We start from the raw sequence: 55,589 nt of genomic DNA on the forward strand, positions 1-55,589 counted from the left end.
CCGGCCGCTCGCCCTGGGCAAGGACATCGATGAGCTGGGCCCTCCGGCCGTTCCCTATCGCCTTGGCCGCTTCCACGAGGACGTCGTAGAGCGCATCCTTGTCCTGCTGGTCGCCCATATGTGCCTCCTATTCAAGATATCTCTTGACAAGCCTACCTCCGCGGGTTTCTTATTCAAGTATCTACTTGAATAAGAGAGGGGGCGGTGGCCGTGTCCACCATCCAAACGCCACATCAGCAGGAGTCCCGCCTTCGGACAGGAGCGGGCCTCATGACGCTGGCCGGGCTGGCCTTCGTGGGGTACGCCGTGATCTTTTTGATAATGAACTTCACGGACGCCTTCCTTGAACTGGGCATCGGACCCGAGGAAGTGGACAAGGGGAAGGCAGAGATCGAGGCGTTCAGCCCGCAGCTGTACCACTACATCAGCCATCTGCACATCGCGGTCAGCGGCTTCATCGCGGCAACCGGTCTGGCAGTCGCAGGCCTGTCCTGGTTCGGGGTGCGCCGCGGAGAACGGTGGGCCTTCGCCACCGCAGTCATCGTCCCTGTCGTTGGACTCGCAGTGGCCCTCCCCGCACACTACCCGTGGGGCCTGGCCACGCTGGGGCACCTCGGCCTGATCTACCTCGCCGTCCTCATTTTCCTCGTGGGGGTCGTGGCGGCCTACACCGGAATGCGGAGCGCCGCGGCTACACACCACTGACGCTGGCCCAAAAGTGAACGTACGACGGCGGCCGCGGGCCGCCGTCGTACGTTTCAGTCCCTTTCCACGCGGCGGCTCACGCGGTGGCGTGCATTTCCCCGGCCGGCATCTTGTCCGAACCGGATTCTTCGGCGGCCGGGGCCGGGCGCCGCTCCTGGCCGTTCGTCGTCACGCTCCCGTCCATGGTGCCGGTTGGCATCTCGACGGGTTGGGGGACGACGCCGGCGGAGGGCATGTCCGCGCCCGTTGCCTCGGTCATGGCCGCGGCACCGGACGAACCCGTGGACTCCTCGGTCAGGAACGGCATGTTTTGCCACTTGTGCCACAGGGCGTTGTCCGTGCCGCGGACGAAGACCTCAAGCCGGCCGTCGGCGTTGCTGCCCACTGTGATGTTGGAGGTGAGGACGCCGCCCAGGGAGTGCCAGCCGGACCAGCCGCTGTTGGGGGCTGTCTGCCACATGTGCCACAGGGCGTTGTCCGTGCCGCGGACAAACACCTCCAGCCGGCCGCTCGCATTCTTGCCTGCGGCAATCTCGGAGGTGAGCAGGCCGCCCAGGGACTGCCAGCCGGACCAGTTGCCGTTGGGGGCCGTCTGCCACATGTGCCAGAGGGCGTTGTCCGTGCCCCGGACGAACGCTTCCAGGCGGCCGTCGGCGTTGCTGCCCACCGTGATGTTGGAGGTGAGGACGCCGCCCAGAGAGTGCCAGCCGGACCAGTTGCCGTTGGGGGCTGTCTGCCACAAGTGCCAGAGGGCGTTGTCCGTGCCCCGGGCGAACACCTCCAGGCGGCCGTCCTTGTTCTTGCCCACCCCGATCTCCGAGGTGATCACGCCGCCCAGGGAATGCCAGCCGGACCAGTTGCCGTTCGGAGCCGTCTGCCAGCGGTGCCACACGGCGCCGTCGGTTCCGCGGGCGAACACCTCCAGGCGGCCATCGGCGTTGCGGCCTGTGGCCGGCGGCCCCGTGATCACCCCGCCCAGGGAGTTCCAGCCGGACCAGCCGCTGTTGGGCGCGGTCTGCCATTTGTGCCACAGGGCGTTGTCCGTGCCCCGGGCGAAGATTTCCAGCCGGCCGTCCAGGTTGCTTGCCGCCGCGATGTCGGTGGTGATGACGCCGCCCAGGGAGTTCCAGCCGGACCAGCTGCCGTTGGGGGTGTTCTGCCATCTGTGCCACACGGCGCCATCGGTGCCCCGGGCAAAGGCTTCCAGCCGGCCGTCCTTGTTGTTGGCCACGGAGGCGTCCGTTGTGATGATCCCGCCCAGGGAATCCCACCCGGACCATGCCTGCGGTGCGGCCGGATACAGAGCCCGGAATCCGTCGAGGTCGTCCTGGGTGAGGGCCCGTTTGGTGAAGTTGGACGCCACGGTGGGGGCCATCACGGCGTTCGCGACGCTGGAGTGGGCCAGCCCCACGATATGGCCAAACTCGTGCAGCGCCACTGTTTCGATATCGAAGGCGTTGGCCGCGGCGCCAACGCTCCACACGTGTTCGCTGTCGTCAAAGTGGACCGGCTTGGGCAGCGTGTTGGTGACCACGCTGCAGCCGGGAGGGAAGTCGGCGTGGGCCAGGACGCCGCCCACCATCGAATGGTCCGGGTCCGCCGCCGGGCGCCATCCGATGCGGATGTCCGGACTGGAGCCGAGGGCCACCTCGGTGAAGGTCAGTCCGCCCACGGTCTGCCAGGTCTGGATGGCGCGCCGGATGGCGTCGAATTCGGCGGTGCCTGCGACGTCGTCGGTCCCGGTGTCGAAGGCGTAGGTCAGGGTCCGGTCCGCCCATGCGCACGCGGTGGCGAAGGCGATTTCGCCGGCCCGCATGTCCGGAAGCCCGCAGCGCGGCCGCATCATGGCTTCGCGCGTGGCATCGTCGAACACGCCGGTGACCGGCAGGTGGAAAAACTCCTGGAAATTCCGAAGCGCCCCTTCGGTGGGATCGTCCAGGACGCCGATTTCCCTGGGGGTGGATTCCCCCAGGTAGCCGAAGCGCTCGAGATACGTTTGCACCTTGCTGAAGCCCGGCGTTCGTCCACCCGGGGCGGTGTTTTCGACTGCGGCAAGGTACGGTGCCGCAGGGTACAGTTCGTCAGTCATTTGGCTCTCCTTGATCGGTTCTGATGCTTCGCAGGATCTGCAGCGCGACGTCCCGTTCGGCGTCCGCAGGCAGATGGACGACGGCGGTGGCGCGCCCTGGAATATTCACGGCAACGGTGCGGATGCCCTCTTCCTCAAACAGGACGAAGTCCGCGATGTGGTTGCCCAGGGCTTCCCGCCAACGCTCGTAGCCAGGTTTGTTTGCATAGCGGGTGAGCGGGTCGGCGAACGGGCTTGCGTCGACGGTCAGGCGCATGCCGCCACCCTCCAGGACGGCAGCGCCGCCCTCGATGCCGTGCTCATGTGAGGGTGCAAGCTGGTCCGGCACGTCCAGCACCAGGCCTGACACTCGGAAGGAATTCCACGGCTGCCCCATAAGACCGTCCTCACATGCGAGGGAACACGGGAACAGTGGACCATTCTCCGCGTTACTGCACCGTTACTGCCGGTGCGGCTATTGACTGCCGGCGCCGTTCTGGTAACGATGAAGTTCCCGTTGACATTGAGAGGGCCTGTCATGAAATCCACGAAAGCACTGGGCGCGACCGGAGCTGCTGCGGCTGCATCAGCACTGCTGCTACTTGCTGCCGCCGGGCCGGCAGCAGCTGACCACACCCACGTCAAAGTCGTCGGCAGCGGAGGCTGCGTGGTGATGGCTGAGGGTGCGGGGGAAGGAGCGGTGGACCTTCCCGCTGCCGTCTTCGAGCACAACGTCCACGCCGCCGACCTGCCACAAACGGACGGCCGGACCCACCCCCTCCACGTGCTGGTGCACCAGGGCGTTCCCGGAGAAAACAACACGCTCTACGTCCTCGGAAGCGACGCCGAGAAGGCAGCCTGCGGCGGGGTCTACGTCAACCGGTAACTGACTGACCACGGTCCAAAAACTGAAGGCGTACGACGGCGGCGCGCACCGCCGTCGTACGCCTTCTGCGTGGCTGCGTGCAGCCTGCGTCCAGCCTGCACCCAGCGCAGTTATGGAAACGTTATATATGCTGGGTGAGTGGTTTTTAGGTCAAGCAGCGGAAATTTGTCAGCCCCCGAACGTAACGCAGTACCAGGAACAAGCCTCATCGCCGGGCGGAAGCACGCCCTGGACGGGCTCCGGACTGTTGCCGTGGCGGGGGTGTTTTTCTTCCACGCGGCAACCGCCCTGGTGCCGGGCGGCTCCATTGGCGTGGACGTCTTTTTCACGCTCAGCGGCTTTGTGATCACCCTCCTGATCATGAAGGAGCACCTGGCCACGGGCCGGCTGCGGCTGGGCATCTTCTACGCCAAGCGGCTGGCCAGGCTGTGGCCGGCGCTGCTGGCGCTGTGCGGGGTGATCGTCGCCGTGGGCCTGGCCTTCCCGGCGTCGAAGTGGGCCGGCCAGGAAGGGTTTGTCCTCCCGGCCGCCGCGTACGTGATGAACCTGGCCCGCTTCGGGATGTTCGGCGACTCCGTGGCGGGGGAAACCCTTGGCCCCACCTGGACCCTGGCCGTTGAGGAGCAGTTCTACCTGGTGTGGCCGCTCCTGCTGCTGGTGCTGCTGCGGTTCTGGAAGGTCCGCACGGTCACCTGGATCACCGCGGGCCTGGCCGCGGCGTTCCTGCTGGAACGGTGCGTCCTGGTCCTGCTCGGGGCGCCGCTGAACCGCCTCTACAACGGGCCGGACACCCGGGCCGACGAGCTGCTGATCGGATGCACCCTGGCGCTCGTGTTCACGGCAGTCACCCCCGGTTCCCGGTTCCACGCAGCCCTCCGGACGGCGGCGCGCCGGGCGGGACCGGCCGCCGGGCTCATCCTCCTGGCCGCCGTGTTCCTGCTGAAGGAGCCGGACACCCCCGGGCCCTGGTTCAGCGCCTTCTGGACCGTTGGGCCCGCAGTGCTTTCCCTGCTGGCGGCCGCCCTGATCGGATCACTGGTCCTGCAGCCCGCCGGCTTCGCCGCCCGAGTCCTCAGCCACCCCTGGCTGGCCGGGCCGGGCCGCGATCTGTCCTACGCCTTCTACCTCTGGCACCTGCCCGTCTACCTGTTGCTGATGCCGCTGATCCCTTCGCTGTGGCTCCGTGTGCCGCTGGCCGCAGCACTAACCGTCCTGCTGGCCTATGCGTCCCACCGCCTGGTGGAGACGCCCGTCCGCCGCTGGGCAAACAGAAGGCTTGAGCCCGCCGTCGGCCGTTCATCTCCGGAAGCGGCGTCAACTCCGGAAGCGGCGCGAAAGTCTGCAGCGGCACCTGGCCGCGGGCCCGAACTGGTGTCCGCAGGCCGGGAATCCTAGCGGGCGGCGTCAGTGCGGGCGTTGATGTTGTTCTGGACGATGGTGGCCAGGGTGCGGAGCACCTGCTGGTCCGAGGCGCTGAACGCCCGGGGGCGGTGGTCAATGACGCACAGCGTTCCGATGTTCCAGCCGCGCGGCCCGTGCAGGGGATAGCCGGCGTAGAAGCGGATGAAGGGTTCCCCGACGACGAGCGGATTGGTGGCGAACCGGTCATCGGTGAGGGTGTCGTTGACGACGAGCATCGTGTTCAGCCGCACGGTATGCGTGCAGAGCGCGATCTCCCGGGGCGTCTCCTCGCGAAGGGGGCCGACCACGGACTTGAGGAACTGGGAATTTTCGGCGATCAGGGACAGTGACGCAGCACCGACGCCAAAATAGTCCCTGGCGGTTTCCACCACCTGGTCAAAGATGTCCACTGTGCCTGTGTGGAGCAGGTCGGTCTCCCGAAGGGACTGCAGCCGTTCCTCCTCCGCCCGTTCAGGCGTCAGAAGGAACCTGCCCGCGGCTCCCAGGCCGGCCAGCGCATCCTCGCCGGCACTTCCCTTCCCGTGCTGGCGTCCCTCACCCTGCGGCTGCGCAGGCATGGGCTCCGTGCCGGCACTGTAGCCGCGTTCAAATTCGGGCAAGGCCAGTGCGCCGTGAAGGTAGGCATGCAGCTCAAAATCGGAAAAGCGCGGCCCGCCGAAGTAGGTCGGCCAGATGTCCGCCGGGTCCAGGCCGGCAACAACCATGGCTGCGAGCTCAAGCCGCCGCTCTGACTCGTCGCTCATGATGTCCGCCCGGGCAAGGCATAGGGTGCATCCAGCCCATACGCATGTGCTGATTTACCGGCCATGCTAATCAGTCTACTTACTAATTTCGCCTGCCCCTAACCCGGCGGAGGGTTATTACGTTTGCGGCCGCAGCAGTGAGAGCGGTTCGCGCCAAGCCAGGGGCCTGGCAGCGGCACCTGGGAGGTCAGGCCGCGGCTGGGAGGTCAGGCCGCGGGCTCAGCCGCCTGCGTCAGCCGCACGGGCTGGTACTGCTCGCTGCGGACCGCCGCTTCATGGTGCTCAGCACACTGGACCTCGGCAATCAGCGAGCCGCCGACGTCGTCCTTTTTATAGTGCGTCACGTGCTTGGTGTTCCTGCCGCACGTGATGCAAAGGGCCTGGTGCTGTTTAGTCCACATGCATGAATAATACGGTCGGACCTGTTTCGCGCAAGTAAAAGTTCCGAAACGAGCGGAAATCCGCAGGGGGAACGCACGGACTTTTAAATTGGTGTTTACTTCCGGGGCACAGGTTATTAAAGTCAGGTCTTGTCATAGTCCAGATGGGCGCCGGGGGGCGTCTGGGAGGGGGTAGCGCATCACCACTGACCGTAACCAGAAGACAATTGACCACTACGTTGAAAGCCCCTCCTAGGAGGGGCTTTCCCCTTGCCTGGCCGGCCCGGCCGCTCCGTCTCCTGCCTCAGGATTCGAACCTGGCCGCCGGAGCGCCGCTGGGCAGCGCCTTGAGGATGTTCTCGGCCACACTGCGGACCTTGAGGTTCCGCTGGCGGGACGCGCTGGCCAGCTTGATGAAGGCTTCGGGGTACGTACAGCGGTTCTGTGCCATGATCACCCCGCACGCCACGTCGATGGAGGTGCGGCTTTCCAGCACAGCCTTGAGGTTGTCCCCGGCGGACCGGACGCTGCGCACCTCAAGGGCCAGCCGCATGCTGTGCGTCGCCACCCCGGCAAACCATTTGGCCTCGGCGAGCAGGCCCTGGAACCCGGTGCCGGTGCGCGCCAGGAACACCAGGGCGGAGGACGTGCCGCCGTTCAGCCCCAGCGGAACGGCCACCGCGCCGCAATACCCGGCGTCTGCCAGCCGCCGCTGGTACGTCCGCCACCGCACTGACGTGTCGCCGTCGACCGTCACTGCACCGGCAGTGCTCAGTGCCTGCATCAGGGGCCCGTCCCCGTACCGGTCCTCCGATGCCGCCAGTTCGGATGCCGTGATGCTGCTGCCGGCAGTGAGCGGGGCAGAGCCTCCGCGCGCCAGGACCGCGGCGCAGTCCGGCCCTGGCCCGTCCGGGCCGATGACCGCCTTCGCAGCGGCCTCGGTCAGCCGTTGGAGGGAGTCCAGTTCTGTTTCGGTCCCGGTGATCAGGTCCAGCAGGAACCCGGGCCGGTCCTGGCGCCTGCCGTCAGTCGCCGGATGTGCTGCCACGCTTTTGCCCCCGTCCACGTACGGCCCGCGCCTTGCCGATGCGCGGGCTTTCCCTGAACTTAATGGAGCGGCGCGGAAAGGGCACGAGTAGCAGGTACTCTACTTTTCCTGCCCGGCGCGGGGACTACTTGCTTGCTTCCAACCACTGCTGGAACGTTTGGCGTCCGACGGCGGCGCCCGGCGCCGGGATCAGCGCGCCGCTGCGCATGGCTTTGCCCATGCGGCCTGGCAGCACTGCCTCCAGGACCTTCTTGCGTTCACCGGTCTTCGCGAGATAGGTGCGGACCAGGTCTGCGAGCTCCTCGGTCCGCGGCCCGCCGAGGTCATTGATCCGTCCCTGCGGTCCCGCTTCCGCCGCGTCCACCAGGGCCTCGGCCACCTCGCGGGCAGCGACGGGCTGGGTGACCATTTTTGGAACGGCCACCAGCGGGCCCACCGTCCCGATCTTCACGGTCAGCGGGACGAACTCGTGGAACTGGGTGGAGCGCAGCAGGGTCCACGGGACGCCGCCGTGGCGGACCTCGTCCTCCTGCACCAGCTTTCCCGCATACAGGCCGGACGTGGCGCCGTCGATCCCCACGATGGAGAGTGCCACGTGGTGCCGCACGCCCGCTTCCTGTTCTGCGGCCAGTAGGTTCTGGGTGGCGTTGGTGTAGAAGTCCACGGCCTGCTTGGTGGAGATGGTCTGGATCCCGGAGACATCTATCACGGTATCCAGGCCGGCGAGGGCCTGGGCCAGGCCGCGCCCGTTCACCAGGTCCACACCCTCGGCACGGCTCAGGCTGACAACGTGGTGGCCGCGCTCCTTCGCTACGGCTACCACGTGGCGTCCGACGGTACCGGTTCCCCCTGCAACGGCGATCCTCATGGGGAAATCCTACGTAAATTACCGCGCCGATGGTCTGCTGACCGGAAGGATATTTCCGGTTCCTGCTGGAGGAGGCGCCTTAACTTCGGATTGTCTTCTTTTCTGCAATATCTTGCGGTTTTCCTTGTTCTGGTGGATTGTGGCAGGAGCAAGCGTGGTAATCGGCAATATCCTGCGGAAAGGGAACGATGGAAGACGTGGCGGCCATTGGGGAGATGATCCGGCGCGCGCGGAAGGAGTCCGGAATTACCCAGGCCACGCTGGCGGACCTTGCGGGTACCTCCGCCCGCACCATCCATGCCATTGAAACAGGCACGGGCAACCCGTCCCTGGTTACGGTGGCCGCCGCCGCCAACGCGGTGGGGCTCCACCTCCGGGCTACCGATGAGTGAGGACCTGCGGCGCCTCAAATTCGTCCGCGGGGCGGATGTGTACAAGGCAGGCATCCTGGCAGGGCACCTGACCCGCACGGAACGCGGCAGCGTGACCTTCTCCTATGCTGAGCACTACCTCCGTGCCGGTGCGCGGCCCGTGGCAACCACCCTGCCCGTCACTGCCGAACCCGTGGAATCGCCCAGCGGCGCACTGCCCGCCTTCTTCTCCGGCCTCCTGCCGGAAGGCCACCGGCTCACCGTGCTCAAGGACGCCGTTAAGACGAGCCTGGGCGATGAGCTGAGCCTGCTCCTCGCCGTCGGCGCGGATGTGCCCGGCGATGTGCAGGTTGTCCCGGCAGGCGAACCCCTGGTGGAGCAGCAGCCGCTGGCGGATACATCCCGCCCGGAGGACCTGGACTTCGCGTACCTGGCGGACGCGGTGGACCCGCACGGACTCCCCGGCGTGCAGCACAAAGCCAGTGCCTCAATGATGACCACGCCGCTGGCCCTCGCCAACCGGCGCTACCTCCTCAAGCTGGACCCGCCCCAGTACCCGCACCTTGTGGTGAACGAGGCTGCCCACCTCGCCGGAGCCAAAGCCCTCAAGATACCGGTGGCCAAACACAGCGTGGTCACCGACAGGAAAGGCAGGCCGGGGCTCCTTGTGGAGCGGTTCGACCGCGTCCACGCTGACGGGCCGGTCCGGCTGGCGCTCGAGGACGGGGCGCAGGTGCTGAACCTTCCGCCGGCGTCGAAATACGCGGTCAGCTCCGAGCGGCTGGTCCTGGCGCTGGCCGGACTGTGCAAGGCCAAGGCCGTGGCCGCCAGGAACCTCTACCTGCAGTTCGCCTTCGCCTGGCTGACCGGCAACGGGGACCTCCACGCCAAAAACGCCGCCATCCTTGCGGGCCGGAACGGCGGCTGGGCCGTTTCCCCGATGTACGACATCCCGTGCACACTGCTCTACGGCGACGACACCATGGCGCTGCCCATCGCCGGCAAGGTCAAGGGACTCAAAGCCAGGCACTGGCAGGAGTTCGCAGCCGCCATCGCGCTGCCCCCGCGGGCAGCGGCTGCCGCCAATGCCCTTGCCCTCAAAGCAGCCGAGGGCATCGACCTGGACGCCCTGCCCTTTACGGGATCACCCCTCAACGGCGCACGGAGGGAGCTCCGGTTCCGCAGGATCCAACTGGTTCCCTGATCCGGCCCGGGAACCCACCCTCCGCGAGGCCCGGCCCCCTATCGATTGACTTTCGATAGGTAGTGGTTGAAACTCGATACATGAAAATCACCCGCCTGGCCGTCACTGCTCTTAGGATCGTGCTCGTTGCCGCCTTCCTCCTCCTGGTCCTGTTCCAGGTCATGTCCATCCCCGGCCAGTTCGCCCATATGGCGCAGGAGAACCCCGAGCGGGCGTACCTGCAGTGGCCGCTGACCATGTTCTTCATCCTGGAGGTGGCCTGCGTCCAAATGGTGATCGGGAGCACCTGGAAGCTGCTGACGCTTGTCAGGCAGGACAGGATCTTCAGCCGCGGCGCCCTGGTGTGGGTGAACGCGATCGTGTGGGCCATCGCGGCCGGCTGGGCCATGCTCGCCGCGCTCGCCGCCGTGGTGGTCCTCAACGCCGACGATCCCGGACTGCCGCTCCTGCTGCTGCTGGTCCTGGTGGCCGGCGCCGCCCTGGGCCTTGTGGTGGTGGTGCTCCGCGCCCTGCTCCGGCAGGCTGCGGACCTCCGCGCGGACATGGAAGCCGTCATCTGATGCCCATCGTGGTGCGCATCGACGTCGAACTGGCCAAACGGAAGATGAGCGTGGGGGAGTTTGCCGAACGTGTGGGCCTCACGCCCGCCAATGTGGCGGTCCTGAAAAACGGCCGTGCCAAGGCGGTCCGCTTCAGCACGCTGGAAGCGATGTGCCGGGTCCTCGAGTGCCAGCCCGGCGACCTGCTGGAGTTCGTGGAAGAGTAGCGCCGTGCCGCGATGCCTTCCAGCGATCCTAGGATTCGTGGACGTCCCGCCGATAGTATCTGAGGCAGGAACAGGTCAGGCTACTTACGTTTGGTGAAGCACATGGTCGAAGCGGCACCCGCAACGGTTTCGCCGGTTATCCGCCGGAACAACGTCACCCTGTCCGGCCGCCCTGATGGGCCGGTGATGCTGTTTGCGCATGGTTTCGGCTGCGACCAGGACATGTGGCGCAGGCTCCTGCCGTATTTCGCCGAGGACCACCGGCTGGTCCTCTTCGACCACGTGGGCGCCGGGCGCTCGGATGCCTCTGCCTACGACCGCACCAAATACGGATCCCTGGACGGCTATGCGGCCGACCTGCTGGAAATCTGCGCGGCCCTTGACCTGAGGGACGTCACCGTCGTCGGCCACAGCGTCAGCGCCATGATTTCCGTGCTGGCGGCGGTCAAGGAGCCCGGCCGCTTTGCGCATCTGATCCTGGTGGCGCCGTCGCCCCGCTACACCAACGACCCGTCCAGCGGCTACGTGGGCGGGTTCTCGCGGGAGGACATCGAGAGCCTGCTGGACTCCCTGGACAGCAACTACTTTGCCTGGGCCGCAGCCCTCGCGCCGATGGTGATGGGCAACCCGGACGAACCCGAACTGGCCGAGGATCTCCGCGGCAGCTTCTGCCGGACCAACCCCTCCATCGCGCGGCACTTCGCCAGGGTCACCTTCCTCTCCGACACCCGGAACGAACTCGGCAAAGTACGCACCAGCAGCCTGATCCTGCAGTGCTCCGACGATCTGCTCGCGCCGCCCGAAGTGGGCACGTACTTGAACCGGCAGCTGGAACGCAGTTCGCTGGTGCACCTCAAGGCCGTCGGCCATTGCCCGCACGTCAGCGCACCGGAGGCAACAGCGGCGGCCATCCGGCAGTACCTTGCCGCCGGTCCGTGACAGGCGCCCAGGCCGGCGGGCCGGCGGACTTCGAGTCATTGTTCCACAAGGCGCCGTGCGGCTACCTGGTAACGGACGACGGGGGGAAAATCACCGCGGTCAACGACACCTTTGCACACTGGTCGGGTTATGCCCGGGCGGAACTCCTGGGAACCCGGCTGCAGTCCCTGATGCCCATCGGCGACCAAATGCTGTACTCCACGCACTGCATTCCGCAGCTCGGCATCACCGGGGCTGTTTCGGAAATAGCCATAGAGATTGTTGCCGCTGACGGACGGCGCCGCGCCGCGCTGCTTTCGGCCTCGAGATCTCCCGGCTCCCCGCAGCAGGCCGCGAGTGTCCGCGTCATCGTCTTCAGCGCCCACGAACGCCGGATGTATGAAAAGGAACTGGTGTCCGCCCTGCGGGAGGCCGAGGAATCCGAAGCCCGGCGGGTGCAGGCCGAAACCGAACTGCAGCACCTTGCGGCCCACGATGCGTTGACCGGCCTCCCCAACAGGGCGGGGCTGAGAGCCCGGCTCAGTCCGATCCTGGCGGATCGCCCTAACGGCACTGGCACCCTGGCCGCCCTCTTCATTGACCTTGACCATTTCAAGGCGGTCAATGACAGCCTGGGCCATGCCGCAGGGGACGAACTCCTGAAGTCCGTGGCGCAGCGGCTGGTGCCGGCGGCCGGGGAGGCCCGCACCGTGGCCCGGCTTTCCGGGGACGAGTTTCTCGTGGTGGACGTGTTTGGGTCCGCCGAGGAAGCAACAGCGCTCGCGGCCAGGCTCCTGGACGTCCTCAGCGCCCCGATCCTGCTCGAGGGCCTGGAGATCGTGACCTCCGCCAGCATCGGAGTGGCCGTATCCGGGGACGAACCGGAAACCCTGGACGATCTTGTCCGCCGCGCAGACATCGCGATGTTCCGGGCAAAGGCGCTCGGCCGCAACCGCTGGGAGATTCACCGGCACGCGGAATCCGACCCCACCGTGGACCGGCTCCGGTCCCTCGGCGAGCTGCGCCGGGGGATCAGCGACGGCGACCTGCGGGTGCATTACCAGCCCCGCGTGGACCTGCGCACCGGCCTCGCCAGCGGGGTGGAAGCCCTGGTCAGGTGGCAGCACCCGACCCGCGGGCTGCTGCCGCCGTCGGAATTCATCACCATGGCCGAGGAATCAGGCCTGGTGCGGCCCCTGGGCGCGTGGGTCCTGGATGAAACCCTCAGGCAGGCAGCCAGTTGGCGCCGCGAGGGCCGCCGCGCCGCGGAGCTCGAAGTTGCGGTCAACCTGTCAGCCCGGCAGCTGAATGACCCCGGGCTGGTGCCGATGGTGGAAGAGGCCCTCCGGCTTCGGCGGATCGACCCCGCGGTGCTGCTCCTGGAGATCACCGAAACAGCCTTGATGGCGGATCCCGGCGCTGCCCTCGAGTCCCTGACCGCCCTCAAGAACCTGGGCGTGGGCCTTGCCGTCGACGACTTCGGCACGGGATACTCCAGCCTGACTTACCTGAAAAAGTTCCCGATTGACGAGTTGAAGATCGACCGTTCCTTCATCGGCGGACTGGACTCGGACAAGGGGGACGCCGCGATCGTGGGCAGCTGCATCGCGCTGGCACATGCGGTGGGCCTGCGGGCCGTTGCCGAAGGCGTGGAAACATCCGGCCAGCTGCGAACCCTCAAGGAGATGGGCTGCGATCTTGCCCAGGGTTACCACTTCACCCGTCCGCTTCCGGCCCCCCTCCTCAAGGAATGGCTGGAGGCGCACTGCAGCAGTTAGCCCGTTCCAAGGTCGAAAGACTCTGTGGGCCGGGGAGCCCCGGCCGGAAACTGGGGTATGGGCGCTGATGCGGTGGTGCAGCTGGTGGACCTCCGAAAGAGCTTCGGGAAGACCACCGCACTGGACGGCGTGAGCTTCACTATTGGCGAGGGCGAAGTCTTCGGCTACCTCGGGCCCAACGGGGCGGGCAAGACGACGACGATCCGCGTCCTGATGGGCATGCTGCGCCCGACTGCGGGGCGTGCGGAAATCCTGGGTCGGGACTCGTGGCGGCAGTCCGTGGAGGTGCGGCAGCTGGTGGGTTACGTCCCCGGTGAACCGGCACTCTATGACCGGCTCACCGGCCGCGACCACATTGCCTTCTGCTCCCATCTCCGCCGCCACGATGCCTCGGCACGGGCCATAGAGCTGGCCGCCGGGATGGACCTTGACCTGGACCGCCCGGCAAAGACGCTCTCACGGGGGAACCGGCAAAAGCTGGCGGTGGTTCTGGCCATGATGTCCAGCCCACGGCTGCTGGTGCTCGACGAACCCACCAGCGGCATGGACCCCCTGGTACAGCAGGTTTTCCATTCGTTTCTCCGCGAGCACACCGCGGCCGGCGGTTCCGTGCTGCTTTCCTCCCACGTGCTCGGCGAGGTGGAACGGGTGGCGGACCGGATCGGCGTGGTGCGCGAAGGGCGCCTCGTTGCCGTGGAGCGCCTGCAGGAGCTCGCTGCCCGGTCTTTGCACCGGGTCCGTGCCAGTTTCGCCGAAGACATAGCCCACTCGGACTACGACGACCTGCCCGGCCTTCGCGACCTCGTGGTGAACAAGCGGACCATGACCTGCAATGCGCCCCAGGCCTCCCTCGACGCTTTGCTGAAAAGGGTCAGCGCGCACCGGGTAGTGGACTTCGAGTGCGCGGAAGCGCCACTGGAGGATACCTTCCTCACCTATTACGGGCCGCAGCACGCCGGAACAGAAGGTCCCGATGCTCACTAACGTTCTGGCCAAGGCACTCCGGGACCAGGGCCGCGCGCTCCTCGGCTGGTGCATTTCGGTTGCGCTGCTTATTGCCATGTATGTGGCGTTCTGGCCCACAGTGCGGGACCAGCCCTCCATGAGCGACCTCTTGGACCAGATGCCCGAGGCGTTCAGGGCCCTGTTCGCTTCCTCCGGCGCGGACATGTCCACCCCCACGGGCTACGTCCAGGTGGAACTGCTTGCCTTTATGGGACCGGCCGCGGTTTTGATGTACGCCGTCGGCTCGGGTGCCGGGGCAATCGCCGGCGAGGAAGACCGCCACACCCTGGACCTGCTGCTTTCCAACCCGGTCAGCAGGAGCCGTGTGGTCCTGGACAAATTCCTGGCCATGACCGCAGGGACCTTCCTGATCGCTGCCGTCATGGGTGTGGCCCTGGTGGCGGAGGGGAACCTCGTGGACCTCGGCCTGCCAGCCGGCAAGGTGGCCGCCGCCATGCTGCACCTGGCCCTCCTGGGCGTGGTCTTTGGAACGTTGGCCCTGATGCTGTCCGCCTCGACGGGGCGGACCGGAATCAGCAAGGGTGTGCCCGCGCTGGTGGCCGTGGTCGCCTACGTTGTCAACGGCCTGGCGCCCCTGGTGGACTGGCTGGCAGACATCCAGGAGTTTTCGCCCTTCTACCAGTACATCGGCCACGATCCCTTGCGGAACGGACTCGACGGCGGAAGCGTGGCAATTTCTGCCGCGACCGCCGTCGTGCTCCTTGCAATGGCTGTACTGGGATTCCGGCGGCGCGACGTCGATGCCTGACTGGCTTGCGCCAGACCCGGAGCGCAGCTACCCGTCCATTCGGATACAACTGCGCTCACAGGCCGTGGAAACCACGAAGAAAAAGGTTGCGGCTGGCTCCCTGGCCCGACGATTGGGCGCTTCGGGTGCCGTTGCCTTGGGTGCCTAGGCGGCGATGAGGGCCGGCGAATAAGCGCGGCGCCCGGCGTCTGCGCGCGGTGCAAGGACGCTGATGGTGCAGGGTGCCTGCTCCGGATCGATCCTGGCCGGCAGGTGGTGTGTTGCAGAGGACGTATGGAGCATTTCCAGCGCTTCCGGGTCCACCCGGGCGTGGGAAATGTCCAGTTCGAGGTCGAGGCCATTCCGCAGGGAATTGGCGCGTTTAACTACTACATAAAGGGCGTTGACGCTGTGGACGGTGACGTGCCCCTTGGCAATCACGAGGGCCCTGGCGTGGTCGAGATCTACACGGACAACAATGTTCAGCTTGGAATTCAAGTTGTAAAGCCTTCCCCGGCATTGGCTGCGACGCTGCAGCTTCTTGCTATGGCCTGTTTCTTAAGCCTCAATCAGAGTAGGGGCTGAATGTGACGGACGCAACATCAGGCCAATTATTACAACGGTTAGGGTTTCCCCGTTGCCGGAAGCTTCGTGCGGCCCTGAAGCCCCGCCAGGCCCAGGGCCGCTTCCTTCAAGGCCTGTGGAAGGAAAGGCTTGGTGATGTAGGCGGCGGCTCCTGACGCCATTCCGGAAAGGACGTCCTCTTCCTCAGACCTGGCGGTGAGGAACAGCAGCGGAGTCTGGGTCACTTCCCGCAGGGCCCGGGCAACCTCATGACCGTCCATGTCCGGCAGGCCGAGGTCAAGGGTGATCAGGGACAGGGAGGAGCCGGCGGCTGTGCACGCGGCTATTCCCTCGGCCCCGGATTCCGCGGTCAGCACCTTGAATCCTGCACGGCCCAGCACGACAGTAATCAATCCACGGATGTCCGGGTCATCTTCTATGACCAGGCAAACGCCTTGTTCTTCCACTTGGCCCCCCGGCTCTTGCACCTGCCAAAAGTCTAAGGCTGGCACGCAGGTCACGGCCAAAAAGAAGGGATATTTCTTTCCTGCCACCGCCCTTACCGGTGCAAGGGCTGCCCTGCAGCCAGCCCTTGCCAGGCTGCTATTCAGTGTTACTATGTGCCGGTAGTCAGTATTACTAGGTAGCTGGAGGGCGGCCACATGGGCAAGCAGATGACCGAGATGCTCAAGGGAACACTCGAGGGCATCATCCTGGCCATCCTGGCCGTGCAGCCGGCCTATGGCTACGACATCACGGCGCGGCTGCGGGAGCAGGGCTTCTCCGATATTGCCGAGGGGACTGTCTACGCCCTGCTGGTCAGGATCGAGCAGCGCGGCCTGGTGGACGTGGCAAAAGTCCCGTCCGAGAAGGGGCCGCCGCGCAAGGTCTATTCGCTGAACGCGCAGGGCAGGGAGTACCTCGAAGAGTTCTGGAGGTCCTGGAGCTTCCTCGAAAAGCGGATCGGACAACTTCACCGTCACGTCAAAAACCCCCAGGAACAAGGAGAGTAACCATGGCCCCAGGATGGATCGAGCGGGTTACAGGCCCTTTCGAGGACAAAAAGCGCTGGCGCCGGTACAAGGCCCGCAAGGAAGAACTCCCCAAGAGCTACCGGACGGCGATCGATGGACTTGAGCGCTACTTCATGTATGCCGGGTCCATCGTCAAGGGTGAGGTCCTCATGCAGATGCTTGAGGACCTCGCAGACCTGATTGAGCGGGCGGCCGTTGACGGCACGCCCATCCGCGACATCGTGGGGGAGGACCCCGTGGAGTTCGCCGACACCTTTATCCAGAACTACTCGGACGGGCAATGGATCAACAAGGAACGCAAGCGCCTGGCTGACTCCATTGACGAAGCATCCGGGGACGGTGCGTAACCGCGCCGCTAAGGAAGGAACGGAAATGACCGCAGACCAGGCCGTGCAACCCGCCATCCGGGTGCACGGCATCGAGAAGTCGTTCAAGGACCTGCACGTGCTGCGGGGCGTCGACTTCGACGTGAAGGCGGGAAGTATCTTCGCGCTGCTCGGCTCGAACGGGGCCGGAAAGACCACCCTCGTGCGGATCCTGTCAACGCTGCTGAAGGCCGACGCAGGCACTGCCACCGTGCACGGTTTCGACGTCGCCACGCACCCCGGCGACGTGCGCGGGGCGATCAGCCTGACAGGCCAGTTCGCCGCCGTCGACGAAGTGCTTACCGGCCGGGAGAACCTGGTGCTGGTGGCCAGGTTGCGGCACCTGAAGGACCCCGGAGCTATCGCCGACGACCTGCTGGCCCGGTTCTCGCTCACCGAAGCCGGAGACCGGAAAGCATCAACATACTCCGGTGGCATGCGCCGCCGGCTGGACATTGCCATGAGCCTGATCGGCAACCCGCCGGTCATCTTCCTCGACGAACCGACCACCGGGCTGGACCCGCAGGCGCGCCTCGAGGTCTGGCAGACCGTCAAGAGGCTGGCAGGCCAGGGCACCACAGTCCTGCTCACCACGCAGCACCTCGAGGAAGCCGAACAACTCGCCGACCGCATTGCGATCCTGCACGAGGGGACCATCATCCAGAACGGAACCCTCGCCGAACTCAAGCAACTCCTCCCGCCCGCCCGGGTGGAATACATCGAGAAGCAGCCCTCCCTGGAGGATGTCTTCCTCACCCTGGTCGGCGGGGCACGAAAGGACCTTCGATGACAACCCGCGTCCTCGGCGACACCGGCGTCCTCGCCGGCCGCTCGCTGCGCCACATCCTGCGCAGCCCGGACACCATCATGACCACAGCGGTCACCCCGATCGCGCTGATGCTGCTGTTCGTGTACGTGTTCGGCGGCGCCATCAACACCGGATCCGACGAGTCCTACGTCAACTACATGCTCCCCGGCATCCTGCTCATCACCATCGCATCCGGCGTCGCGTACACCGCCTACCGGCTGTTCCTCGACTTGCAGGGCGGCATCTTCGAGCGCTTCCAGTCCATGCCGATCGCGAGGTCGAGCGTCCTCTGGGCCCATGTGCTCACCTCCCTGGTGGCGAACCTGGCCTCCGTGGCGATCGTCATCGGCGTCGCGCTCATCATGGGTTTCCGCACCGGGGCCTCCCCGGCCGCCTGGCTCGCCGTCGCCGGCATCCTGGTCCTTTTCACCCTCGCACTGACCTGGATCGCCGTGATCGCCGGCCTTTCCGCGAGGACCGTGGACGGGGCGAGCGCGTTCAGCTACCCGCTGATCTTCCTTCCGTTCATCAGCTCGGCGTTCGTGCCTACCGGATCCATGCCCGGCCCGGTCGCGTGGTTCGCAGAGAACCAGCCCGTGACCTCCGTCGTGGATACCCTCCGGGCCCTGCTGGCCCAGGAACCCGTGGGCAGTGACGCCTGGACCGCCGTCGCCTGGCTGGCAGGCCTCCTCGCCCTGGCCTACGGCTTCGCCATCGCAGCCTACCGGCGCAGGATCCGCTGAGCAGGGTTCCCTGAAGCAGGGTTCCCTGCGGACGGGGCCCGTCGCGGCGGAACGCCTTTGTACCGGCCCTGGCGGATGTCAGCCGATGATGGGCCGTTCCTCCGGCAGCCGGAAGAGGCGCGGGCGGGCCGCCAGGGCGAGTGCTGACGCCACCGCCACGGTTCCGATGCGGCCGGTGAACATGAGCGCCATAAGCACCCATTTCGCTGCCGGGGGGAGGTCGTACGTGATGCCGGTGCTCATGCCCACCGTGGCGAATGCGGAGATGGATTCGAAAAGGACCTTTTCCAGGCTGTAGTCCGTGAACATCAGCAGGAGCATGGTTCCAATGACGACGGCGGCGATCCCCAGCAGTGCGACGGACAGGGCCTGCCGCTGGGAGGACGAGCTGATGGAGCGGTGGGCGATGGTCACCTGGTCGCGGCCGCGGACCTCATTCCAGATGGCGAAGCCCAGCACCAGGAACGTCGTGATCTTGATACCACCGGCGGTGCCGGCGCTGCCGCCGCCGATGAACATCAGGATGTTGGTGACCATCAGCGTTTCGGGGGCAGCGGCACCGTAGTCAATGCTGTTGAAGCCGGCGGTGCGGGGAAAGACGCTGCCGGCGAAGGAGCCCAGGATTTTGCCCGTCAGGGAAAGCGGGCCCAGGGTTTGGTGCCTGTTCCACTCGAAGGCCGCGAACAGTGCGAAGCCGGCCACCAGGAGCAGCAGCGTTCCGTAGACGGTTAGGCGCAAGTGGACAGTCCAGTTCTTCTGCGCCACCTCAGCGCGGGTGAGCTGGATGAGCACCGGGAAACCGAGCCCGCCGGCAATCACGGCGAGGCAGATCGGAACGATGATCCACGGGTCTTCGGCGAAGCCGATCAGGTTGTCGCTGAAGAGGGAAAAGCCCGCGTTGTTGAACGCTGAGATGGCATGGAACAGCCCGTGCCACAGGGCGGTGGCAGGGTTCTGGTCGTAAGCGATCCAGAACCGGGCGGTCAGGATCAAGGCTGTTGCTGCCTCGAAGCCGAGCATGATCTTGGCCACCCGGAGCAGCACGGCCCGGACGTCCCCCAGGTTCAGGGTGTGGGTCTCGGACTGGGCCACAAGCTGGCCGCGAAGGCCGATGCTCTTGCGGACCAGCAGCGCCAGCAGCGTTGCCAGGGTCATGATGCCGAACCCGCCCACCTGGATGAGGCCCAGGATGATTCCCTGCCCGAACGGTGTCCAGTAGGTGGCGGTGTCTACGGTGATCAGGCCCGTGACGCAGACGGCGGAGACGGAGGTGAACAGCGCATCGATGAACTCCGCGGAGCCCCCGTCCTGCCGGGCTGCCGGGATCATCAGCAGGGCGCCGCCGGTGATGATGACCAGCAGGAAGGCCACCGGGACGGCCCTGACGGGGTGGGTCAGCAGGCGGCGGACAAAGTTGTCCTTTTTGCTTTCCTTCCCGCTTTTGGCGTCCCGGAGCATCTTCTGGATTGCGGCGACATTGGCCGGTTCCGTGCCGGGGTTCCCGGCATTCGGGGAATCCGACGGCGGCGGGCCGCTCCTTCGCAGGCTCATCCCACGTGGATGCCCGGGCGGCGGTCCGGGTCGGGTTCGTTTTCGCGGATGATTTCCCGGACCACCGGGGCAGTGTCGCCGCGGCCCAGGAGGAGGTAGCGCATCAGGTGGGCCAGCGGGTTACCTTCGGACCACTCGAAGTAGGCATGCGGTTTGACACCCGTGCCGTCCCGCAGCGCAAGGAGGATCGCGGCGATGGCATTGGGTGCCGCCGGGCTGTTTGCCCGCAGGATCCTGTGGCCGTCCACTTCCACGCCCCGGACTTCCAGGGTCTCGCTGAACTCGGAGGGGTCGGTGATGTCGATTTCCAGGAAGATGACATCCGCGGTGCCGGGCACGGGGTTGTTTTCCCGCTGCACCGCTTCCTTGTCCCTGTACTCGGCGCCGTCCCGGTCCTGCGGACGGTTGGCGATCAGGTTGATCCGGCCGTCGTACTCCAGCGTGTCCCTGATGAAGCGGCGTGCGCCGTCGTCGAACTCTATTTTGTCCACGCGCAGCTCAGTGGTGCGGCTGACGCGGGAGACGAGGGAGATGGCAATGATGCCAAGGATGAAGAACGCGGAGATGGTGATGCCGTCCGGTTTTTCGATCACGTTGGCGGCCAGCGCGTAGAGCATCACCAGCGTGAGCACGGTGAAACCGATGGACGCCGCGCGCTGCTTCCGGCGGATGGCGGAAATGGTGACGGCGATGGCACCGGAAACCATCATGGCCAGGACGCCTGTGGCGTAGGCACCGGCCTGGGCGTTGACGTCGGCGTTGAAGCCGATGGTGATCAGGACGCTGATGGCCGTGTAGACCAGCACCACCGGGCGGACGGCGCGGGACCAGTCCGGGGCCATGCCGTAGGAGGGCAGGTAGCGCGGCACGATGTTGATCAGGCCGGCCATCGCCGAGGCGCCGGCGAACCAGAGGATGAGGATGCTGCTGATGTCATAGACGGAGCCGAAGCCGTTGCCGAGCTTTTCGTGGGCAAGGTATGCCAGGGCGCGGCCGTTCGCTTCGCCGCCGTCCTGGAACTGTTCAGCAGGGATCAGGACCGTGGTGACGAAGCTGCTGCCGATCAGGTACACGCTCATGATGACCGCGGCTGCGGTCAGGAGTTTGCGGGTGTTCTTGATCTTGGCGGCGAGCTTCTCCTCGGCAGTGGCGCCTTCGGAGGCCACCAGGGGCATCATGCTGACGCCGGTCTCGAAGCCTGACAGCCCCAGCACCAGCAGGGGGAAAGCCATCAGGGCCGGGCCGACGACCCCGCCCAAGCCTCCGCCGGAGGACGTGAGGGCGGAGGTCCAGCCGTTCAGGGCGCCGGGGGTAGTGAAGATCTCCATGACTCCTGCCCCGATGATCACCGCATTCATCAGCAGGAAGACCGCTACCAGCGGGATGGCCACGGCCACGGCTTCGGAGAAGCCCATCAGGAACACCCCGCCCAGGATCAGGAGCAGGACCACGGTGATCGTGACGGCCTGGCCTTCCAGGAAGTGCGGCAGGAACGGGTTCTCGAGCAGGTGCACGGAGGCATCGGCGGCTGACAGGGTGATGGTGACGATCCAGGACGTGGCCACGAAGCCGAGCAGGATCAGCACGAAGACCTTGCCTCGCCAGAACGGCAGGAGCCGTTCGAGCATGGCCACGGACCCCTGCCCGTGGGGGCTTTCCTTGGCCACCCGCCGGTACATGGGCAGCATTCCGAGCAGCGTCAGGGCCACGATCAGCAGGGTGGCGAGCGGGGACAGCGCACCGGCGGCCAGGGCCGCGATGCCCGGAAGGTAGGACAGGGTTGAAAAGTAGTCCACCCCGGTGAGGCACATGACCTTCCACCAGCTCTGCTGCGGGGCATGGGCTTCGGCGGCTTCCGGGCCGACGGGCTGGTGCACCCGGTGTTCAAGCAGCCACCGGGTGAAGGCGCTGCCGGGCACTATTTCACGTTCAGGGTTGGGAACGGTGGCGGGAAGGGAGAACTGGGCGGGAGCCGTCAAGGGACGTGTCTTTCTTTTCTGCCGGATGAGGACACACCGGCCCCCGTTTCCAGGCGCGGCACTGTGCTGTAACCACCGGAGCCTAGCACCGGGCAGTTCCTGTCCAACGCGCGTTTCCGGGGATCTTAATGCTTTCTTAACGCCTCTGCCGCAGCAGCGCAGGGTGTAGCGGCGCAGGGATTCACCGGGTCCGGAGGGTCACTCCTGGAAGCGGTACCCCAGGCCGGTTTCAGTGAGCAGGTGCCGGGGGTTGGCCGGGTCCAGTTCAAGCTTCCGCCGCAGCTGTGCCAGGTAGACCCGCAGGTAGGCGGTCTCGTCCGCGTAACCCGGGCCCCACACCCGGGTAAGGATGTCCTCGTGGGTGACCAGGGCGCCGCTGTTCCTGACCAGCAGTTCCAGGATGTTCCACTCGGTGGGCGTCAGCCGCACAGGCACTCCGCGGCGGGTCACCTGTTTGGCGGGCAGATTAACAGTGAACACATCCGTCTTCACAACCGGGGCGTCCCCCGGGGCCCCGCGGCGCAGGGCGGCGCGGAGCCGGGCAAGGAGTTCATCCATCCCGAACGGCTTGGTTACGTAGTCATCCGCGCCGGCGTCCAGGGCCAGGATCTTGTCCTCGGAGCCGTGCCGTGCCGAGAGGACCAGGATGGGCACTTTGTTCCAACGCCTGAGGCGGCGGATGACCTCGACGCCGTCCAGGTCGGGAAGCCCCAGGTCCAGGATGATGATGTCCACCGGGTGCTGCGCAGCCTGCTCCAGCGCGCTCTGGCCGGTGAACGCGGTCACGGTGGAATAGCCCCTGGCGTTCAGGTTGATCTGGAGCGCACGGAGGATCTGGACCTCGTCGTCAACAATCAGGACTGTTGCCATGATGCCCCCCTTATGCCGGGTTCCGGCGCGGCGCCGGTGGAGAGCGGCAGCCGGACCACCATGGTCAGGCCCCCGCCAGGAGTGGGTTCAGCCAGAAGGACCCCGCCCATGGCCTCGGTGAACCCCTTTGCGACAGCCAGGCCAAGGCCGATCCCCGTCCCCGGAGTGGTGTCATCCGCGCGCTGGAAGGGCCGGAACATGGCCAGGACCTCATCGGCGGGGATGCCCGAGCCGTGATCAACCACGGTGAGCTCACTGGCGGGAACATCCCCAATTCTCGCACTGCCCGCACCTCCCACCGCGCCGGCAATCACCACATCGGAATCCGGGGCGTACTTGAGTGCGTTCTCCACGAGGTTGGCGATGACGCGCTCCAGCATCCCCGGGTCCGCATCTACGGGGGGCATGTTGTCCGGCAGCAGCACCCGGAGGCGCTCCGAGTCCGTTCCCCGCAGCGCCTCGCCCACCACATCCACCCAGTAGACCGGGCGGATGAGCGGCGCCACCGAATCGGCCGTGATCCTGGACATGTCCAGGAGGTTGCTGACCAGCCGGTCCAGCCTGTCCGCGCCGTACTCGATGGTGGCCAGGAGTTCTTCCTGTTCCTCGGGCCCGAAGGTGATGCTCTTGTCCCGCAGGCTGCTGGAGGCCAGCTTGATGCCGGCCAGGGGGGTGCGCAGGTCATGGGACACCGCCCGCAGGATGGAGGTCCGCATGGTGTTGCCCTCGGCCAGGCGCAGGTTTTCACGCTGGCTGGCAGAGAGTTCCTCGCGCTGCACCATGGCCAGCAGGTGTGCGCCGAAGGCGGCCAGCAGCCGCCTTTCGTCCTGCGAGAGTTCCCTTCCCGTCAGGGTGAGCATCCTGTCCCCGTTCAGCTGCTCCACCGTGTCCGCCTCCGATACTTCAGCGGTGCGGGGTTCGCCGGAGAATTCCCGGAGCTCCCAGACCGCGGACCTGCCGGTCCCGCGCCTGGCCCACAGCCCGGCACCCTTCACCTGGAAATGTTCCCTGACCTGGTCCAGGAAGGCGGGGATGCTGTTGCCTTCGGCGACGGCCCGGCGGCTCAGTTCGCCCAGGACGGCGGCCTCCGCGCCGGCTATGTGTGCTTCCTTGCTGAGCTTGGCCGAGCGGTCCACCACCAGCGAGACGGCCACCGCCACCAGGACAAAGATGAGCAGCGCCAGGACGTTTTCCGGATCGAGGACTGACAGGGACCCGACCGGCCGGACACTGAAGTAGTTGACGATGAGCCCTGCGAGGACGGCCGCCGCCACGGCCGGCCAAAGCCCCCCGAGCAGGGCGACGCCCACAATGCCGGTCAGGTGGACCAGCATGTCCGTTGACAGCTGGTTGTGGGGGAGGAGGTCCAGGATGAACTGCAGGGCAGGGGGAAGCCCCACCGCCAGGGCAAACGCGGGGATCTCCCGGCGCCGGCCCAGCCGGGGAGGCGTCCGCCTCTGGCCGCCGGAGGGGCCGGGAAGGTGGTTGATGAGGTGGACATCCATGGCGCCCGCATCCCTCAGCACACCGGCTGCCACCCCGCTCCGGCCCCGGAAAGGGGACCGGCGCGAGGGGGCCCCCACCATGATCTGGGTGGCGTTGATGCTCCGGGCGAAGTCCACCAGGGCCTGCCCGACGTCCCGCCCGCCGATGGCGTGGAATACGCCGCCGAATTCCGCCGTGAGCCTGCGCAGCATCTCCAGGTCCTTGCCGGACTCCGCGGCTCCCTCCGTGCCGGTACGGACGTGGATTACGTGGAGCTCCCCGCCGGTGGCCGCGGCGAGCATCCTTGCGGCACGGCGGACCAGGACCTGGTCGCGGCTCTTCCCGCCCACCCCGACGGCGATCTTTTCCCGGGCCGGCCAGCTCTCCCGGACCCTCTTCAATTCCTTGTAGTCGGACAGGTCTGCGTCCACGCGCTCAGCCAGCCACAAGAGTGCGAGCTCCCGCAGGGCGGCGAGCGTGCCGATGCGGAAAACGCCGGCAAGCGCGGCGTCGGCCTCTTCCCGGGTGCCGTAGATCTTTCCGTCGGCAAGCCGCTGGCGCAGCAGCTCAGGCGAGGCGTCCACCAGTTCGATCTGGCCGGCGCCCCGCACCACGGTGTCCGGGACAGTGAGTGATTCCTGCTCTCCCGTGACCTCCCGGACCGCGTCGGAGAGGGATTCCAGGTTCCTGATGTCCAGGGTGGAGATGACGTTGATCCCGGCGTCGAGCAGGGCGTCCACCTGCTCCCACCGGTGCACACCGCCCGAGGCGGCGGCGTAGTCGTCCACCAGGACAATGTCCGGCGCCCGGTCCTTGAGGGCCTGGACGTCCAGCCCGCCTTCCAGGCCCTCGGTCGCCGGTTTCGGGCACAGCTCCAGGCCCTCCAGCATCTCCTCATTGTCGGCACGGCCTTTGGCAGCGACCGCACCGACGACGACGTCGAAGCCCTCCCCGGCCAGCCTGCGGCCTTCTTCCAGCAACGCAAACGTCTTGCCTGCCCCGGGCGCAGCCCCAAGAAAGATGCGCAGATTACCTCGTGCCATGGCTCTATTGTTCCCCCTGCGCGATCGTTCCCCCTGCGCACATGGTGGTTTGGCTAGAGTGATGGGTGGACTGAAGGCAGGGGGCCGCATGGTGGAAGAAACGCAGACGGGTATGGCCGGGACGATCCTGGGCGAACGCTACAGGGTTGGCCAGGTAATTGGCGACGGCGGCATGGGGAGCGTCTACCGGGGAACCGACGTGGTGCTGGGCAGGGAAGTGGCGCTTAAGGTCTTCCGTGCCGACGTCACCGATCCGGACGAACTGCGGAGGCAGCAGGCAGAAGCCCGGATGCTTGCCGGGCTGAACCACCCCGGCCTGGTCACGCTCTTCGACACCGGAACCCTGCTGAGCGGCGGGCGGGAGGTGCCGTTCCTGGTGATGGAACTGGTCAGCGGCGTGGACCTGCGCGGCCACCTGGCTTCGGGCCCGCTGCCCGGCGCTGAGGTGGCCCGGCTGGGCGCCGAGCTCGCGGGGGCGCTGCAGTACATCCACCACCGGGGCGTGGTCCATCGCGACATCAAACCCGCCAACATCCTCCTGACCCGTTACACGGCGGATTCCCCCCTGCGCCCCAAGCTGGCGGACTTCGGCATCGCACGGATGCTCGACGGCGCCCGGGTCACCGCCACCAACATGGTTCCGGGGACGGCGGCCTACTTGAGTCCGGAGCAGGCCAGCGGGGAGCAGGTTGGACCGCCGGCGGACATCTATGCGCTGGGGCTTGTGCTGCTGGAGGCGCTGACCGGGAAGGTGGCATTCCCCGGGCCGCCGCTTGAGGCCGCAGTGGCCAGGCTCTCGCGGGACCCGGATATTCCCGCTTCCCTGGGCCCGAGCTGGGTGCCGCTTCTCGCCGCCATGACTGCACGGGACCCCCGTGCACGGCCGGAGGCCTCGGCCGTGGCCGCAGAATTCGGCACGGCCGGAGACTGGGGCCGGCTGGCCGATGCAGGCGGCGGGGCAACGGCCGCCACCGCAGCCCTTCCGCAGCCCACCCGCGTCCTTGCTCCCCAACGGCCCGGAAATGCTCCCGGACCGTCCGGGAACTCCGGGCCCGCAGCGCCGGCAGGTACCCGGGGTCCCAGGATTCCCTCCCTTTCCGGCAGCGAAGCAACCAACGCGACGTCATGGCAGCGGGCTCCCCGGTCAGGAATCCCTGAAGCCGGGGCAGGAATCCCTGAAGCGCCGGCCCGCGGGCCATCAATCGCGCGGCGTCCGTGGAAGAAGCCCGGCACAATGGGAGGCCGCCGGCCCTGGGTCCTTGCCGCCGTCGCCGTTCTTGGGCTGGTCCTCGCGGCAGTCCTGCTGGCCGCCATCCAACGCCCCTCCCCGGCCCCCGTGGAAACACCCCAGCCGGTCATCACCGGACCGCTGGGCGAGCACTTCAAGGAACTGGAAGAGAGCGTCACGCCATGAGCCGGACAAAACACGCGGTCCGGATCCTGGCCGCCTGCCTGGGGCTTGTGCTGTTGACGTCCTGCGCCGGTGCGTCGGAGCTGGATGCAGGAACGGCGGAAGGCCTGCAGGCCCGGGTGGCCTCGGCTAAGCAGTTCGCCGCGCAGCAGGACTTTCCGGCGGCGCTCGCCGAGCTTCAACAGCTGGGCCAGGACGTGGCAACCGCAGCGGAAAAGGGCCTGATGTCGGCCGCACGGAAGGCGCGCGCGGAGGCCGCGATCAGCAAGATCAGGGCTGAACTCGAGGCGGCGCAGCAGGCGGCGGAGCCGCAGCCCGCACCTTCCGCGGAACCAACGGCCGCTGAGGACCAGGAGGACGCCCAAAAGGAGGCTGAAAAGCAGCTTGAGGATGCCAAGAAGGACGCCGAGAAGGGCAAGGGCAAAGGTAACGGGTAAAGGCGGAGTAACCTCCGGCCGTTAGTACACGCTTGCCTGAATACATCTGTGGATGTACTTTGAGTCCATGGAATTGCTCACCCAGGCCCCCGTGCTGTCCAGGTTCGGTTATGCGGTGTCGGATGCCACCCGTGCGCGGATTCTCCTGGCCCTCTCGGAAGCGCCTGCTTATCCCTCGGATTTGGCGCACGCCCTGGGGGTCTCGCGGCAGAGCATGTCCAACCACCTGGCCTGCCTGCGCGGCTGTGGACTGGTGGTTGCTGTCCAGGACGGGCGGCGGAGCCGCTACGAACTCGCGGACGCCCGGCTTGGCCACGCCATCAAGGACCTGATCGGCGTTGTCCTTGCCGTGGATCCGGCCTGCTGCGCCCCGGACGGGGAGTGCGTGGCATGACGCTGATCCACACACCAACCCCGGAACGCCGTGCGGTGTTGAGCCGGAGGATCCGGCTGTTCGCGGCCGCCACCATCAGCTATAACGTCATCGAGGCCGTGGTGGCACTCTGGGCCGGCGGGACCGCGGACTCCTCGGCGCTGGTGGGCTTCGGCCTGGACTCGGTCATAGAGGTGGCATCCGCCCTGGCGCTGTCCTGGCAGTTCACCGCCAAGGATCCGGAGCGGCGCGAGCACCTGACCCTGCGGATCATTGCCATTTCCTTCTTTGCCTTGGCCGCGTTCGTGAGCGTGGACGCGGTCCGGTCACTCACGGGCGGGGGAGAAGCCCGGCACTCGGCGCCCGGAATCGCAATCGCAGCCTTGAGCCTGGCGGTCATGCCTGTCCTGTCCTGGGCGCAGCGCCGCGCCGGGCGGGAACTGGGCTCCAGGACCGCCGTGGCCGATTCCAAGCAGACGCTGCTCTGCACTTACCTTTCGGCCGTGCTGCTGGTTGGCCTGGTCCTGAACAGTGCATTGGGCTGGTGGTGGGCCGATGCCGGCGCCGCCCTGGTCATCGCCGGCATCGCCGTCCGTGAAGGCATCGACGCCTGGCGGGGTGAGGCCTGCTGCCCTGTCCTGCACGCCAATGACGGCAACGGCCCTGGTGAAGAAGACGCTGCCTGCTGCACCGGCTGCCAGGCAGACGCCCAGCCGGCGCCGGAAACCCCGGCATCCGGGCCGCCGCCGTCCGATCGCTGAGCGCCCGCCTCCACCCCGGGGAACGTCCGGACCGCAGTGCGGAACCAGGATCCGGGTTCCGCACTTTCCCTTCCCCGCCAGTTGGCGCGGGTGGATCATTTAGCCATGGACAAGCGCGCAAGCCGTGGCGGCCATGGCGCCGCCGAGGGCGCGGAGACCGCGAACGGGCCCGGGCGCCCCGGGCAACCGGCCCGGCCGGACCACGTGGTGGTGTTCGTCCACGGCATGGGGCGGGCCCTCAAGGGCGGCACCCTTCAGGAGTGGGCCCAGCCGCTGATGCTGAGCCTGCACGATCTCTCCCTGGACATGGTGCCGCACACCGCGCATCCGCACCTGGTGATCACCAAGGCCAACGCGGTGGGCGACGCGCCGGAGGTGCTGGTCAAGGTCCTCCGCGGCGTGGACGGCCACGAACCGGACTACCTGACTGTGCTCATGACCGAGGCGTCCTGGGGCAGGGACTTCGAGCCGGCGTCGGCCGCTTCAACCTACTCGTGGGCGCTGCGCACGGCCCTGCGCGTGTACATGCGGTCCGTGCAGCTGATCAAGTGGAACCTCCATCCCGGCCAGCGGAAGGACATCGGGTGGCTCGGCGCCTGGCTGCGGCAGCTGGTCCTCACGTCGCTGGCCGCGTTCGCCGGGTTCTTCATCCTGCTTGCGGTGCTGGTGGTGCTGCTGCTGATCATCATCCTGGCGTGGATTCCGGGGCCGGGCCGGTGGGTGGGGAGGCTCGTGTCCCTGTTCGCGGACTTCCTGGGCGATCCCCAGGTGTGGAAGCGCAAGCCACTGCAGGCCGCGGCCATGCGGCAGCGGGTGGTGGACACGCTCCAGCGCTGGGACCACAGCCCGGGCACGGAGGTGACCGTGGTGGCGCACAGCCAGGGCGCGGCGATCACCGGGCAGGTCCTGTTCCAGAACCAGGCCCGCGCCACCAACTTTGTCAGCGTGGGCAGCGGGCTGGACCTGCTGGGCTACGCGCAGTGGGGCGGCGGGACGGGGGAGGACCCGGTGACGGACTGGCTGGCCAACCCCCGTCGCCCCCGGTGGATCAACGTGTGGGGGAAGTTCGACTTTGTGCCCGCCGGGCCCATCTCCACGCACGCCAACGGCCCGCTGCCGGTCTTCGGCAAGATCTACGCCCGGGACACCGGGGGCGACGGCGGTCCGGGCCCCGAGGAACATCCCGTGTACAACAGGTCCGCCCTGATCTACGACCACATTGTCTACTCCAAGAACCGCGTTGAGGTGCTGGATCCGCTGGCGAGGCTGGTCCTGGACCCGCCGCCACCGGACACTGCCGGGCTGGCGTTCAGGATGCTCGACGGCGACCGGCGGCTCCGCCCGCACCGCGTCATGGTGAAGAGCCTGGGCGTGACGCGGCTTCTCGCCGTCATCACCTCAGCTTTGAGCGCTCCTGCTGCGCTGGCGTGGCTCGGTTCCCTGGACTGGACGCGGAACCTGGTCCAGTGCGGCCCGCCCGGCGCCGCCGGGGATCCCTGGTGGTCCGCCTGGCTGTGCTCCGGCCCGACCTACCACTGGGCGCACTGGCAGGACCTGGGCGTGCTAGCTGTGACAACCGCCGTGTTCGCCGGCGTGCTGGTGGGACTCCTGAACGGGCCGGTGTGGGGAGTGCTGCACGACCGGCTGCAGCGGCTGCGCAAGCCGTCCTTCCGGCAGTCCAGCGATCCCACCCGGAACCTGCCGGCCAACCCCTGGTGGTACGTCACGTGGTATCTGCTGATCGTGACGGCGGTGGCCGTGGCCGTGCCGTTCATGCTGGCGTGGCCGGACCTGCCCTGGGTGGCCGTGGTGGTGCTGGTGCTTGCGCTCTGGGCGCTTTGCTTCACGCGCACGAGCATAACGGGCCTGCCGGCGCGGACCGGTGAACCCGTGCAGGCGCAAGCGGCCGCCACACCGCAGCGGGCGGCACCCCAGCCGCCGCCCGGCGTCGTCCGCGGCGAAAGGCAACAGGCTCAGCCCACCGGTTCGGCAAGCCTTCCGGCTAACACCGTGACCGGTGCGGCGGACCAGCGCTCGCGCTCGGGCTCATAGGAAATGACGACGGCGGCGTCGCTGTCCCGTGCCTCGTCCATGGCGAGCAGCAGGGCGTCCTCTACGTGCCGGGCGTACTCCAGCCGCTCCGCCAGCGTGCCCTGCAGGTCGGCGTCGTCAATCAGCACGTGGCCCTTGCCGTCCACGATGACTTTCAGTGAATACCCCTGGTCCTCGTGCAAGGACCCCCTGGTGGATGAAATTTCGGTGACTCTGTCTGCCCGGACCAGCCCGTTGCCGAGCGTGCGGATCCACACTTCACCCATCGAATGACCTCCCCGTTGGCATGGGCGCGGAACAGCGCCCCATAAAGCGAACGCTACTCCTCCGCGGGGCATTTGTGACCCCCGAATTGCTACATTTACGGGCCTTTTGGCACTTCCGGCCGGGGTTTCCCGTGGGAACGATGTTGGCAGGCGGCGCGCCCAATCATTCCGGCCGTCCACTCGCTTTGGGAGTCTGTATGGCGGACAAGACCGTGACCACCCGCGGCGGCAACATTGGCTCTGTGCTGGTTAACGCCGTGCTGCTGTGGGGGATCAACAAATGGCCGGGCTGGAAGGCGGTGCCCTTCCTGACGGCGGACATGGAACGTGTGCTCGGAATGATCAACGCGTCCCTGACCGCGGGCATCATCGCCAACCTCATCTTCGTGGTGATCCGCAACCGGGGCGTCATGGCCCTGGGGAACCTGGCGGTCCTGGGCATCGGACTTGCGGCCACCCTCCGGATGCTGGAGGTCTTTCCCTTCGACTTTGGGGACAGCTGGTCCGGCTGGCCCGTGGTGGTGCGGGTCCTGCTGGTGCTGGGCATCGTTGGCTCCATCATCGGCATGGTGGTGGAAATCGTGGCCATGTTCAGGGCGCTGGCAGGCTTCGGAGAGCGGGCCCGCCAGTAGTCTCCCGGCGCTGGGGATAGCCGGGCTGGCGTTGTACCGCGCTGCGCACCGAGGCCCGGGTTCGGTGCGCACGGACAGTCCCTGCGCACTGAGCCCTGCCCTCGGTGCGCAGGCCGGCGGCGTGCCGGGGAAAGGGCGTGCCGGGCGCGGTCATAGGATAAATCTGATGACTTCCCCGGACGACCCCCAGCCCTTCAGCCTGCGCGGCATGGCGGTGGCTGCTTTCGGGCCCACGCTGCTCTACGGGATCGGCACGGGAGCCATCCTGCCCGTGGTGGCCCTCTCCGCCCGCGATCTCGGCGCTTCGGTGGCCGTCGCGGCCCTGGTCGTCACGCTGATCGGCGTGGGGTCCTGGTTCTTCAACCTGCCCGCCTCCCTGGTGACCCTCAAATTCGGTGAGCGCTGGTCCATCGTGGCTGCCGCCGTCGCCGCCGGGCTCGCGCTCGCGGCGGCCGGGCTGACGTCCGTGGTCCCCAACGGGCTGTGGCTGCTCGCAGTGGCGATGGCCGTCGTCGGGATGTCCGGGGCCGTGTTCGGCCTGGCCCGGCAGAAGTACCTCACCGAGGCCGTGCCCGTCGAATTCCGGGCCCGGGCGCTCTCCACGCTGGGCGGGGTGAACCGCATCGGCGTGTTCATCGGCCCGTTCCTGGGCGCGGCGGTGATGCAGTTCGCCGGGATCAGCGGTGCCTACTGGGTGGGCGTGGTGGCCATGGCGGGAGCCGCGCTGCTGTCCCTCACCATCCCGGACCTGGCCGTTGCGCCAGGGCCCGACGACGGCCACAAGGGTCCGGAGCCCACCCTCCGGAGCGTTGCGGCGTCCCACGCAGGCGTGTTCCTTTCGCTGGGGGTGGGGATCCTGCTGCTCAGCGCCCTCCGCTCCTCCCGGCAGGTGGTCATCCCGCTGTGGGCGGACAACCTGGGCCTGGATGCCACCTCAGCTTCACTGATCTACGGGCTCTCCGGCGCGATCGACATGCTGGTGTTCTATCCCGCCGGCAAGCTCATGGACCGGAAGGGCCGGCAGTTCGTCGCCGTCCCGTCCACGCTGCTGATGGGCGCGGCCCTGCTGGTGATTCCGCTGACCGGCTCCTTTGCGGGGCTGCTGCTGGCGGCGCTGCTGATCGGGTTCGGCAACGGCATCAGTTCGGGCCTGGTGATGACGCTGGGCGCCGACTTCTCGCCGGACCGGGGCCGCGGGCAGTTCCTTGGGCTGTGGCGGTTCATGGCCGACGCCGGTTCCACCGCCGGGCCCGTGCTGCTCTCCGGGGTGACTGCCCTTGCCACCCTTGGCGCGGGGATCTCAGCCACCGGCATACTGGGGTTCGCGGCGGCGGCCGTGTTCGCCGTCGTGATTCCGCGCCTGAAGCACCGCCGCAACTACTGACCGGCGGGAGCGCGGGATATCCTCGACAGATGAGTGAACCGGGCACGCCCATGAGGATCAGTGCGCTGCAAAAAGGTGTCTGGTGGCTGCAGGACTACCTTTATGCCGCGGGATGGCAGGTCCGCGGCATGTTGTCGCGCGTCCAGCCCGGGTCCTTCCACCAGGGCCACCGGCGGCCGGTGCTGATCATCCCAGGTGTATACGAAAACTGGCAGTTCATGATGCCGCTCATCCAGTCCATCCACGACGCCGGCCATCCCGTCCACGTGGTCACGGTGCTGCAGCGGAACCAGCTGGACGTCCCCGCGGCGGCCCGGATGGTGGCGCAGCACCTGGAGGAAGCGGGGCTGCGGGACGCCGCGATCGTGGCGCACAGCAAGGGCGGCCTGATCGGAAAGTACGCCATGCTGATGCTGGACCCTGAGCAGCGGATCGACAGGATGGTCACGGTATGCACGCCGTTCTCCGGTTCGCGCTATGCCAGGTACATGCTGCTGCCGAGCCTGCGCATCTTTTCGCCCCGGCACCCCCTGACCCTCGAACTGGCCCGCGAAGAGGCGATCAACAGCCGGATCACGTCCATCTACGGCCCGTTCGATCCGCACATTCCGGAGGGCAGCGTCCTTCCCGGCGCCACCAACATCGAGCTGCCCACCGCAGGGCACTTCCGGATTTTGGGTGATCCCCAGACGGCGCGGATCATCGTTGAGCAGCTGAACCTCGACGAGCCGTGACCCCCGGGCTGGAAAATCCGGATGTCGGGGATCCGCATGCGGGGTCCTCCGACACGGGGTCCGCGCGGGCGGTTCCGGCCGAGCCTGACCACTCCCGTTCCAGCAGCGCCGTGGAGCGCCGGCAGAGCAGGTGGGCCACAGTCCTGGCGGTGCTGCAGCGGCTGCTGTACCTGGCGGTCACCGTCGCCGTCGGCTGGGCGGTGTACTTTTTCCTGCTCGCCAGGCTTTCCCGCGGCCCTGAGCAGGCGTGGGTGTTCCTGCCCGTCTGGCTGATCCTGGCCTATGCGCTGCTGCCGCGCGTCCACAAGATCCTGAGCAGCCTGTACATCCCTGACTACTTCATCGGCCGGGCAAGGACGGGCGACGGCGTGCTGGGCGATCCCGTCAATCTCGCCGTAGTGGGGACGGGGGAAGAGCTGCGGCGGGCCATGCTTTCCGCCGGCTGGGTGGAGGCGGATCCCATCACCCCGGCGACCGCCTGGCACACCCTGGTGTCCACCGTCCTGGGCCGCAGCTATCCCGCCGCCCCGGTAAGTTCCCTGTACGTCTTCGGCAACAGGCAGGACCTGGCGTTCCAGCGCGAGATCGACGGGAACCCGCGCAAACGGCACCATGTCCGGTTCTGGAGGTGCCCGCCCGGTTGGATGCTGCCGGGAGGCCTGTCCGTGGACTGGGTGGGGGCCGGCACGTACGACAGGAGCGTGGGACTGTCCCTGTTCACGTTCCAGATCACGCACAAAATTGCCGACCGTACGGACGAGGAACGCGACTTCATCATCGCCACGCTGCAGGCAGCCGAGGCCGTGCAGTCCGTGCACGTCATCCTCAACTACTCCAGCGGCTACCACCACCGCAACGGCGGCGGCGATGCCATCCGCACCGACGGGCATCTGCCGATCATTGACCTGTACGAGCCGGGCCGGCCGGGTGTTTCCGCCTGACTGCCGGTGCGGGGCGCCCGAACCTCGCATACGCTCCGAGTCCAATCGAAACCAGGAACAGGGCAGTACCTGTGGCCTCGGGCCCGGCCAGCAATCCCGCGGCCAGGAAACCGCTGTCCATTGCCAGGGCGAGGAAGTGAATTTTTGGCGGTATCCTCATCTTGCGCCTCCCCGCCCTGCATGCTTTGCCTGGCCCGCGGATCAGTCGCGTTCAGGCGCGCCCGTGCGCAGGACCTGAAAATCTGCTCCCAGTTCAACGTCAACTTCGGAACCGTCGTCAAGAATGATTTCCGCCTCGTAGGCGGCGCCGCCTTCATTCTCTGTTTCGACGTCCCCGATCCGGCCCTTGCCCACGTTCGCCAGTGCGGCTTGTCCTGCCCTGTCGCGGTCTGCAGCGCTCAGCGGCTGCCCTGAATCGTCGTCCCGGCCCTCCGAGACCACCCGGAACGAGCTGTCGAGTTCCACTTCCACCCGGTTGCCGTTGTTCAACTGAACGTTCACTTCATAGGAAGTATTGGGGTCGTTGTCAGTCTCGGCGCTGATAACGGTGCCGGGACCCGTGCGGGCAATGGCCGCATCGCCGGCCTGCTGCAGGGCGCTTCCGGTCAACGGCTGGTCGTCGCCCGGGGCGGTGCCGGCAGTGGCAACGGACGCTCCGGTGATGGCGGCTGCCGCGGCAGCAACGCCTGTGATCAAAAGAATTTTCCGGCCCATGACGGTCTCCTGTTGTGTGGCCCCCAGCAGATCCTGATCGATAAAACCAGTGTGCTGCCAAGGCTTCTGCGCCCACAAATTCCGCCGGGCAAATCTCAGCCAGGGCTCAGTTTGCCTCAGCACGGGCACAGCCTGGACAGGGGAATCAAAAACAGTTGCCGGGAGGGTTTGTCACAGGCGGCAGCGGGACGCATCCTTGGTTCATGGATGCCGAAAAGCGGCGCCCCCGCTTCGGGAAAACGCGCACCCGGCGCTGGGGGGTGCGCAAGCGGGCAACGGCCACGGCGGTCGCCTTTGTGGCGGCCGCGCTGCTCGTGGGCGGACTGATTCTCCTGCTGCTGCTGCAGAGGGCCCTGGTGGCGTCCACCGAAAGGCTCACCCGGCTCCAGGCCGAGGATGTGGTGGCCCACATCGCGGAGCAGGACCTCGAGGAAGCGGCCAACTATGTCAGGTCCGCGGCGCGCCCGGGCCAGTACATCCAGATCCTGGACCCCAGCGGAGCTGTCCTGGCGGCGTCGGTCCCCGCCGCGGCTACCAGGCCCATTACGGCGCTGCGGCCGGAAGCCAAACAAACGCTGTTCGAGAATGTCTCCGTGCAGCAGAGCCTGTTCGATGATGACCTGCTCGTTGCGGCCACGGGCGTTGGCGAGGACGGGAAGGTGTACACCGTAGCCGTTGCCGCCACGGTAACAGTGCAGGCGGAGACCGTGGCCACCGTGGCATGGTTCATCCTTGGCGCCGCGCCACTCCTCCTGGCAGGTGTGGGCTTCGGGGTCTGGATCCTCGTGGGACGGTCGCTGCGGCAGGTTGAGCAGATCCGCGACCAGGTTGCGGGCATTAACGCCCGGAGCCTGGACGGCCGGGTGGGGGTGCCCCGGACGTCCGACGAGATCCAGGCCTTGGCGCAGACGATGAACATGATGCTGGACCGGCTGGAGGCCTCGGACCGGGAACAGCGGCGCTTCGTCTCCGATGCGAGCCACGAACTGCGCAGCCCGCTGGCAACCCTCAGCGCCGCGGTGGAGATCGCAGCTGCCGATCCGTCCGGGGCCATGTGGGAGGAGACCAAGGAGGTTGTGGCCGGGGAAACGGCCCGGATGCGCTACCTGGTCCAGGACCTGCTGACCCTGGCCAAGGCCGATGACCAGGGCCTGCGCCTGGAGGCGGCGGACGTGGACCTGGACGACGTCCTCAACGACGAAGTCCGCCGCCTGCGCTGCACCAGCAGGCACCAGATCGAGGCCAGGCTTGAACCGGCCCGGATCACCGGTGATGTCCGGAGCCTCGGCCGGGCCATCAGGAATGTCCTGGACAACGCGGAGCGGTACGCGCGGGCCCGGATCAGCATCCAGGTGCGCAACTCGCCGGACGGCGTCCTGCTCACCATCGACGACGACGGCCCGCCCGTGCCCGTTGCCGAACGAGAGCGGATCTTTGAACGCTTTGTCCGGCTTGACGAAAGCCGGTCGCGCGAAAGCGGCGGCAGCGGCCTGGGTTTGGCCATCACGTCCGCGATCGTCAGCGCCCACGGCGGCCGGATCCTGTGCACGGAAGCTCCCGACGGCGGCTGCCGGTTCGAGCTGGCATTTCCCGCCCAGGCCACCAGGGTTGAGTCCGCCGAGAAGGCCTTGGTCCAGCCGCTCACTCCGCTGAAAGGGCCGGGGAAACCGCTGCGGCAGGGCGGTCGGGGGTGAGCATGTACCCCATTCCCCGGATGGTGGTCAGGGTGTGCAGCCCGAAAGGCGTATCGATTTTCCGCCTCAGGTAGCCCATGTACACCTCGACGACGTTGCCCCCTCCCTCGAAGTCGGAACCCCAGACGTTCTCCAGGATTTCGGACTTGGACACCACCTGGCCGTGCCGGCGCATCAGGTAGTACAGCAGCGCGTACTCCTTGGCGGTGAGCCCGATGGGGGTGTCTCCGCGGCGGACACTGCGGCTCACGGAATCCAGGTTCAGGCTTCCGAGGGCGAGGACCACAGGCCGCTCGGGGGCGCCGCGGCGCGCCAGGGCCCGGATGCGGGCCACCAGCACCAGGAAGCTGAAGGGCTTTGTCAGGTAGTCGTCCGCGCCAAGATCGAAGGCGTCGGTCTGGTCGTACTCACCGTCTTTTGCCGTCAGCATCAGGACCGGCGTCCAGATCCGGTGTTCCCGGATTCCCCTGAGTACGTCGTAGCCGTTCTTCAGGGGCAGCATCAGGTCCAGCAGGATCACGTCATAGGGGTTCTCCACTGCAGCCCGCAGGCCGCTGACGCCGTCGTGTGCCAGGTCCACGACGAACCCTTCATTGCGCAGCCCGCGCCGAACCGTTTCGGCCAGCACCACTTCGTCGTCGACGATCAGGACCCTCATGACCGCGCCTCCCGGTTCATACCGACAGTATCCCTGACCCCGTTGGGCTGCACCACACTCGGCACGGGGTAGGCGGCCGGAAGTCCCGGCGCCGCCTTGGGGGGCATACGGCGCCGGGACGCGGGAGACCTGGCGGCGCCCACTTCAAAACGACGCCAGGAGACCGATGGGCGGGGTCAAAGAGCACCAATGTGGTCGAAATCCCCGGCCAAGCACCAGCAAGTATTCACGGGCTGTATCAAATTAGGCGGCGGAAATTCCTCAAGAAACCGTCAACATTCACCTAGCGGGGGTCAGAGGCGACCGTCAGCGCCCTGGCGGGTCCCGCCGTCGTGCGGCATACGCGAACAGTGAGGTGGTGGCGACGGTGGCCAGGTACCCGGCGATCACGATCAGCGCGATCCCGGCCCAGAAATAGTTCGTGGTGCTGGCCTCCTGCCAGGGGCCGGGCGCGATGCGGGCCAGCGAGTACACCGCCACCGCCGCGGACACCAGCCCGATCGCAACCGGCAGCGTCAGCCAGAGCCGTGCCGAGCCGATGTGCCTGCCGAACCCGTCCCACTCATTCCAGGACCCGCGCCGCATGATGAGCCACCCCGCCGGAATCATGAACGCGCCCACCAGCAGGAACGCGGCCACCACGTCAGCAGGCCGGTGCCACTGGTTGATCAGCGTGGAGACCCCTGAGGCGATGGCGAAGGTGCCGCCCACGAAACCGGCCATCGGACGCCACCGGGGGGAGGCCATGAGGAAGACCGCGGCCGCAGCCGACGCCGCCAGCGTGGTGTGCCCGGACGGCAGCGAGTTCAGCTCCAGCGTCACCACACCCTTGTCCGGACGGGCCGGGAGCAGGTCCTTCAGCACCTGGGTGGCGATGTTCGCCCCGACGCACGCGGCCACGGCGATCCCGGCCTCCGTCCAGTGCTTCCGGATCACCGTGACAAACAAAACCACGACGGCGGCCATCACCAGTGAGATGGTGGGCAGCAGGTCCAGGAACCGTGTGCTCGCCTTGCCCGCCGGGCCGTGGATGCCCACGGCCTCCACCAGCGCCGACTCATCGATGAACTGGCCGGTGGTGGTCTGCACGAAGTAGTAGTAGGTGGCGATCAGTCCGGCAACGCAGGCCAGGGTGGCAAGCACGAACAGGAAGCCCGACCCCGGCGCGGGTCGGGCCGGTGTCCTGCTGGGTGCCTGCCGTTGGAAAGTCATCGGTTTAAGGGTGTCACAGAAAGCTGGGAGCCGGCGTCACCCAACTAGGTAGCGCCAAGTGTCGTTTTCAGGGTTCATAACGACACTTGGCGCTACCTAGTTGGGCGGGGGCGGGCCGGCCGGGGCGAGGCGGGGGAGGCTGGCCGCTGCTATCAACAGCGCGAGGGCGCCGAGTCCGAAGGGCAGGGCGGTCAGCGTGGCCACGCCCCCTACCAGCAGCGGCCCGCCGGCGTCGCCGAGTTCGCGCCCGAGTTCGGCGGAGCCCATGGTGCGGCCCATGCGCTCGGGCGGGGTGGTGTCCGCCAGGTGCGCGAAACCCAGCGGCGTGGCCGCCCCAACGCCGACCCCGATTGCCGCAGCGGCAAGGAAGATGGTGACCGGGCCCGGGGCGGCCGCGAGCACGCCGACGCCCGCCGCGATGAGGAGGAGTCCCGCCGTCGTGCCCTTGTTGTCGGTGATGCGGTTCCGGTCCCGCAGCCGGCCGATCCGCGGCTGGGTCAGGACGGAGCCGAGCGCCAGGAGGCTGACCGCGGCGGTGCCGGCGACGGCGTCCAGGCCGTGCCTCGTGGCCAGCGCCGGGAGGAATCCGACGGCGGCTCCGAGCGCCGCCGTCGATGCCGCCAGGACCAGCGTGGGAACGAGGAAGCGCCGTTCGCCCACCTGCCGTGCGAGGTCCAGCACGGTGTACCGCTGGCGGGGCAGGGGTTCAAGGTGCGGCACGGCCAGCAGGACCCAGACTGCCGTGGCTGCCGCGAGCACGGACAGGGTGCCGAAAAGCAGGGCGAAGCCGCCGGCCCAGATCAGGCCCGCGCCCAGCAGCGGCCCGATGATGTAGCCCAGGCTTTTCCACGACCCGTACCTGCCGAAGTACGTGCCCGCTTTCCCGCCCCGTGCCAGCCGGGCCACCATGGCGGACGACGCCGGCGAGAACGCGGATGCCGCCGCGCCCTGGCCGAGCCGCGCCAGGGCCAGCATCAGCGGGTCCGCCGCCCAAAGCCCGATCAGGGACAGTGCGGCAAAGGCGAGCAGCCCGCCGACGATGACGGGCTTGGCGCCGATCCTGTCGCTCAGGGCGCCGAAGACCGGCTTGAGGAAGACCTCGGAAACGTCGTACAGGGCGAGGAGGATGCCCAGGTTAAGCAGCGTCAGGCCGATGTTCCCGCTGTGCGCGCCCAGGCCCGCCGCGATGCTGTGGGCGCCGAATGCCGTCACGAACCCGGCGGCGTAGAGGGGCGCGGAGACGCTGGCGGCCTTGGCTGCAGCGGTGCGGGCGGCGGTCACGAGTGCACCTCGCCGTATACGAGGGCGGCAAAACCGTCCAGGGCTGCGGCGCAGTCACCGAGCTTCCACTCGGCACCCGCCGAAGCCGGGCTGCCGAAGACGTCCTTGGTCCGGAGGGCGCGGAACCAGCGGCGCAGCCGGTCCAGGCTCTGCTCCTCCTCCTCAAGCTCGGCCAGCGTGAACTTCCGCTTGGCGATTTCCTTCGCGATTTCGTCGGTGAACTTGCCGCAGTCGGCAACGAATTCCGCCCACTCCTCCGCGCGTGCAGCGGTGAAGAGTCCACGCAGCCTGGCTGCGTCGTCGTCGGCCGGCGCGGTGGTGAGCAGGAGCACTTCGCCGTTTCCGGCGGCGGCCAGCTCCTTGGCCTTCTTCGCGCCTTCGCGGCAGGCGGGCACATCGGGCGCCGTCCAGGCGCCCTGCCCGACGGGGACCGCGCCGAAGCGCCGGAGTTCACGCCAGACCGCCACCCGGTGCCGCGAAGGCTCCGAGGGTACCTGCACGAGCATCACCAGCCAGGGCGCTTGTTCAAGGGAAGTCACACCATGAAGTGTAACAACTGTTACATGATCAGGAGTGCGGGTAGCCTCCCTCCCAAGTAGGTAGCGCTAAGTGTCGTTTTGACGCTCCAGAACGACACTTAGCGCTACCTAGTTGGGAAGGGTCGGGGGTCAGCCGAGCGCAGCCGCCAGCTCCTCGATAATCTCGAACTGTTCCCGCACGCCGCCCTCCATGCCGGACTGCGCGATCATGTCCCGGACTTCCTTGCTGCCCGCGTTGGTGCGGATGCGCACCACGGTCGCGCCGCCGTCGGCCTCCTCGAAGGTGACCGTGGTGACCACGGCACCCTCCTCGCGGTCCGGCCGCGTTCCCGGCGTCTCCATCACCTCGGTGTGGACGATCCGCTCGTTCGGGATGATCTCCCGGTACGTCCCGTGGAAGGCCACCTCGAATTCGCCGTGCGCCACCATGACGTACCGCCAGGCCCCGCCCACACGGAAGTCCATGTCCGCCACGGTCATCCCGCCGCGCCGGCCGGGCCACCACCTCCTGACCAGTTCCGGTGTGGTCCAGGCCTTGTAGACGAGATGCCGGGGTGCGTTGACCGTGCGCGTGATGAGGATTTCCTCGTCGGTGGGGAAGCTGATGTCCAAGGTGTTTGTTGGTGCCATTGCCCTGCTCCCTTACTCTTGCGTGTCTTCCTGTCGAAGATCCTCGAGAACGTCATCGAGCAGCTCGAAGCGCTCGTTCCAAAGATGCTGGTAGCCCGAAACCCAGTCATGGATAGGCTTCAGCGCCTGCGGGTTCAGCCGGTACACCCGCTGCCGCCCTTCGTCGCGGACCACAACGGCCCCCACCTCGCGAAGGACCCGCAGATGCCGGGACACGTGCGGCTGGGCCAGGCCGAGCAGGTCAACGATCTCGCTGACCGGCCGTTCGCCGGCGGCCAGGGCGTCCAGGATTTCGCGCCGGCGGGGTTCCGCCACCGCGTTGAACGCGTCCGCTGTTGTTGCCGCCCGTGCCATGCCGCGATTATATATCCATATGGATATGGATTGGAAGGGCTGTGCAGCTGAAAGGGCCACTGGAACGGCTGCGCGGCACCCTCCAAGGGCCGACTTTCGGCCCTTCACAAACGGATGAATCTGAGTAGTGTCCGGACTATGGAAGCCATCATCCACACTGTTGAATTGCACAAGCATTTTGGCCGGGTGCGGGCCCTCGACGGACTCAACCTGGAGGTCCAGCGCGGCGAGATCCACGGGTTCCTTGGCCCCAACGGTGCGGGCAAGTCAACCACCCTCCGCGTCCTGCTGGGCCTGGCCAAGGCCACCTCCGGCACGGCCACCGTCCTGGGCCTCGACCCGTGGACACAGTCGGTAGAGCTGCACCGCCGCCTCGCCTATGTCCCCGGCGACGTCCGGCTCTGGCCCAACTTGTCCGGCGGCGAGACCATCGACCTCCTCTCCCGCCTCCGCGGCGGCACCTCCGACTCCCGCAGCTACCGGGAGCGCAAGGACCGTCTCTGTGAAGCGTTCGACTTCGACCCGGGAAAGAAGGGCCGCGCCTACTCCAAGGGCAACCGCCAGAAGGTGGCACTGATCGCGGCCCTGGTGACGGACGCCGAGCTCTACCTCTTTGACGAGCCCACGAGCGGCCTTGACCCGCTCATGGAGGCGGTGTTCCGGCGGGAGGCGCTGGCCGCCGTCGGACGCGGTGCAACGGTGCTCCTGTCCAGCCACATCCTCTCCGAGGTGGAAGTGCTCTGCCACCGCGTCAGCATCATCCGCGCCGGCAGGATCGTGGACGGCGGCACGCTGGACTCGCTGCGCCACCTCACGCGCACGGAGGTTTCCTTCGCGGCGGACGGGCTGGACACCGGTTCCCTGGCTCAGCTGGGCGCTGTGCATGACCTGACGGCCGACGGCGGCAGGGTCAGGTTTGGTGCCGACTCGGACCGGATTGCGGAGGTGCTTCCGGCCCTGGGAGCCCTGCGCGTCCAGGGGCTGACCATCACGCCGCCGTCCCTGGAGGAGCTGTTCCTGCGCCACTATGGTGACACCTCAGCGCAGGCCAACGCGGAGACCGCGGAGAACGGGCCTGCCCAGCACGCCCGGCGGCGGCACCTGCTCGGCGCGAGGGGCCGTGGCTGAGGTGCGCGAGCTCCGGATCCTGTGGAGCCAGCGGCTGCGGCGTGACCGCTGGCAGCTGGCCATCTGGGTGCTGGGCATCGGCGCCCTCGCCCTGTTCTCGGCAACGGCGATCCAACAGACTTACGGCGACGAATCCAGCCGGGCGGAGCTCCTGCAGATAGCGGTTGCCACACCCGCGATCCTGATGCTCCGCGGCCTGGCGCGCGGGGCGGGCGTCGGCGCCTTCACCTTCTTCCAGATCTACTCCTTCCTCGCACTGCTGGCAGGCCTGATGAGCACCTTCCTCGCTGTCCGGCACGCCCGGGCCGACGAGGAAACCGGCGCCGCGGAACTGGTGGCATCCACCCCCGCCGGGCGCCTGACTCCCGCGGCTGCGACGATCCTGCACGGGACCGCTGCCAACGTCCTCGTGGCGCTCGCGGTGTTCGCCGGCTTCACGGCGGCGGGGCTTGATCCCACAGGTGCCCTGGTTGCGGGAGCCGCCACGGGCGCCGTCGGACTGGCCTTCCTCGGTATAGGCCTGCTGGTGGCCCAGCTGATGGCCACCTCCCGCGGCGCCAACGGGTTCTCCGCGGCGCTCGTTGTCCTGGCGTACATCCTGAGGGGCATCGGGGACGCCACCGGAACGCCGGACCCGGGCGGGACGGTGGTCACAGCGGGGCCCGCCAGTTGGTTTTCCCCGATCGGCTGGGGCCAGCAGACGTTCGCGTACACCGGCGACCGGTGGTGGCCGTTGCTCCTGCCGCTGGCGCTCGCCGTCGCCTGCGGGGGTGCGGTCTGGCTCATCCTGAACCGGCGCGACAGCGGCGCGAGCGTGTGGGGCGCGCTTCCCGGCCGTGCTGCTGCCCGCCCCGGGTTGAACAGCCCTGCGGCCCTGGCGCTGCGGCTGCAGGCGGGGTCGATCATCGGCTGGAGCATCGGCGGGCTGGCGATGGGGCTGCTGGCCGGGTCCATCGGCAGCGCCATCACCGCGGCGGACACTGTCAACAGCAGTGTCACATCCGCCCTGCGGGCCATGATCCAGGCGCAGGGTGTGTCCCTGACCCAGCTGATGGTGTCGGCCATGTTTTCGGTCGCCGGGATCCTGGCAGCCGCCTGCGCGCTGCAGGCCATCATCAGGATGCGGCAGGAGGAGGCTGCCGGCACGGCCGAACTCCTCCTCGCCACCCCCGTCAGCCGGATGCGCTGGCTGGCCAGCTACCTCCTGCTGGGCGCGGCCTCGGTGGTCCTGGTGATGTTCCTGACGGTGTTCGGGGCCTGGGCCTCGCTGGCGGCAGCCGGCGAGGACTCGATGGACGCCGGCGCCATCTGGGAGACCGCCGCAGCCCAGCTTCCCGCGGCGTCCATCTACCTTGCCGTCCCGGCGCTGGTGTTCGTCCTGTGGCCATCGGCAACCATCGCTGCCAGCTGGGCATTCCTGGGCGCGGGCGTGGTGCTGGGCATCTTTGGCGGGATGCTGGGGCTGGACCAGGCCATCCGCGACCTCTCGCCGTTCACCCACACCCCTGTTCCCGGTGGTTCGACGACGGACTGGAGCGGAGCGTGGTGGATGCTGGCCATTGCCGTGGCTACTGCCGCCGTGGCCGCGGCAGCGATGCGGCGCCGCGAAACCGGGACAGCCTGACGGCGGGGACGGTTCCTGACACCACCGCCGTGCACCTGCCGGAGGAGGACGCAGACACAAAGGAGGCCAGCCGTGACCATCATCGACAACGCCGTATACGTCGACGGGCTGCGGACGGAGGATCCGGGCAGCCTGGACGAAACCTACTTCGTGCTCCGCCAGCGCGAGGGGATGGCGTGGATCGGCCTCTACCGGCCGGACCCCGCGGAACTGCAGTCGGTGGCCGAGGAATTCGACCTCAGCGCGCTCGCCGTCGAGGACGCCCTGGCCGGCCACCAACGCGCCAAACTGGAGCATTACGGCGAGTGCGTTTTCCTGGTGCTGCGGCCGGCCCGCTACCTGGATGATGTGGAGAAGGTGGACTTCGGCGAGATCCACGTCTTTGTCGGCGCCGACTACGTAGTGACCGTCCGGCATGCCGAATCCCCGGACCTGGCCAAGGTGCGCCGGCGGATGGAGGCCATGCCGGAGTTCCTGGCCCTGGGCCCGGATGCGGTCCTTTACGGCATCCTGGACCAGGTGGTGGACGAGTACGAACCCGTGGCGGCGGGGCTTGAAAACGACATTGACGAGATCGAGGACGACCTCTTCGGGGCGGACCCGGAGGTTTCCCGGCGCATCTACGAGCTTTCCCGCCAGGTCATCATGTTCCAGCGCGCCACCAGCCCGCTGGCAGGGATCCTGCAGGTGCTCATGGCCGGGACGCCGGAGCGGGAGCCCGATCCGGAACTCCAGGACCACTTCCGCGACGTGCTGGACCACGTGCTCCGGCTCAATGAACGCGTGGCATCCTTCCGTGTGCTGCTGCAGAACGCACTGGCCGTGAACGCCGCGCTCGTGGCCCAGCGGCAGAACGACGAGATGCGCCGCCTCACGGAATCCAGCATCGCCCAGAGCGAGCAGGTCAAGCGGATTTCCTCCTGGGCGGCCATCCTGTTTGCGCCCACGCTGGTGGGAACCATCTACGGCATGAACTTCCGCTCCATGCCGGAGCTCGACTGGGTGTTCGGCTACCCGTTCGCCCTTGGCCTGATGATTGCCATGGGGCTGGCGCTCTACGGGACCTTCCGCCACAACAGGTGGATCTAGCCCCCGCTTGTACAGTGGGTCCATGCCCACGCCGCTGCCCACCGTGCCCCCGTTCGAGGAACTCCTGGCCGGCGCGCACGTCGTGAGCCTGCCCATGCGGGTCAAGTTCCGCGGCATCATGGAGCGCGAGTCCCTGCTGCTGCACGGCCCCGCCGGCTGGGGCGAGTTCTGCCCGTTCCCCGAATACGGCGACGCCGAGGCTTCCCGCTGGCTCGCCGCCGCCGTCGAAGCCGGCTGGCATGGCTTCCCCGCACCGCTGCGTTCCGTGATCCCCGTCAACGCCACGGTTCCCGCCGTACCCGCGGACCGCGTGCCGGACGTCCTGGCACGCTTCGGCCGGGTGGACGCGGTCAAGGTCAAGGTGGCCGAGCAGGGACAAACGCTGGACGACGACGCCGCCCGCCTCGCCGCCGTCCGCTCCGCCCTCCCGGACGCCGCCGTCCGCGTCGACGCCAATGGCGGCTGGGACGTTCCGGCCGCCGTCGAGGCACTCACCCGGCTGGCCGGCGTCGGGCTTGAATACGCCGAACAGCCGGTGCCCACGGTTGAGGGCCTGGCGCAGGTGCGGCGCGCCCTCCGCGAGGCAGGAACGCCGGTGCTGATCGCGGCCGACGAAAGCGTCCGCAAGGAATCCGACCCCCTGCGGGTTGCCCGCGCCGGCGCGGCGGACCTGATCGTGGTCAAGGTGGCACCGCTCGGGGGAGTGCGGCGCGCCCTGGACATCGTGGCACAGGCCGGGCTGCCCGCCGTCGTCAGTTCCGCCTTGGACACCTCGGTGGGAATCCGTGCGGGACTGGCCCTGGCGGCCGCGCTGCCGGACCTGCCGTATGCGTGCGGTCTGGGGACGGTGTCCCTGTTCGAATCCGACATCACCCGGGATCCGTTAGTGGCCGACGACGGCGCCATCCGCCTGCGTGACGTCGCCGCCGACGCCGGGCTGCTGGAGCGGTACGCGGCTTCCGCGGAACGGCGGGACTGGTGGCTGGACCGGCTCCGCCGCGTCCACGCGCTCCTGGCCGCCCACTAGCCCACAGCGACGCTCTCTCACTTAACGCGCCTTTTGGGCCGACCCTCTCTCACTTAACGTGCCTTTTGGGCCGACCCTCTCTCACTTAACGTGCCTTTTGGGCCGACCCTCTCTCACTTAACGTGCCTTTTGGGCCGACCCTCTCGCATATGCGCAGGTCATCAGGGGTTACCGGCGGGTTTACCTCCGGTTCACCTCGCTGACGGCTCCCCGTAGGAACCGGCTGGCAGGGTGAGGGCACCGCATCGATTTTTTGGAAGGCAACCATGTCTGAAACTGCCCGCAAGTTCACCCTGCTGCCGATGCTCGGCCACACCAAGGGCAAGCGCAGCGCCGTCACCTGCGCCCTGAAGTGCGACAACGCCTGCGCAGGCGACGTCTGCAACACCAGCTCCAACAGCTACTTCCGCGACATCGCCTCCGCCACCATGTCCCGCCGCGCCGCCCTGGGCTTTGGCGCCGCCGGTGCCCTCGCCGTCGTCCTCGGCAGCGCCGTCACCTCGCCGGACTCCGCGCAGGCCGCCGGCCTCTCCAAGGCCGCGAAGGAAGGCTTCGGCGCGTCCAAGCTGCAGTTCACCGCCATTCCCTCGATTGATGCGATGGTGGACGCTGTCACCGTGCCGGAAGGCTTCACCTGGAAGCCGGTCATCCGCTGGGGAGACCCCATCTTCAACGACGCGCCGGAGCTGGACCTGAACAACCAGACGGTTGCAGCCCAGGAAAAGCAGTTCGGGTACAACAACGACTACACGGACATCCTTGAGATTCCGGGCAGCAAGGGCCGCCGCGCCGTTCTGTTCTCCAACCACGAGTACACCAACGACGCCATCATGTTCCCTCCCGCCATGCCAGCCGAGCAGCAGCGCAAAGTGGGAGCAGCCGCGCACGGGCTGACCGTGGTGGAGCTGGAGCGCCACAACAAGAACCAGCCGTGGACCTACGTCAAGGGCGCGGCACTGAACCGCCGCTACCTGAACAGCACGGTCTACGAACTGACCGGCCCCGTTGCCGGATCGGCACTGGTCAAGACCGTTGAGGACAAGGACGGCCGCTTCATCAAGGGCACCCTGGGCAACTGCTCCGGCGGAACCACCCCTTGGGGCACCATCCTCTCCGGTGAGGAAAACTTCCAGGGCTACTTCGTCGGCAACGGCACTTCCGCCGGAGACAAGCGCTACGGCATCACCAGCAAGCCAACCGCCCGCAAGTGGGAACTGGACGAGGACCGCTGGGACACCCGCAAGCCCGGCTACGAGAACGAGGCCAACCGCTTCGGCTGGATCGTGGAAGTCGACCCGTTCGACCCCACCTCCACCCCGAAGAAGCACTCCGCCCTGGGCCGCTTCAAGCACGAGGGCGCCAACGTCATCATCGCCGAGTCCGGCCACGTGGTGGCCTACTCCGGCGACGACGAGCGCTTCGACTACCTGTACAAGTTCGTTTCCAAGGACAAGTACATTGAGGGCGACCGCAAGCACAACATGACGCTGCTCTCCGCCGGCAACCTGTACGTCGCCAAGTTCACCGGCAACTCACCGGCCGCTGAAATCACCGGCACCGGGGCAGTCCCCGCCGACGGTGCGTTCGACGGCATCGGCCAGTGGCTGCCGCTGGTGGTGGACGGCAAGTCCGCTGTTGCAGGCATGACCGTTGAAGAGGTCCTGGTCTACACCCGCCTCGCGGCCGACAAGGTTGGCCCCACCAAGATGGACCGTTGCGAAGACGTGCAGCCCAGCCTCCACACCGGCAAGGTCTACGTGGCGTGCACCAACAACTCCAACCGCGGCACCGGAACGAACGAAGGCGCCACCGAGGTCAACCCGCGCAACCAGAACCGCGACGGCCACATCGTGGAAATCACCGAGACCGGCGACCAGACCTCCACCACCTTCACCTGGAACCTGCTCATGGTCTGCGGCGATCCCAAGCAGGGCGACGTCACCTACTTCTCCGGCTTCCCGGTGGACCAGGTCTCGCCCATTTCCTGCCCGGACAACCTCGCGTTCGACTCCGTGGGCAACCTCTGGATCTCCACCGACGGCGCCCCCTCCGGCATCGGCCGCGCGGACGGGCTCTTCAAGGTCACTCTGGAAGGCGCGGAGCGCGGCAAGGTGGAGCAGTTCCTGGCTGTTCCGCGCGACGCCGAGACCTGTGGCCCCGTCATCCACGATGAGGAGCGCAGCGTGTTCGTCGCCGTGCAGCACCCGGGCGAGGACGGCACGTTCGAGACGCAGGTTTCCTTCTTCCCGGACTACGTCGCGGAAGGCACGACGCCGGCTCCCGGCCAGGTGCGCGCACCCCGCCCGTCCGTGGTCCAGGTGTTCCGCACCGACGCCTGATCCCCGCCCGATGTGAGGCGCTCTCTCACCTTTCGACCCGTCCGGGCCGAAAGGTGAGAGAGCGCTTGGGTTTAAGCGACATTAGGTGAGAGAGCGCTTGGGTTTAAGCGACATTAAGTGAGAGAGCGCTTTTAGCCGATCAGGCCCGCGCCGAACTCCTCGTCGGCGATGAGCGGCTTGATGACCGCCTCCACCTCGCCCTGGACGAAGTTGCGGCGGATCACGTCGTTACCGAATACGTTGCCGATCGCACCCAACACCATGGCCTGGTCCAGCGAGAGGTACCGCCGGGCGATGGTTCCGGACTTCACGGCCACGGCATCGAAGAATCCGCCCTGGCCGTAGGCGCCGAGGTCGTTCTCGATCTTCACGAGGTTGTCGTATGCCTCTTGGGGCTCGTACTCCATGGCGAGGAACGCCGCGTGCGGAGTGACCACGCCGTCGCCCCAGGCCGGCGTCGGGTTGGTGGCCGGCCGGCAGCCCTCAAAGCCCACGTCAACGCTGGTGCGTTCGACGTCGGACGGGTAGCCGTCGCTGCTCATGCCCAGGATGTCCACGCCCCATTCGGAGTACCCGCCGTTGGGGTGGCTGGCCGGGGAAAAGCCCCAGTATCCGTACTGGGCCTCGTCCAAGCCGAATTCGCGCTGCGCCCGCACGGTCAGGGGGTGGTTGATGCCCCAGGCCTTCGGTGCCCAGGTGGCTTCGGGGACGAACAGGTCGGGCATCAGAGCCTCAAACATGTCGCCTCCCCAGCTCGGGACGATCCGCATTCCGCGGTACGTGTAGGCGCCTTCGAAGACGTCGATGCCCATGTAGGTCCGGTGTTCGCCGACGGGCTTCTGTTCCTGCCAGGACCAGTCGCAGGTGTCGGGGAAGACGCGCATGGTGGCGAAGTAGTGGGATGGCGGAATCTGGCCCAAGGCTATCCCGATGTACGTGGCGATGCGCGGCTCGGAGTTGGTGATGTCGTAGTGGTTCATGGTGTAGAAGACGTCGGGGCCCTTGCCGAGGTAGTTGCCCTGGACAGTTTCCACCGTCGGTTTGACGTCGTAGAACCCGCCCCGCAGCAGGCCAGCCGCCACACCAGCCCGGGCGTCCTTGTTGTAGAAGATCCCGAAGTCCATCCTGCCAAGAATGGTGTTCGCCAAGCCGGCCACCTTCGGCTCGGCGTTGCGGACCACCATGAGGGCGGCAGCGAACCAGCCATTGTCGACGCTGGACATGAATGGCGCCACGGGGTTCCCGTTCTCCGGCCAGATGGTGATGACCTCGCCGGTGGCCTCGTCGTACCAGTTGTAGAGCATGCCGCTGGGCTCATGGTGCTTGAGTCCGGCCAGCGTGGTGAGGGTGCGCGTCAGCCGTTCCCGGCACTCGCTCGCGCTGATGATGTTCAGCTCGCGGGCCACCACCGTGCTCCACATGTAGCCGCCGATATTGGTGGGCGACGTGAAGCGGCTGCGCTTCGGAGCGGTGGTGGACTCGCCAATGTAGTCTGCCGGCAGGCCTGTTTCAGGATCCGTCATGGCAACCAGGGACTGCCATGTGTCGTGTGCCCAGCGGTTGATGGTTTTCCGGTCGATGCCCTCTTTGTTCCGCGCCCGGGACAGCGGCGCTCCCAGCCCGGATGCAGCGGGTGAGGCGGACCGGGCGGCATGGCCCGGAGTCGCGGATGCCGCAGCGAGGCCCGTCACAGCGAACGCGGCCGCTCCCGCAAGAAGCTGGCGACGCGTGGCGGTGGAGATGCTTGGGTTTGGTCCAAGGTTGCGGCTCATAGTGTGTCTCCTGGCGTTTCCATGGTTGTTGCGGCGGCCGGTTCGGGCAGGGCCAGGCCATGCCCGAACGGGAAGAGTGGATCTGCGGTGTCGCCCGGTACGTCCGGACGGGAAGCACGCACGGCGTCCATGGACCGGGGGATTTCGAACGGCAGGCGGCCCCTGGGCCCGATGCGTCCGAACAGAGCGTCCAGGAGAGCCCCGTCCGAGACCCCGAAGGTGCCCACCAATGCTGTGGCAAAGCCGGCCAGGGGTGTGAGGATGGCAGGCCGGTCCAGCCGCACGTCGATGACCAGCGGAACCTTTTCGGCCAGGGTGCGGAGCCGGGAGATGAGGCCAGGCGGGAAATCCAGGCTTCCGGCGTGGAAATGCTGCTCCAGGAACAGGTCGTCGCGGTGGTCCCAGGGCGAGTGCAGCCGGATCAGGGCAACGTCCGCCTCGGCGGGATCCTGCACCGCGGTCCCGAAGCCGTCGAGGCTTGCGGGATCCATTCCTTCCACGTACACCGCCGGTGAGCCGGACAGCGGCAGGGCCGGCCCGGCGTCGGACGTCCCGTTGGTCAGCACGGTGACGGACCGGGACTGCGCCCGGTGGCCCTCACGCCGGAACTCGGCGTTCCCCACAATGGCGTCTGCTGCGTCCTCATCCACGAACGGGTTGTCGAACAGGCCCAGCTGGAACTTGACCAGCAGCAGCCGGCGCGCGGACTCGTCGAGGCGCTCCTCGCTGACCAGGCCGTCGCGGACCAGCCCGATGAGCAGGTCGGTGCACTCCTCGCCGCCGAACTGGTCCACGCCGGCGTTGAGGATCTTCAGCATGCGTTCGGGCGCGGTGAGCTCTTCAACGCCCCAGGCCCGCGCCGGGAGCACCTGGTCGCCCACGATGTTGTCATTGACCAGTTCCCAGTCGCTGAGGACCACGCCGTCATAGCCGAGTTTTTCCCGCAGGAGGTTGGTGATGATCTGCTTGTTGTAACCGAAACCGACTTCCTCAACCGGCTCGCCGTCGAGTTCAACCCCGACAGGCATTCCGTAGTAGGGCATGATGGCGCTGGTCTTTTCGGCAATTGCCGCCCGGAACGGAGCCAGGTGCTCGTCGAAGCGGCCGCCGGGGTAGACCTGCTCGCGGCCATAGGGGAAGTGCGCGTCCTCGCCGTCGGCCTGTGGACCGCCGCCGGGGAAGTGCTTGGTGGTGCACGCGACGCTGTCCGGTCCCAGCTCCTCGCCCTGGAACCCCTGGAGGTACTCCACCACGTAGGCTGCGCTGATCGCGGAGTCCTGGCCGAACGTCCCGGCCTGCCGGCACCACCGGGGTTCGGTGGCAAGGTCAACGGTTGGGTGCAGCGCCGCGCGGATCCCGACGGCGGTGTATTCCTTGCGCGCGATCTCGGCGAAGCGGCGGATGAGGTCTGTGCTGCCCACGGCCGCGAGGCCGATCGGCTCGGGCCACTGCGAGAAATGGGCGGCGGTGAACGAAACGCCGGAGTTTTCGATGAACGCGTGGCGCGGGTCTGTGGAGATCGTCACGGGAATCCCGTGCGGGGTTTGCGCGGCCAGCTCCTGCAGGGCGTTGCTCCAGCGGGCGGCCTCGCGGGCGCTGCCGAGCGCATGGACATTGAAGTGGTTCATGAACTTGCCCAGGATCACCGTGCTGGTGGGCGATTTGCTGATATTGCCCGGGGTCTCGAGCAGGGTGCCTTCCGGACCGGTCTCGATGACGGTGTGGAACATCAGCCCGGCCTTTTCCTCGAGGCTGAGGCGGCCCACCAGGTCTGCGGCGCGCTCCTGCGGGCTGAGGTCGGGATTTTCGAAGGGATCCATGATCCCGTTGCCGTTGAGGTCCCGGAACGTTTTTCCGTCGGCGACGGGCGTCCCGGGGCGCGGGTGATTCTGGGTTTCAGTCATGGGGACTTTCTGGGGAGGTGGGTGGCAGGGGCGGCTATTTGATGCCGGTGGCCGCAACGCCCTGGATGAAGTACCGCTGGAGGGCGACGAAAAGCAGGATGATGGGCGTGATCACCAGCACCGAGCCGGCGAGGAGCAGCCCGTAGTCGGTGGCGTTCTGGCCCGTGGAGTAGAGGGAAAGTGCCACCGGCAGGGTGTACATTTCCTCGCTCTGCGCCACCACCAGCGGCCAAAGGAAGTTGTTCCACGAACCGAGGAAGGTCAGGATGCCGAGCGTGGCCAGGGGCGGCCCGCACAGCGGCATCACGATCCGCAGGAAGGTGCGCAGTTCGCCGGCGCCGTCGATCCGTGCGGCCTCGATAAGGGAATCCGGGATCCCGGCGATGAACTGCCGCATCAGGAACACACCCATCGGTGCCGCGAGGAACGGCAGGATCAGGGCCGGATAGGTGCTGACCATCCCCAGTTTGCTGATCAGGACGAACAGAGGGACGAACGTCACCACGCCCGGGACCATCAGCATGACCATTACCAGCAGGAACAGGAAGCGCTTGCCCGGGAAGTCCATCTTGGCCAAGGCGTAGCCAACCATGGAGCAAAACAGCAAGTTGCCGAGCACGGTGAACACGGCCACCACAACGCTGTTCAGGAAGAAAGTGCCGATCTGCAGCTCGGTGAACCAGACTACGAAGTTCTCCAGCGTGGGCTGTTCCGGCCACCAGGTGATGGGACGGCGGAGCAGCTCTCCCTGGGTCTTGAAGGCGCCAAGGAACATCCACGCGAAGGGCAGCAGTGTGGCAGTGACGGCGACCAGGAGGACTGCGTACGTCAGTGCCCGGTGTGCGGGCGGCCGGCCGGTACGACGGCGGCGGGCCGGGCCGGGCGGGGCGGCCGGCACCCGGGGGCCTCCCGCCGTCGTCCGTTCGGCTTTTTTGCGTTCTGTCAGCATTTTTTCCGTGGGGGTGGGTGCGGTTTCCGGGATTGTCATGGAGCTCAGTCCTTGGATCGCAGGGCTCGGAATTGGATGAGGCTCAACAGGGCAATGGCTATAAAGAGCACATAGCTCGCGGCCGAGGCGAGCCCGTACTTACCGAACCCGAACTGGTTGAAGGTGAAGTAGCTGACCGAGAGGGTGGAGTCCAGGGGCCCGCCCTTGGTCATCACGAACGGCTCCTCGAAAAACTGCAGGAATCCGACCGAGAGAAGGACTGTGCCCAGGAGGAGGGTGGGGCGCAGCATGGGCAGCGTGATCTTCATGAACCGCTGCCAGGCGTTGGCTCCGTCAACCTGGGCCGCCTCGAGGATGTCGCCCGGAACGGACTGGAGCCCGGCCAGGAAAATGATCATCAGTGTGCCCAGGTTGCGCCAGACAGCAAGCATGATCAGGGCGGGCATGGACCAGGTGGTGCTGTTGAGCCAGTCCGGACCGGCGATGCCCACCCATCCGAGGATCACGTTCAGCAGGCCGTCAGGCTGGAGGATGAACCGCCACACCACGGCCACGGCCACGATGCTGGTGACCACCGGGGTGTAGAAGCCCACGCGGAAGGCGGTGCGGAAGCGCGTGATGCCGCTGTTCAGGGCAACTGCGAGGGCGAGGGCCAGGACGGTGGTGAGGGGAATGCCGGCCAGCACGAAGTAAGCCGTGTTCAGGACCGAGTGCAGGAACTGGGGGTTCCGGAACAGTGCGGTGTACTGGTCAAGCCCCACGAATCCCACGGACAGCGGGTTTTCGATGTCGCGGCTGGTGAAATCCGTGAAGGACATCACAAACGATGACACCAGCGGACCCAGCATGAACACGCCGAAAATGAGGACGAAAGGCAAAGCGAACAGCCATGCCGTCACGGCGTTGCGACGCCGGCGCGAACCGCCAGGCCTGGCCGGACCCCTGCCGGCACCCCGTGAGGTGCCGGCAGACGTCGTGGTGGTGGTTGCAGCCACTGTTACTTCCCGGTGCCGATCGAGTCTGCGGTCTGCTGCAGGGATTTCAGGGCGTCGGCGGGGTCTTTTCCTGCCTTGACGATCTGTTCAATCTCGGAGTCTGCGGCTGCCGAAACCTGGGTCCAGGTCTGGACTGCGGGCGGGTTGTCGGTGGTCTTCAGCTGCTCACCGAAAACGGAGAGCTTGCTGTCGTCGGCCAGGGTCGGGTCTTTCCAGGCAGTCTGCTGGGACGGCAGGTCACCGGTTGCCTTGTACCACTTGAGCTGCACCTCCGGCTTGGACAGCCACTGGAGGAGCTTCCAGGCCGAATCGCGGTTTTCGGACTTCTTGAAGACCACCATGTTGGAGCCGCCCACGAAGGATGTGGCGGTCTTTGCCTTCGGCATCGGAGCCACCTTGTACTTGTCGGCGAATCCCTCGCCGCCGGTCTTGTTCAGCAGACCGACGTGCCACGGGCCGCTGATCATCATCGGCGCGGAACCGTCCACGAACGAGGCCTCGGCCGTGGTCCCGGTGGAGACCGCCTTGGAGGCGATGCCGTCCTTGAAGAACCCCGCGTAGTACTTGAGGGCCTCGGCTGACTCCGGGGTGTCGAGCGTCCACTTGGTGCCGTCGTCGTTCATAAGCTTGGCGCCGTTGGACCACTGGAACGGCAGGGTGGCCTGGTACGAGTCGGCGCCGCCGGTAGGCAGCTGGACGCCGAATTTGGCGCCGGCCTTGGTCTGGAGCGCCTCAGCCAGGGCCCTGAAGTCCTCCCAGGTCGCGGGTGCCTTGGTGATGCCGGCCTTTTCCGCCAGGTCGCTCCGGTAGTAGACCACGCGGGTGTCCACATACCAGGGCACGCCGTACTTGGTTCCTTCGACCTCGGTGGACTTCAAGGAGCCCGGGAAGAAGGAGCTGGTGTCGATTTCGGCCGGGGTCGGGTCGAAGGCGGTGCTGAAGTCACCCATCCAGGTGGTTCCCATCTGGGCCACGTCAGGTGTGGTGCCGCCGGCGATGGCGGTCTGGTACTTGCTCAGCGCGGCATCCCAGGGGATGGCCGTGACATTGACTTTGACGCCGGGGTTCTCGGATTCGAAGTCCTTCAGCAGCGCCGGCAGGGCCTCGCCTTCAGCGCCCTGTGCCCACACTGTGAGGGTGCCGGTCGCTGGACCAGATGCGACGGCTTTGGCCGGAGAGGTTGCTGCCGGACCGGCGGAGTCCCGTCCGCAAGCAGTCAGAAGCAACGCTGCGGCGATGCCGACGGCTGCTGCCTTCTTGGCATTGGCATGGATCATCATTGTTCCTTTCGGGGGTTCCGCGAGCCGGCAGGCCGAACTGAGCGGAGGAGGCAGGAG

The 55,589-nt window shown here is 67.2% G+C and carries 56 protein-coding genes (1 of these 56 only partly in view); 30 read left to right on the forward strand and 26 right to left on the reverse strand.

Going from position 1 to position 55,589, the window contains the following annotated elements; genetic code table 11:
• A protein-coding gene (locus U7114_RS06700; RefSeq protein ID WP_157241466.1) for an ArsR/SmtB family transcription factor crosses the window boundary here: on the reverse strand, window positions 1-118 show its start. It extends 551 nt beyond the left edge of the window; 118 of the gene's 669 nt are visible here — the first part of the coding sequence; its start codon is at window positions 116-118; the stop codon falls past the left edge of the window.
• A gap of 152 nt (window positions 119-270) precedes the next feature.
• Here U7114_RS06700 and U7114_RS06705 point away from each other — a divergent pair, with 152 nt between their 5' ends.
• Window positions 271-705, forward strand: coding sequence for a hypothetical protein (locus U7114_RS06705; protein WP_323056886.1), 435 nt, complete (start codon window positions 271-273; stop codon window positions 703-705).
• Window positions 706-781: 76 nt separating this feature from the next.
• Here the strand turns inward: U7114_RS06705 and U7114_RS06710 are convergent, their stop codons facing one another.
• Both U7114_RS06710 and U7114_RS06715 read right to left on the reverse strand, forming a co-directional pair.
• Window positions 782-2,794 carry a matrixin family metalloprotease gene (locus tag U7114_RS06710; RefSeq protein ID WP_321214204.1) on the reverse strand — a complete coding sequence of 671 codons (2,013 nt, stop codon included), beginning with the start codon at window positions 2,792-2,794 and terminating at the stop codon, window positions 782-784.
• Window positions 2,787-3,170 carry a hypothetical protein gene (locus U7114_RS06715; RefSeq protein WP_323056887.1) on the reverse strand — a complete coding sequence of 128 codons (384 nt, stop codon included), beginning with the start codon at window positions 3,168-3,170 and terminating at the stop codon, window positions 2,787-2,789. Before U7114_RS06715 ends, U7114_RS06710 begins: the two co-directional genes overlap by 8 nt.
• Window positions 3,171-3,311: 141 nt before the next feature.
• On the opposite strand from U7114_RS06715, the gene U7114_RS06720 reads away from it, so the two are divergent.
• Together U7114_RS06720 and U7114_RS06725 are read left to right on the forward strand one after the other, a co-directional pair.
• Window positions 3,312-3,659 carry a hypothetical protein gene (locus U7114_RS06720; RefSeq protein ID WP_323056888.1) on the forward strand — a complete coding sequence of 116 codons (348 nt, stop codon included), beginning with the start codon at window positions 3,312-3,314 and terminating at the stop codon, window positions 3,657-3,659.
• 165 nt (window positions 3,660-3,824) lie between these two features.
• Window positions 3,825-5,054 carry an acyltransferase gene (locus U7114_RS06725; protein WP_323056889.1) on the forward strand — a complete coding sequence of 410 codons (1,230 nt, stop codon included), beginning with the start codon at window positions 3,825-3,827 and terminating at the stop codon, window positions 5,052-5,054.
• Here U7114_RS06725 and U7114_RS06730 read toward each other — a convergent pair.
• The 4 genes from U7114_RS06730 to U7114_RS06745 form a co-directional block, all read right to left on the reverse strand.
• Window positions 5,051-5,824 carry a GAF domain-containing protein gene (locus U7114_RS06730; RefSeq protein ID WP_323056890.1) on the reverse strand — a complete coding sequence of 258 codons (774 nt, stop codon included), beginning with the start codon at window positions 5,822-5,824 and terminating at the stop codon, window positions 5,051-5,053. The two genes, U7114_RS06725 and U7114_RS06730, sit on opposite strands and share 4 nt — an antisense overlap.
• A gap of 206 nt (window positions 5,825-6,030) precedes the next feature.
• The gene (locus U7114_RS06735) at window positions 6,031-6,225 is read right to left on the reverse strand and encodes a hypothetical protein (RefSeq protein WP_323056891.1); all 195 of its coding nucleotides are present in this window, start codon (window positions 6,223-6,225) and stop codon (window positions 6,031-6,033) included.
• A gap of 283 nt (window positions 6,226-6,508) precedes the next feature.
• The gene (locus U7114_RS06740; RefSeq protein ID WP_323056892.1) at window positions 6,509-7,252 is read right to left on the reverse strand and encodes an ANTAR domain-containing protein; all 744 of its coding nucleotides are present in this window, start codon (window positions 7,250-7,252) and stop codon (window positions 6,509-6,511) included.
• 124 nt (window positions 7,253-7,376) lie between these two features.
• Window positions 7,377-8,120, reverse strand: coding sequence for an SDR family oxidoreductase (locus U7114_RS06745; RefSeq protein WP_323056893.1), 744 nt, complete (start codon window positions 8,118-8,120; stop codon window positions 7,377-7,379).
• 188 nt (window positions 8,121-8,308) lie between these two features.
• Here U7114_RS06745 and U7114_RS06750 point away from each other — a divergent pair, with 188 nt between their 5' ends.
• The 8 genes from U7114_RS06750 to U7114_RS06785 all read left to right on the forward strand — a co-directional run bounded on the left by U7114_RS06750 (window position 8,309) and on the right by U7114_RS06785 (window position 14,931).
• On the forward strand, window positions 8,309-8,512 hold the full coding sequence (locus U7114_RS06750) for a helix-turn-helix transcriptional regulator (RefSeq protein WP_157241475.1): 204 nt from the start codon (window positions 8,309-8,311) through the stop codon (window positions 8,510-8,512).
• Window positions 8,505-9,695, forward strand: coding sequence for a type II toxin-antitoxin system HipA family toxin (locus tag U7114_RS06755; protein WP_323056894.1), 1,191 nt, complete (start codon window positions 8,505-8,507; stop codon window positions 9,693-9,695). The genes U7114_RS06750 and U7114_RS06755 overlap by 8 nt, the downstream gene beginning before the upstream one ends.
• 80 nt (window positions 9,696-9,775) lie before the next feature.
• Entirely contained in the window at window positions 9,776-10,255 is a 480-nt protein-coding gene (locus U7114_RS06760; RefSeq protein ID WP_323056895.1) for a DUF2975 domain-containing protein, read from the forward strand.
• Complete coding sequence (locus U7114_RS06765) at window positions 10,255-10,461, forward strand: helix-turn-helix transcriptional regulator (RefSeq protein ID WP_323056896.1); 207 nt, start codon at window positions 10,255-10,257, stop codon at window positions 10,459-10,461. Before U7114_RS06760 ends, U7114_RS06765 begins: the two co-directional genes overlap by 1 nt.
• Before the next feature lie 102 nt (window positions 10,462-10,563).
• Window positions 10,564-11,400 carry an alpha/beta hydrolase gene (locus tag U7114_RS06770; protein WP_323056897.1) on the forward strand — a complete coding sequence of 279 codons (837 nt, stop codon included), beginning with the start codon at window positions 10,564-10,566 and terminating at the stop codon, window positions 11,398-11,400.
• Window positions 11,397-13,157, forward strand: a complete 1,761-nt coding sequence (locus tag U7114_RS06775; protein WP_323056898.1) for an EAL domain-containing protein — start codon at window positions 11,397-11,399, stop codon at window positions 13,155-13,157. The genes U7114_RS06770 and U7114_RS06775 overlap by 4 nt, the downstream gene beginning before the upstream one ends.
• Window positions 13,158-13,214: 57 nt before the next feature.
• A complete protein-coding gene (locus U7114_RS06780; protein ID WP_323056899.1) occupies window positions 13,215-14,141 on the forward strand; it encodes an ABC transporter ATP-binding protein in 927 nt (308 codons plus the stop codon).
• On the forward strand, window positions 14,131-14,931 hold the full coding sequence (locus U7114_RS06785; protein WP_323056900.1) for an ABC transporter permease subunit: 801 nt from the start codon (window positions 14,131-14,133) through the stop codon (window positions 14,929-14,931). Before U7114_RS06780 ends, U7114_RS06785 begins: the two co-directional genes overlap by 11 nt.
• 144 nt (window positions 14,932-15,075) lie before the next feature.
• Here U7114_RS06785 and U7114_RS06790 read toward each other — a convergent pair whose 3' ends face one another.
• Complete coding sequence (locus U7114_RS06790) at window positions 15,076-15,408, reverse strand: hypothetical protein (protein WP_157241482.1); 333 nt, start codon at window positions 15,406-15,408, stop codon at window positions 15,076-15,078.
• Between the two features lie 125 nt (window positions 15,409-15,533).
• A complete protein-coding gene (locus U7114_RS06795) occupies window positions 15,534-15,941 on the reverse strand; it encodes a response regulator (protein ID WP_323056901.1) in 408 nt (135 codons plus the stop codon).
• Window positions 15,942-16,136: 195 nt separating this feature from the next.
• Between U7114_RS06795 and U7114_RS06800 the strand changes: the two genes are divergently transcribed.
• Genes U7114_RS06800 through U7114_RS06815 form a run of 4 tightly spaced genes read left to right on the forward strand, consistent with a single transcriptional unit; the run spans window position 16,137 to window position 18,424 of the window.
• Complete coding sequence (locus tag U7114_RS06800; RefSeq protein WP_323056902.1) at window positions 16,137-16,487, forward strand: PadR family transcriptional regulator; 351 nt, start codon at window positions 16,137-16,139, stop codon at window positions 16,485-16,487.
• A 2-nt stretch (window positions 16,488-16,489) separates the two neighbouring features.
• On the forward strand, window positions 16,490-16,855 hold the full coding sequence (locus U7114_RS06805) for a DUF1048 domain-containing protein (protein ID WP_323056903.1): 366 nt from the start codon (window positions 16,490-16,492) through the stop codon (window positions 16,853-16,855).
• Window positions 16,856-16,880: 25 nt separating this feature from the next.
• The gene (locus tag U7114_RS06810; RefSeq protein WP_157241485.1) at window positions 16,881-17,663 is read left to right on the forward strand and encodes an ABC transporter ATP-binding protein; all 783 of its coding nucleotides are present in this window, start codon (window positions 16,881-16,883) and stop codon (window positions 17,661-17,663) included.
• Window positions 17,660-18,424 carry an ABC transporter permease gene (locus tag U7114_RS06815; RefSeq protein ID WP_323056904.1) on the forward strand — a complete coding sequence of 255 codons (765 nt, stop codon included), beginning with the start codon at window positions 17,660-17,662 and terminating at the stop codon, window positions 18,422-18,424. Before U7114_RS06810 ends, U7114_RS06815 begins: the two co-directional genes overlap by 4 nt.
• Window positions 18,425-18,502: 78 nt before the next feature.
• On the opposite strand, the gene U7114_RS06820 is transcribed toward U7114_RS06815, so the two are convergent.
• From U7114_RS06820 to U7114_RS06835, 4 genes are all read right to left on the reverse strand, one after another.
• The gene (locus U7114_RS06820; protein WP_323057010.1) at window positions 18,503-19,882 is read right to left on the reverse strand and encodes a TrkH family potassium uptake protein; all 1,380 of its coding nucleotides are present in this window, start codon (window positions 19,880-19,882) and stop codon (window positions 18,503-18,505) included.
• 89 nt (window positions 19,883-19,971) lie between these two features.
• Complete coding sequence (locus U7114_RS06825; protein ID WP_157241487.1) at window positions 19,972-21,954, reverse strand: amino acid transporter; 1,983 nt, start codon at window positions 21,952-21,954, stop codon at window positions 19,972-19,974.
• A gap of 198 nt (window positions 21,955-22,152) precedes the next feature.
• Window positions 22,153-22,824: a response regulator gene (locus tag U7114_RS06830; protein WP_157241488.1), complete on the reverse strand. Its 672-nt coding sequence runs from the start codon at window positions 22,822-22,824 to the stop codon at window positions 22,153-22,155.
• Window positions 22,809-25,352: a DUF4118 domain-containing protein gene (locus U7114_RS06835; RefSeq protein ID WP_323056905.1), complete on the reverse strand. Its 2,544-nt coding sequence runs from the start codon at window positions 25,350-25,352 to the stop codon at window positions 22,809-22,811. The genes U7114_RS06830 and U7114_RS06835 overlap by 16 nt, the downstream gene beginning before the upstream one ends.
• Window positions 25,353-25,440: 88 nt before the next feature.
• Between U7114_RS06835 and U7114_RS06840 the strand changes: the two genes are divergently transcribed.
• From U7114_RS06840 to U7114_RS06860, 5 genes are all read left to right on the forward strand, one after another.
• A complete protein-coding gene (locus tag U7114_RS06840; RefSeq protein ID WP_323056906.1) occupies window positions 25,441-26,766 on the forward strand; it encodes a serine/threonine-protein kinase in 1,326 nt (441 codons plus the stop codon).
• The gene (locus U7114_RS06845; protein ID WP_323056907.1) at window positions 26,763-27,200 is read left to right on the forward strand and encodes a hypothetical protein; all 438 of its coding nucleotides are present in this window, start codon (window positions 26,763-26,765) and stop codon (window positions 27,198-27,200) included. Before U7114_RS06840 ends, U7114_RS06845 begins: the two co-directional genes overlap by 4 nt.
• A gap of 67 nt (window positions 27,201-27,267) precedes the next feature.
• Window positions 27,268-27,594: a winged helix-turn-helix domain-containing protein gene (locus U7114_RS06850; protein WP_323056908.1), complete on the forward strand. Its 327-nt coding sequence runs from the start codon at window positions 27,268-27,270 to the stop codon at window positions 27,592-27,594.
• Window positions 27,591-28,334 (forward strand): cation diffusion facilitator family transporter, encoded by a 744-nt coding sequence (locus U7114_RS06855; RefSeq protein WP_323056909.1) that lies wholly within the window; start codon window positions 27,591-27,593, stop codon window positions 28,332-28,334. The genes U7114_RS06850 and U7114_RS06855 overlap by 4 nt, the downstream gene beginning before the upstream one ends.
• A gap of 105 nt (window positions 28,335-28,439) precedes the next feature.
• Window positions 28,440-30,386: a hypothetical protein gene (locus tag U7114_RS06860; RefSeq protein ID WP_323056910.1), complete on the forward strand. Its 1,947-nt coding sequence runs from the start codon at window positions 28,440-28,442 to the stop codon at window positions 30,384-30,386.
• Here U7114_RS06860 and U7114_RS06865 read toward each other — a convergent pair.
• Window positions 30,308-30,652, reverse strand: a complete 345-nt coding sequence (locus U7114_RS06865) for a hypothetical protein (protein WP_104998767.1) — start codon at window positions 30,650-30,652, stop codon at window positions 30,308-30,310. The genes U7114_RS06860 and U7114_RS06865 overlap by 79 nt on opposite strands.
• A gap of 197 nt (window positions 30,653-30,849) precedes the next feature.
• Here U7114_RS06865 and U7114_RS06870 point away from each other — a divergent pair, with 197 nt between their 5' ends.
• From U7114_RS06870 to U7114_RS06885, 4 genes are all read left to right on the forward strand, one after another.
• The gene (locus tag U7114_RS06870; protein WP_323056911.1) at window positions 30,850-31,284 is read left to right on the forward strand and encodes a hypothetical protein; all 435 of its coding nucleotides are present in this window, start codon (window positions 30,850-30,852) and stop codon (window positions 31,282-31,284) included.
• A 166-nt stretch (window positions 31,285-31,450) separates the two neighbouring features.
• The gene (locus U7114_RS06875; RefSeq protein WP_323056912.1) at window positions 31,451-32,668 is read left to right on the forward strand and encodes an MFS transporter; all 1,218 of its coding nucleotides are present in this window, start codon (window positions 31,451-31,453) and stop codon (window positions 32,666-32,668) included.
• Between the two features lie 29 nt (window positions 32,669-32,697).
• Complete coding sequence (locus U7114_RS06880; protein WP_323056913.1) at window positions 32,698-33,402, forward strand: alpha/beta hydrolase; 705 nt, start codon at window positions 32,698-32,700, stop codon at window positions 33,400-33,402.
• The gene (locus U7114_RS06885) at window positions 33,399-34,343 is read left to right on the forward strand and encodes an LssY C-terminal domain-containing protein (RefSeq protein ID WP_323056914.1); all 945 of its coding nucleotides are present in this window, start codon (window positions 33,399-33,401) and stop codon (window positions 34,341-34,343) included. The genes U7114_RS06880 and U7114_RS06885 overlap by 4 nt, the downstream gene beginning before the upstream one ends.
• 201 nt (window positions 34,344-34,544) lie before the next feature.
• Here U7114_RS06885 and U7114_RS06890 read toward each other — a convergent pair whose 3' ends face one another.
• Window positions 34,545-35,057 (reverse strand): PepSY domain-containing protein, encoded by a 513-nt coding sequence (locus tag U7114_RS06890; protein WP_323056915.1) that lies wholly within the window; start codon window positions 35,055-35,057, stop codon window positions 34,545-34,547.
• 203 nt (window positions 35,058-35,260) lie between these two features.
• Between U7114_RS06890 and U7114_RS06895 the strand changes: the two genes are divergently transcribed.
• Window positions 35,261-36,751 carry a sensor histidine kinase gene (locus tag U7114_RS06895; RefSeq protein WP_323056916.1) on the forward strand — a complete coding sequence of 497 codons (1,491 nt, stop codon included), beginning with the start codon at window positions 35,261-35,263 and terminating at the stop codon, window positions 36,749-36,751.
• On the opposite strand, the gene U7114_RS06900 is transcribed toward U7114_RS06895, so the two are convergent.
• From U7114_RS06900 to U7114_RS06925, 6 genes are all read right to left on the reverse strand, one after another.
• Entirely contained in the window at window positions 36,699-37,409 is a 711-nt protein-coding gene (locus U7114_RS06900; RefSeq protein ID WP_323056917.1) for a response regulator transcription factor, read from the reverse strand. The two genes, U7114_RS06895 and U7114_RS06900, sit on opposite strands and share 53 nt — an antisense overlap.
• Before the next feature lie 306 nt (window positions 37,410-37,715).
• Window positions 37,716-38,621, reverse strand: a complete 906-nt coding sequence (locus tag U7114_RS06905) for a phosphatase PAP2 family protein (protein ID WP_323056918.1) — start codon at window positions 38,619-38,621, stop codon at window positions 37,716-37,718.
• A 96-nt stretch (window positions 38,622-38,717) separates the two neighbouring features.
• Window positions 38,718-39,902 carry an MFS transporter gene (locus U7114_RS06910; RefSeq protein ID WP_321214181.1) on the reverse strand — a complete coding sequence of 395 codons (1,185 nt, stop codon included), beginning with the start codon at window positions 39,900-39,902 and terminating at the stop codon, window positions 38,718-38,720.
• The gene (locus U7114_RS06915) at window positions 39,899-40,441 is read right to left on the reverse strand and encodes a Chromate resistance protein ChrB (protein WP_323056919.1); all 543 of its coding nucleotides are present in this window, start codon (window positions 40,439-40,441) and stop codon (window positions 39,899-39,901) included. Before U7114_RS06915 ends, U7114_RS06910 begins: the two co-directional genes overlap by 4 nt.
• Before the next feature lie 129 nt (window positions 40,442-40,570).
• Complete coding sequence (locus U7114_RS06920) at window positions 40,571-41,071, reverse strand: SRPBCC family protein (protein WP_323056920.1); 501 nt, start codon at window positions 41,069-41,071, stop codon at window positions 40,571-40,573.
• Window positions 41,072-41,083: 12 nt separating this feature from the next.
• On the reverse strand, window positions 41,084-41,425 hold the full coding sequence (locus tag U7114_RS06925) for a metalloregulator ArsR/SmtB family transcription factor (protein ID WP_323056921.1): 342 nt from the start codon (window positions 41,423-41,425) through the stop codon (window positions 41,084-41,086).
• 138 nt (window positions 41,426-41,563) lie between these two features.
• Here U7114_RS06925 and U7114_RS06930 point away from each other — a divergent pair, with 138 nt between their 5' ends.
• The 5 genes from U7114_RS06930 to U7114_RS06950 all read left to right on the forward strand — a co-directional run bounded on the left by U7114_RS06930 (window position 41,564) and on the right by U7114_RS06950 (window position 48,632).
• A complete protein-coding gene (locus U7114_RS06930) occupies window positions 41,564-42,553 on the forward strand; it encodes an ABC transporter ATP-binding protein (protein WP_323056922.1) in 990 nt (329 codons plus the stop codon).
• A complete protein-coding gene (locus U7114_RS06935; protein WP_323056923.1) occupies window positions 42,546-44,177 on the forward strand; it encodes a hypothetical protein in 1,632 nt (543 codons plus the stop codon). The genes U7114_RS06930 and U7114_RS06935 overlap by 8 nt, the downstream gene beginning before the upstream one ends.
• A gap of 72 nt (window positions 44,178-44,249) precedes the next feature.
• Window positions 44,250-45,266 (forward strand): magnesium and cobalt transport protein CorA, encoded by a 1,017-nt coding sequence (locus U7114_RS06940; RefSeq protein WP_321214176.1) that lies wholly within the window; start codon window positions 44,250-44,252, stop codon window positions 45,264-45,266.
• Between the two features lie 22 nt (window positions 45,267-45,288).
• Complete coding sequence (locus U7114_RS06945) at window positions 45,289-46,293, forward strand: o-succinylbenzoate synthase (RefSeq protein ID WP_323056924.1); 1,005 nt, start codon at window positions 45,289-45,291, stop codon at window positions 46,291-46,293.
• 266 nt (window positions 46,294-46,559) lie between these two features.
• Window positions 46,560-48,632 (forward strand): PhoX family protein, encoded by a 2,073-nt coding sequence (locus U7114_RS06950; protein WP_157241505.1) that lies wholly within the window; start codon window positions 46,560-46,562, stop codon window positions 48,630-48,632.
• Between the two features lie 131 nt (window positions 48,633-48,763).
• On the opposite strand, the gene U7114_RS06955 is transcribed toward U7114_RS06950, so the two are convergent.
• From U7114_RS06955 to U7114_RS06975, 5 genes are read right to left on the reverse strand one after another with little or no spacing between them, the layout of a single operon-like run.
• Window positions 48,764-50,404, reverse strand: coding sequence for a glucoamylase family protein (locus U7114_RS06955; protein ID WP_157241506.1), 1,641 nt, complete (start codon window positions 50,402-50,404; stop codon window positions 48,764-48,766).
• Window positions 50,401-52,308 carry a glycoside hydrolase family 3 protein gene (locus tag U7114_RS06960; protein WP_321214172.1) on the reverse strand — a complete coding sequence of 636 codons (1,908 nt, stop codon included), beginning with the start codon at window positions 52,306-52,308 and terminating at the stop codon, window positions 50,401-50,403. Before U7114_RS06960 ends, U7114_RS06955 begins: the two co-directional genes overlap by 4 nt.
• A 34-nt stretch (window positions 52,309-52,342) precedes the next feature.
• A complete protein-coding gene (locus tag U7114_RS06965) occupies window positions 52,343-53,257 on the reverse strand; it encodes a carbohydrate ABC transporter permease (protein ID WP_157242995.1) in 915 nt (304 codons plus the stop codon).
• Between the two features lie 44 nt (window positions 53,258-53,301).
• Complete coding sequence (locus U7114_RS06970; protein WP_321214171.1) at window positions 53,302-54,252, reverse strand: sugar ABC transporter permease; 951 nt, start codon at window positions 54,250-54,252, stop codon at window positions 53,302-53,304.
• A 2-nt stretch (window positions 54,253-54,254) separates the two neighbouring features.
• Window positions 54,255-55,529 carry a sugar ABC transporter substrate-binding protein gene (locus U7114_RS06975; RefSeq protein ID WP_321216284.1) on the reverse strand — a complete coding sequence of 425 codons (1,275 nt, stop codon included), beginning with the start codon at window positions 55,527-55,529 and terminating at the stop codon, window positions 54,255-54,257.
• Window positions 55,530-55,589: the final 60 nt, after the last annotated feature.

Origin of the sequence: Pseudarthrobacter sp. C1 (assembly GCF_034720455.1) — a bacterium.
In the GTDB taxonomy this organism is placed as follows: Bacteria; Actinomycetota; Actinomycetes; order Actinomycetales; family Micrococcaceae; genus Arthrobacter.

Bases quoted from the DNA above. Each gene is read 5' to 3' on its own strand.
- U7114_RS06750 (WP_157241475.1), top strand. From the start codon at position 8,309: ATGGAAGACGTGGCGGCCATTGGGGAGATGATCCGGCGCGCGCGGAAG.
- U7114_RS06705 (WP_323056886.1), top strand. From the start codon at position 271: ATGACGCTGGCCGGGCTGGCCTTCGTGGGGTACGCCGTGATCTTTTTG.
- U7114_RS06745 (WP_323056893.1), bottom strand. From the start codon at position 8,120: ATGAGGATCGCCGTTGCAGGGGGAACCGGTACCGTCGGACGCCACGTG.
- U7114_RS06965 (WP_157242995.1), bottom strand. From the start codon at position 53,257: ATGCTGACAGAACGCAAAAAAGCCGAACGGACGACGGCGGGAGGCCCC.
- U7114_RS06880 (WP_323056913.1), top strand. From the start codon at position 32,698: ATGAGTGAACCGGGCACGCCCATGAGGATCAGTGCGCTGCAAAAAGGT.
- U7114_RS06815 (WP_323056904.1), top strand. From the start codon at position 17,660: ATGACAACCCGCGTCCTCGGCGACACCGGCGTCCTCGCCGGCCGCTCG.
- U7114_RS06835 (WP_323056905.1), bottom strand. From the start codon at position 25,352: ATGGCACGAGGTAATCTGCGCATCTTTCTTGGGGCTGCGCCCGGGGCA.
- U7114_RS06925 (WP_323056921.1), bottom strand. From the start codon at position 41,425: ATGGCACGGGCGGCAACAACAGCGGACGCGTTCAACGCGGTGGCGGAA.
- U7114_RS06800 (WP_323056902.1), top strand. From the start codon at position 16,137: ATGGGCAAGCAGATGACCGAGATGCTCAAGGGAACACTCGAGGGCATC.
- U7114_RS06755 (WP_323056894.1), top strand. From the start codon at position 8,505: ATGAGTGAGGACCTGCGGCGCCTCAAATTCGTCCGCGGGGCGGATGTG.
- U7114_RS06870 (WP_323056911.1), top strand. From the start codon at position 30,850: ATGGCGGACAAGACCGTGACCACCCGCGGCGGCAACATTGGCTCTGTG.
- U7114_RS06805 (WP_323056903.1), top strand. From the start codon at position 16,490: ATGGCCCCAGGATGGATCGAGCGGGTTACAGGCCCTTTCGAGGACAAA.
- U7114_RS06890 (WP_323056915.1), bottom strand. From the start codon at position 35,057: ATGGGCCGGAAAATTCTTTTGATCACAGGCGTTGCTGCCGCGGCAGCC.
- U7114_RS06905 (WP_323056918.1), bottom strand. From the start codon at position 38,621: ATGACTTTCCAACGGCAGGCACCCAGCAGGACACCGGCCCGACCCGCG.
- U7114_RS06715 (WP_323056887.1), bottom strand. From the start codon at position 3,170: ATGGGGCAGCCGTGGAATTCCTTCCGAGTGTCAGGCCTGGTGCTGGAC.
- U7114_RS06730 (WP_323056890.1), bottom strand. From the start codon at position 5,824: ATGAGCGACGAGTCAGAGCGGCGGCTTGAGCTCGCAGCCATGGTTGTT.
- U7114_RS06780 (WP_323056899.1), top strand. From the start codon at position 13,215: ATGGGCGCTGATGCGGTGGTGCAGCTGGTGGACCTCCGAAAGAGCTTC.
- U7114_RS06785 (WP_323056900.1), top strand. From the start codon at position 14,131: ATGCTCACTAACGTTCTGGCCAAGGCACTCCGGGACCAGGGCCGCGCG.
- U7114_RS06945 (WP_323056924.1), top strand. From the start codon at position 45,289: ATGCCCACGCCGCTGCCCACCGTGCCCCCGTTCGAGGAACTCCTGGCC.
- U7114_RS06735 (WP_323056891.1), bottom strand. From the start codon at position 6,225: ATGTGGACTAAACAGCACCAGGCCCTTTGCATCACGTGCGGCAGGAAC.
- U7114_RS06810 (WP_157241485.1), top strand. From the start codon at position 16,881: ATGACCGCAGACCAGGCCGTGCAACCCGCCATCCGGGTGCACGGCATC.
- U7114_RS06820 (WP_323057010.1), bottom strand. From the start codon at position 19,882: ATGCTCCGGGACGCCAAAAGCGGGAAGGAAAGCAAAAAGGACAACTTT.
- U7114_RS06830 (WP_157241488.1), bottom strand. From the start codon at position 22,824: ATGGCAACAGTCCTGATTGTTGACGACGAGGTCCAGATCCTCCGTGCG.
- U7114_RS06975 (WP_321216284.1), bottom strand. From the start codon at position 55,529: ATGATCCATGCCAATGCCAAGAAGGCAGCAGCCGTCGGCATCGCCGCA.
- U7114_RS06720 (WP_323056888.1), top strand. From the start codon at position 3,312: ATGAAATCCACGAAAGCACTGGGCGCGACCGGAGCTGCTGCGGCTGCA.
- U7114_RS06840 (WP_323056906.1), top strand. From the start codon at position 25,441: ATGGTGGAAGAAACGCAGACGGGTATGGCCGGGACGATCCTGGGCGAA.
- U7114_RS06770 (WP_323056897.1), top strand. From the start codon at position 10,564: ATGGTCGAAGCGGCACCCGCAACGGTTTCGCCGGTTATCCGCCGGAAC.
- U7114_RS06950 (WP_157241505.1), top strand. From the start codon at position 46,560: ATGTCTGAAACTGCCCGCAAGTTCACCCTGCTGCCGATGCTCGGCCAC.
- U7114_RS06900 (WP_323056917.1), bottom strand. From the start codon at position 37,409: ATGAGGGTCCTGATCGTCGACGACGAAGTGGTGCTGGCCGAAACGGTT.
- U7114_RS06860 (WP_323056910.1), top strand. From the start codon at position 28,440: ATGGACAAGCGCGCAAGCCGTGGCGGCCATGGCGCCGCCGAGGGCGCG.
- U7114_RS06765 (WP_323056896.1), top strand. From the start codon at position 10,255: ATGCCCATCGTGGTGCGCATCGACGTCGAACTGGCCAAACGGAAGATG.
- U7114_RS06920 (WP_323056920.1), bottom strand. From the start codon at position 41,071: ATGGCACCAACAAACACCTTGGACATCAGCTTCCCCACCGACGAGGAA.
- U7114_RS06760 (WP_323056895.1), top strand. From the start codon at position 9,776: ATGAAAATCACCCGCCTGGCCGTCACTGCTCTTAGGATCGTGCTCGTT.
- U7114_RS06845 (WP_323056907.1), top strand. From the start codon at position 26,763: ATGAGCCGGACAAAACACGCGGTCCGGATCCTGGCCGCCTGCCTGGGG.
- U7114_RS06710 (WP_321214204.1), bottom strand. From the start codon at position 2,794: ATGACTGACGAACTGTACCCTGCGGCACCGTACCTTGCCGCAGTCGAA.
- U7114_RS06875 (WP_323056912.1), top strand. From the start codon at position 31,451: ATGACTTCCCCGGACGACCCCCAGCCCTTCAGCCTGCGCGGCATGGCG.
- U7114_RS06930 (WP_323056922.1), top strand. From the start codon at position 41,564: ATGGAAGCCATCATCCACACTGTTGAATTGCACAAGCATTTTGGCCGG.
- U7114_RS06865 (WP_104998767.1), bottom strand. From the start codon at position 30,652: ATGGGTGAAGTGTGGATCCGCACGCTCGGCAACGGGCTGGTCCGGGCA.
- U7114_RS06895 (WP_323056916.1), top strand. From the start codon at position 35,261: ATGGATGCCGAAAAGCGGCGCCCCCGCTTCGGGAAAACGCGCACCCGG.
- U7114_RS06850 (WP_323056908.1), top strand. From the start codon at position 27,268: ATGGAATTGCTCACCCAGGCCCCCGTGCTGTCCAGGTTCGGTTATGCG.
- U7114_RS06960 (WP_321214172.1), bottom strand. From the start codon at position 52,308: ATGACTGAAACCCAGAATCACCCGCGCCCCGGGACGCCCGTCGCCGAC.
- U7114_RS06855 (WP_323056909.1), top strand. From the start codon at position 27,591: ATGACGCTGATCCACACACCAACCCCGGAACGCCGTGCGGTGTTGAGC.
- U7114_RS06955 (WP_157241506.1), bottom strand. From the start codon at position 50,404: ATGAGCCGCAACCTTGGACCAAACCCAAGCATCTCCACCGCCACGCGT.